The 57,671-nt window shown below is 39.3% G+C and carries 57 protein-coding genes and 1 riboswitch (1 of these 58 running past the window's edge); of the genes, 32 read left to right on the top strand and 25 right to left on the bottom strand.

Annotated features, from left to right (window positions below; translation table 11 throughout):
- The 4 genes from U1E44_RS12530 to mtaB form a co-directional block, all read left to right on the top strand.
- Positions 1 to 179 carry the 3' portion of a type B 50S ribosomal protein L31 gene (locus U1E44_RS12530; RefSeq protein ID WP_322931436.1) on the top strand. It extends 73 nt beyond the left edge of the window, so only the last 179 of its 252 coding nucleotides appear in the window; its start codon lies beyond the left edge, outside the window; the stop codon is at positions 177 to 179.
- Between the two features lie 83 nt (positions 180 to 262).
- Complete coding sequence (locus tag U1E44_RS12525) at positions 263 to 1,441, top strand: GlmU family protein (protein WP_322931435.1); 1,179 nt, start codon at positions 263 to 265, stop codon at positions 1,439 to 1,441.
- Complete coding sequence (locus U1E44_RS12520; RefSeq protein ID WP_322931434.1) at positions 1,423 to 1,605, top strand: hypothetical protein; 183 nt, start codon at positions 1,423 to 1,425, stop codon at positions 1,603 to 1,605. The genes U1E44_RS12525 and U1E44_RS12520 overlap by 19 nt, the downstream gene beginning before the upstream one ends.
- Positions 1,602 to 2,933 (top strand): tRNA (N(6)-L-threonylcarbamoyladenosine(37)-C(2))-methylthiotransferase MtaB, encoded by a 1,332-nt coding sequence (gene mtaB, locus U1E44_RS12515; protein ID WP_322931433.1) that lies wholly within the window; start codon positions 1,602 to 1,604, stop codon positions 2,931 to 2,933. Before U1E44_RS12520 ends, mtaB begins: the two co-directional genes overlap by 4 nt.
- Positions 2,934 to 2,989: 56 nt before the next feature.
- Here mtaB and U1E44_RS12510 read toward each other — a convergent pair whose 3' ends face one another.
- Positions 2,990 to 3,283, bottom strand: a complete 294-nt coding sequence (locus U1E44_RS12510) for a GNAT family N-acetyltransferase (RefSeq protein WP_322931432.1) — start codon at positions 3,281 to 3,283, stop codon at positions 2,990 to 2,992.
- Positions 3,284 to 3,454: 171 nt separating this feature from the next.
- Between U1E44_RS12510 and U1E44_RS12505 the strand changes: the two genes are divergently transcribed.
- Positions 3,455 to 4,123: an alpha/beta hydrolase gene (locus U1E44_RS12505; RefSeq protein ID WP_322931431.1), complete on the top strand. Its 669-nt coding sequence runs from the start codon at positions 3,455 to 3,457 to the stop codon at positions 4,121 to 4,123.
- Between the two features lie 41 nt (positions 4,124 to 4,164).
- The gene (locus tag U1E44_RS12500; protein ID WP_322931430.1) at positions 4,165 to 5,124 is read left to right on the top strand and encodes a lytic transglycosylase domain-containing protein; all 960 of its coding nucleotides are present in this window, start codon (positions 4,165 to 4,167) and stop codon (positions 5,122 to 5,124) included.
- A 20-nt stretch (positions 5,125 to 5,144) separates the two neighbouring features.
- Here U1E44_RS12500 and U1E44_RS12495 read toward each other — a convergent pair whose 3' ends face one another.
- Both U1E44_RS12495 and U1E44_RS12490 read right to left on the bottom strand, forming a co-directional pair.
- Positions 5,145 to 5,660 carry a hypothetical protein gene (locus U1E44_RS12495; RefSeq protein ID WP_322931429.1) on the bottom strand — a complete coding sequence of 172 codons (516 nt, stop codon included), beginning with the start codon at positions 5,658 to 5,660 and terminating at the stop codon, positions 5,145 to 5,147.
- Complete coding sequence (locus U1E44_RS12490; protein ID WP_322931428.1) at positions 5,641 to 6,543, bottom strand: DUF6263 family protein; 903 nt, start codon at positions 6,541 to 6,543, stop codon at positions 5,641 to 5,643. Before U1E44_RS12490 ends, U1E44_RS12495 begins: the two co-directional genes overlap by 20 nt.
- A gap of 171 nt (positions 6,544 to 6,714) precedes the next feature.
- On the opposite strand from U1E44_RS12490, the gene rpmH reads away from it, so the two are divergent.
- Both rpmH and carB read left to right on the top strand, forming a co-directional pair.
- Positions 6,715 to 6,873, top strand: coding sequence for a 50S ribosomal protein L34 (gene rpmH / locus U1E44_RS12485; RefSeq protein ID WP_322931427.1), 159 nt, complete (start codon positions 6,715 to 6,717; stop codon positions 6,871 to 6,873).
- Positions 6,874 to 6,968: 95 nt separating this feature from the next.
- Complete coding sequence (carB, locus tag U1E44_RS12480) at positions 6,969 to 9,821, top strand: carbamoyl-phosphate synthase large subunit (RefSeq protein WP_322931426.1); 2,853 nt, start codon at positions 6,969 to 6,971, stop codon at positions 9,819 to 9,821.
- Positions 9,822 to 9,895: 74 nt separating this feature from the next.
- Here carB and U1E44_RS12475 read toward each other — a convergent pair whose 3' ends face one another.
- The 4 genes from U1E44_RS12475 to gndA all read right to left on the bottom strand — a co-directional run bounded on the left by U1E44_RS12475 (position 9,896) and on the right by gndA (position 12,620).
- Positions 9,896 to 10,210, bottom strand: a complete 315-nt coding sequence (locus U1E44_RS12475; RefSeq protein WP_322931425.1) for an NADP(+)-dependent, decarboxylating phosphogluconate dehydrogenase — start codon at positions 10,208 to 10,210, stop codon at positions 9,896 to 9,898.
- Between the two features lie 47 nt (positions 10,211 to 10,257).
- On the bottom strand, positions 10,258 to 10,611 hold the full coding sequence (locus U1E44_RS12470) for a HepT-like ribonuclease domain-containing protein (RefSeq protein ID WP_322931424.1): 354 nt from the start codon (positions 10,609 to 10,611) through the stop codon (positions 10,258 to 10,260).
- Positions 10,604 to 10,903, bottom strand: coding sequence for a nucleotidyltransferase family protein (locus tag U1E44_RS12465; RefSeq protein WP_322931423.1), 300 nt, complete (start codon positions 10,901 to 10,903; stop codon positions 10,604 to 10,606). The genes U1E44_RS12470 and U1E44_RS12465 overlap by 8 nt, the downstream gene beginning before the upstream one ends.
- Before the next feature lie 307 nt (positions 10,904 to 11,210).
- Positions 11,211 to 12,620, bottom strand: a complete 1,410-nt coding sequence (gene gndA / locus U1E44_RS12460; RefSeq protein ID WP_322931422.1) for an NADP-dependent phosphogluconate dehydrogenase — start codon at positions 12,618 to 12,620, stop codon at positions 11,211 to 11,213.
- A gap of 189 nt (positions 12,621 to 12,809) precedes the next feature.
- On the opposite strand from gndA, the gene zwf reads away from it, so the two are divergent.
- Together zwf and pgl are read left to right on the top strand one after the other, a co-directional pair.
- Positions 12,810 to 14,348 carry a glucose-6-phosphate dehydrogenase gene (zwf, locus tag U1E44_RS12455; RefSeq protein WP_322931421.1) on the top strand — a complete coding sequence of 513 codons (1,539 nt, stop codon included), beginning with the start codon at positions 12,810 to 12,812 and terminating at the stop codon, positions 14,346 to 14,348.
- Between the two features lie 9 nt (positions 14,349 to 14,357).
- Positions 14,358 to 15,071, top strand: a complete 714-nt coding sequence (gene pgl / locus U1E44_RS12450) for a 6-phosphogluconolactonase (RefSeq protein ID WP_322931420.1) — start codon at positions 14,358 to 14,360, stop codon at positions 15,069 to 15,071.
- Here the strand turns inward: pgl and U1E44_RS12445 are convergent.
- The 6 genes from U1E44_RS12445 to U1E44_RS12420 all read right to left on the bottom strand — a co-directional run bounded on the left by U1E44_RS12445 (position 15,064) and on the right by U1E44_RS12420 (position 20,696).
- Entirely contained in the window at positions 15,064 to 15,609 is a 546-nt protein-coding gene (locus U1E44_RS12445; RefSeq protein WP_322931419.1) for an acyl-CoA thioesterase, read from the bottom strand. The two genes, pgl and U1E44_RS12445, sit on opposite strands and share 8 nt — an antisense overlap.
- A gap of 12 nt (positions 15,610 to 15,621) precedes the next feature.
- Complete coding sequence (locus U1E44_RS12440) at positions 15,622 to 15,984, bottom strand: hypothetical protein (RefSeq protein WP_322931418.1); 363 nt, start codon at positions 15,982 to 15,984, stop codon at positions 15,622 to 15,624.
- Between the two features lie 327 nt (positions 15,985 to 16,311).
- Positions 16,312 to 17,631 (bottom strand): DNA recombination protein RmuC, encoded by a 1,320-nt coding sequence (locus U1E44_RS12435; protein WP_322931417.1) that lies wholly within the window; start codon positions 17,629 to 17,631, stop codon positions 16,312 to 16,314.
- A gap of 60 nt (positions 17,632 to 17,691) precedes the next feature.
- On the bottom strand, positions 17,692 to 18,381 hold the full coding sequence (locus U1E44_RS12430) for an ABC transporter ATP-binding protein (RefSeq protein WP_322931416.1): 690 nt from the start codon (positions 18,379 to 18,381) through the stop codon (positions 17,692 to 17,694).
- A gap of 138 nt (positions 18,382 to 18,519) precedes the next feature.
- Positions 18,520 to 19,491 carry a FecCD family ABC transporter permease gene (locus U1E44_RS12425; protein WP_323673900.1) on the bottom strand — a complete coding sequence of 324 codons (972 nt, stop codon included), beginning with the start codon at positions 19,489 to 19,491 and terminating at the stop codon, positions 18,520 to 18,522.
- Positions 19,492 to 19,547: 56 nt separating this feature from the next.
- Positions 19,548 to 20,696, bottom strand: a complete 1,149-nt coding sequence (locus U1E44_RS12420; protein ID WP_322931414.1) for an ABC transporter substrate-binding protein — start codon at positions 20,694 to 20,696, stop codon at positions 19,548 to 19,550.
- A gap of 74 nt (positions 20,697 to 20,770) precedes the next feature.
- A riboswitch (cobalamin riboswitch) is annotated at positions 20,771 to 20,980 on the top strand.
- Between the two features lie 72 nt (positions 20,981 to 21,052).
- On the opposite strand from U1E44_RS12420, the gene U1E44_RS12415 reads away from it, so the two are divergent.
- On the top strand, positions 21,053 to 22,921 hold the full coding sequence (locus tag U1E44_RS12415; RefSeq protein WP_322931413.1) for a TonB-dependent receptor plug domain-containing protein: 1,869 nt from the start codon (positions 21,053 to 21,055) through the stop codon (positions 22,919 to 22,921).
- 355 nt (positions 22,922 to 23,276) lie between these two features.
- Here the strand turns inward: U1E44_RS12415 and U1E44_RS12410 are convergent, their stop codons facing one another.
- The gene (locus U1E44_RS12410) at positions 23,277 to 24,746 is read right to left on the bottom strand and encodes a S41 family peptidase (RefSeq protein ID WP_322931412.1); all 1,470 of its coding nucleotides are present in this window, start codon (positions 24,744 to 24,746) and stop codon (positions 23,277 to 23,279) included.
- A gap of 195 nt (positions 24,747 to 24,941) precedes the next feature.
- A complete protein-coding gene (locus U1E44_RS12405) occupies positions 24,942 to 26,486 on the bottom strand; it encodes a S41 family peptidase (protein ID WP_322931411.1) in 1,545 nt (514 codons plus the stop codon).
- A 276-nt stretch (positions 26,487 to 26,762) separates the two neighbouring features.
- Between U1E44_RS12405 and U1E44_RS12400 the strand changes: the two genes are divergently transcribed.
- From U1E44_RS12400 to U1E44_RS12385, 4 genes are all read left to right on the top strand, one after another.
- Positions 26,763 to 27,272, top strand: coding sequence for an RNA polymerase sigma factor (locus tag U1E44_RS12400; protein WP_322931410.1), 510 nt, complete (start codon positions 26,763 to 26,765; stop codon positions 27,270 to 27,272).
- Positions 27,259 to 27,681: a hypothetical protein gene (locus U1E44_RS12395; protein ID WP_322931409.1), complete on the top strand. Its 423-nt coding sequence runs from the start codon at positions 27,259 to 27,261 to the stop codon at positions 27,679 to 27,681. Before U1E44_RS12400 ends, U1E44_RS12395 begins: the two co-directional genes overlap by 14 nt.
- Positions 27,682 to 27,691: 10 nt before the next feature.
- Positions 27,692 to 28,237 (top strand): DUF4252 domain-containing protein, encoded by a 546-nt coding sequence (locus U1E44_RS12390; protein WP_322931408.1) that lies wholly within the window; start codon positions 27,692 to 27,694, stop codon positions 28,235 to 28,237.
- A 110-nt stretch (positions 28,238 to 28,347) separates the two neighbouring features.
- The gene (locus U1E44_RS12385) at positions 28,348 to 28,896 is read left to right on the top strand and encodes a DUF4252 domain-containing protein (protein WP_322931407.1); all 549 of its coding nucleotides are present in this window, start codon (positions 28,348 to 28,350) and stop codon (positions 28,894 to 28,896) included.
- 89 nt (positions 28,897 to 28,985) lie between these two features.
- Here the strand turns inward: U1E44_RS12385 and purB are convergent, their stop codons facing one another.
- Both purB and U1E44_RS12375 read right to left on the bottom strand, forming a co-directional pair.
- Positions 28,986 to 30,329 (bottom strand): adenylosuccinate lyase, encoded by a 1,344-nt coding sequence (gene purB / locus U1E44_RS12380; RefSeq protein ID WP_322931406.1) that lies wholly within the window; start codon positions 30,327 to 30,329, stop codon positions 28,986 to 28,988.
- 68 nt (positions 30,330 to 30,397) lie between these two features.
- Positions 30,398 to 31,093: an SIR2 family NAD-dependent protein deacylase gene (locus U1E44_RS12375; RefSeq protein ID WP_322931405.1), complete on the bottom strand. Its 696-nt coding sequence runs from the start codon at positions 31,091 to 31,093 to the stop codon at positions 30,398 to 30,400.
- Between the two features lie 40 nt (positions 31,094 to 31,133).
- On the opposite strand from U1E44_RS12375, the gene U1E44_RS12370 reads away from it, so the two are divergent.
- Entirely contained in the window at positions 31,134 to 31,817 is a 684-nt protein-coding gene (locus tag U1E44_RS12370; protein ID WP_322931404.1) for a TrmH family RNA methyltransferase, read from the top strand.
- Between the two features lie 18 nt (positions 31,818 to 31,835).
- Here the strand turns inward: U1E44_RS12370 and U1E44_RS12365 are convergent, their stop codons facing one another.
- The 4 genes from U1E44_RS12365 to U1E44_RS12350 all read right to left on the bottom strand — a co-directional run bounded on the left by U1E44_RS12365 (position 31,836) and on the right by U1E44_RS12350 (position 37,006).
- Positions 31,836 to 33,533 carry an alpha-amylase family glycosyl hydrolase gene (locus tag U1E44_RS12365; RefSeq protein WP_322931403.1) on the bottom strand — a complete coding sequence of 566 codons (1,698 nt, stop codon included), beginning with the start codon at positions 33,531 to 33,533 and terminating at the stop codon, positions 31,836 to 31,838.
- A 49-nt stretch (positions 33,534 to 33,582) separates the two neighbouring features.
- Positions 33,583 to 34,362, bottom strand: coding sequence for a carboxypeptidase-like regulatory domain-containing protein (locus U1E44_RS12360; protein ID WP_322931402.1), 780 nt, complete (start codon positions 34,360 to 34,362; stop codon positions 33,583 to 33,585).
- 74 nt (positions 34,363 to 34,436) lie between these two features.
- A complete protein-coding gene (locus U1E44_RS12355; protein WP_322931401.1) occupies positions 34,437 to 36,236 on the bottom strand; it encodes a DEAD/DEAH box helicase in 1,800 nt (599 codons plus the stop codon).
- Positions 36,237 to 36,430: 194 nt separating this feature from the next.
- On the bottom strand, positions 36,431 to 37,006 hold the full coding sequence (locus tag U1E44_RS12350; RefSeq protein ID WP_322931400.1) for a non-canonical purine NTP diphosphatase: 576 nt from the start codon (positions 37,004 to 37,006) through the stop codon (positions 36,431 to 36,433).
- Between the two features lie 100 nt (positions 37,007 to 37,106).
- Between U1E44_RS12350 and U1E44_RS12345 the strand changes: the two genes are divergently transcribed.
- The 5 genes from U1E44_RS12345 to serA all read left to right on the top strand — a co-directional run bounded on the left by U1E44_RS12345 (position 37,107) and on the right by serA (position 42,057).
- On the top strand, positions 37,107 to 37,559 hold the full coding sequence (locus U1E44_RS12345; RefSeq protein WP_322931399.1) for a methyltransferase family protein: 453 nt from the start codon (positions 37,107 to 37,109) through the stop codon (positions 37,557 to 37,559).
- Between the two features lie 328 nt (positions 37,560 to 37,887).
- Positions 37,888 to 38,499, top strand: a complete 612-nt coding sequence (locus U1E44_RS12340; RefSeq protein ID WP_322931398.1) for a SatD family protein — start codon at positions 37,888 to 37,890, stop codon at positions 38,497 to 38,499.
- Entirely contained in the window at positions 38,496 to 39,194 is a 699-nt protein-coding gene (locus tag U1E44_RS12335) for a DUF3307 domain-containing protein (protein WP_322931397.1), read from the top strand. Before U1E44_RS12340 ends, U1E44_RS12335 begins: the two co-directional genes overlap by 4 nt.
- 9 nt (positions 39,195 to 39,203) lie before the next feature.
- The gene (locus tag U1E44_RS12330) at positions 39,204 to 39,995 is read left to right on the top strand and encodes an alpha/beta fold hydrolase (protein WP_322931396.1); all 792 of its coding nucleotides are present in this window, start codon (positions 39,204 to 39,206) and stop codon (positions 39,993 to 39,995) included.
- A gap of 169 nt (positions 39,996 to 40,164) precedes the next feature.
- Positions 40,165 to 42,057 carry a phosphoglycerate dehydrogenase gene (gene serA / locus U1E44_RS12325; protein WP_322931395.1) on the top strand — a complete coding sequence of 631 codons (1,893 nt, stop codon included), beginning with the start codon at positions 40,165 to 40,167 and terminating at the stop codon, positions 42,055 to 42,057.
- Between the two features lie 152 nt (positions 42,058 to 42,209).
- Here serA and rlmH read toward each other — a convergent pair whose 3' ends face one another.
- Complete coding sequence (rlmH, locus tag U1E44_RS12320) at positions 42,210 to 42,683, bottom strand: 23S rRNA (pseudouridine(1915)-N(3))-methyltransferase RlmH (RefSeq protein WP_322931394.1); 474 nt, start codon at positions 42,681 to 42,683, stop codon at positions 42,210 to 42,212.
- 96 nt (positions 42,684 to 42,779) lie between these two features.
- Between rlmH and nadC the strand changes: the two genes are divergently transcribed.
- Genes nadC through priA form a run of 4 tightly spaced genes read left to right on the top strand, consistent with a single transcriptional unit; the run spans position 42,780 to position 47,511 of the window.
- Positions 42,780 to 43,637, top strand: coding sequence for a carboxylating nicotinate-nucleotide diphosphorylase (gene nadC, locus U1E44_RS12315; protein WP_323673899.1), 858 nt, complete (start codon positions 42,780 to 42,782; stop codon positions 43,635 to 43,637).
- On the top strand, positions 43,638 to 44,618 hold the full coding sequence (locus U1E44_RS12310) for a YihY/virulence factor BrkB family protein (RefSeq protein WP_322931392.1): 981 nt from the start codon (positions 43,638 to 43,640) through the stop codon (positions 44,616 to 44,618).
- Entirely contained in the window at positions 44,599 to 45,042 is a 444-nt protein-coding gene (locus tag U1E44_RS12305; protein ID WP_322931391.1) for a DUF2147 domain-containing protein, read from the top strand. Before U1E44_RS12310 ends, U1E44_RS12305 begins: the two co-directional genes overlap by 20 nt.
- A gap of 12 nt (positions 45,043 to 45,054) precedes the next feature.
- Positions 45,055 to 47,511: a replication restart helicase PriA gene (priA, locus tag U1E44_RS12300; protein ID WP_322931390.1), complete on the top strand. Its 2,457-nt coding sequence runs from the start codon at positions 45,055 to 45,057 to the stop codon at positions 47,509 to 47,511.
- 4 nt (positions 47,512 to 47,515) lie between these two features.
- On the opposite strand, the gene U1E44_RS12295 is transcribed toward priA, so the two are convergent.
- Positions 47,516 to 48,211 (bottom strand): LytR/AlgR family response regulator transcription factor, encoded by a 696-nt coding sequence (locus U1E44_RS12295; RefSeq protein ID WP_322931389.1) that lies wholly within the window; start codon positions 48,209 to 48,211, stop codon positions 47,516 to 47,518.
- A gap of 236 nt (positions 48,212 to 48,447) precedes the next feature.
- Between U1E44_RS12295 and rpsF the strand changes: the two genes are divergently transcribed.
- The 6 genes from rpsF to hisS all read left to right on the top strand — a co-directional run bounded on the left by rpsF (position 48,448) and on the right by hisS (position 54,822).
- Positions 48,448 to 48,786, top strand: coding sequence for a 30S ribosomal protein S6 (gene rpsF, locus U1E44_RS12290; protein WP_322931388.1), 339 nt, complete (start codon positions 48,448 to 48,450; stop codon positions 48,784 to 48,786).
- Positions 48,787 to 48,788: 2 nt separating this feature from the next.
- Positions 48,789 to 49,088 carry a 30S ribosomal protein S18 gene (rpsR, locus tag U1E44_RS12285; protein WP_323673898.1) on the top strand — a complete coding sequence of 100 codons (300 nt, stop codon included), beginning with the start codon at positions 48,789 to 48,791 and terminating at the stop codon, positions 49,086 to 49,088.
- 12 nt (positions 49,089 to 49,100) lie between these two features.
- Positions 49,101 to 49,553: a 50S ribosomal protein L9 gene (gene rplI / locus U1E44_RS12280; protein WP_322931386.1), complete on the top strand. Its 453-nt coding sequence runs from the start codon at positions 49,101 to 49,103 to the stop codon at positions 49,551 to 49,553.
- A 98-nt stretch (positions 49,554 to 49,651) separates the two neighbouring features.
- Positions 49,652 to 52,816, top strand: coding sequence for a TonB-dependent receptor (locus U1E44_RS12275; RefSeq protein ID WP_322931385.1), 3,165 nt, complete (start codon positions 49,652 to 49,654; stop codon positions 52,814 to 52,816).
- A 78-nt stretch (positions 52,817 to 52,894) separates the two neighbouring features.
- Positions 52,895 to 53,365: a DUF6495 family protein gene (locus U1E44_RS12270; protein ID WP_322931384.1), complete on the top strand. Its 471-nt coding sequence runs from the start codon at positions 52,895 to 52,897 to the stop codon at positions 53,363 to 53,365.
- 65 nt (positions 53,366 to 53,430) lie between these two features.
- Entirely contained in the window at positions 53,431 to 54,822 is a 1,392-nt protein-coding gene (gene hisS / locus U1E44_RS12265) for a histidine--tRNA ligase (RefSeq protein ID WP_322931383.1), read from the top strand.
- Here hisS and U1E44_RS12260 read toward each other — a convergent pair.
- A complete protein-coding gene (locus tag U1E44_RS12260) occupies positions 54,806 to 55,612 on the bottom strand; it encodes an NUDIX hydrolase (protein ID WP_322931382.1) in 807 nt (268 codons plus the stop codon). The two genes, hisS and U1E44_RS12260, sit on opposite strands and share 17 nt — an antisense overlap.
- 8 nt (positions 55,613 to 55,620) lie before the next feature.
- Positions 55,621 to 56,709 carry a M42 family metallopeptidase gene (locus U1E44_RS12255; protein WP_322931381.1) on the bottom strand — a complete coding sequence of 363 codons (1,089 nt, stop codon included), beginning with the start codon at positions 56,707 to 56,709 and terminating at the stop codon, positions 55,621 to 55,623.
- Between the two features lie 98 nt (positions 56,710 to 56,807).
- Between U1E44_RS12255 and U1E44_RS12250 the strand changes: the two genes are divergently transcribed.
- Positions 56,808 to 57,491 (top strand): DUF4294 domain-containing protein, encoded by a 684-nt coding sequence (locus tag U1E44_RS12250; protein ID WP_322931380.1) that lies wholly within the window; start codon positions 56,808 to 56,810, stop codon positions 57,489 to 57,491.
- Positions 57,492 to 57,671 lie beyond the last annotated feature (180 nt).

Genomic DNA, 57,671 nt, shown 5'->3' with positions numbered 1-57,671 from the left:
TTACAAAATCCACCGCAGATACAAAAGAGACAATAGAAGTGGATGGGGTAAGCTATCCTGTGGTAAAACTGGAGATTTCAAGAACATCGCACCCTTTTTATACCGGAAAATCTAAATTGGTTGATACGGCTGGTAGAATTGATAAATTTAAGAACAAGTACAAGAAATTCGAAAAGTAGTTTTTTGTATAAAAAATCGTAAGGAAGTCACGTCTCAATGCATAATGAGACGTGACTTTTTTTATTTTTGTTAAAAATTCTTCATGAACTATATTCTCTTCGATGGGAAAGTGCGAAATGCGCTACTGCCATTTACCTTTACGAGGCCTGTCGCTGAAATACGCATCGGAATTTTGACCGTTCGAGAAAAATGGCAACATTATTTAGGGACAACCGTATCCGTATGGACAGAAGCCTACTTGGAAGAAAAATTCCCATTTCTGGAGAAAGAGGAAAACATAGCCATTAATGCGTCTTTTTTACCGAATGCAGCGTTGGTGCAGCGCATCATCGCGCTAAACGAAAACGAAGTTCTTTTTTATAAGGATGAAATTTTAGCCTATAACAGTAAAAATGTCAAGCACACCCATAATTTTTCAAATTTTCGTCATTTTCAGTGGGAGGAAGTGGTGATGCAGCTTAGGCATACATGGGATATTTTTTCTAAAAATGCAGCGGCCTTAGAGGCCGACTTTACATTGTTAACTGCCGGCAGGAAAAGTGCAACGATTTCCAAAACAAATCACCTCATACATCCGGAACGAATCTTTTTAGAGGAAGGTGCCAAAGTAGAATACAGTATATTAAACGCTTCAGAAGGTCCTATATATTTAGGTAAAGATGCCGAAATTTGGGAGGGGAGTCTCATTCGGGGTGCCTTTGCGTTATGCGAGAAAGCCGTTGTAAAAATGGGAGGCAAAATTTACGGAGCTACTACTATAGGACCCTATAGTAAAGTGTGTGGAGAAATAAGCAATGCGGTTATTTTTGGGTATTCTAGTAAAGGACATGAAGGGTATTTAGGCAATGCAGTCTTGGGAGAATGGTGCAATATCGGTGCCGATTCTAATAATTCTAATTTAAAGAATAATTACGCTAAAGTGCGTTTATGGAATTACGATACCGAATCATTTGAGCAAACAGGATTGCAATTTTGCGGATTAATGATGGGCGATCACAGCAAAACAGCTATTAATACAATGTTTAATACGGGAACGGTTATTGGCGTGAATTGTAATATTTATGTACCCGGGTTTCCAAGAAATTTTGTACCCAGCTTCAGTTGGGGAGGTGCTTCCGGATTCAGTACCTATCAACTCAAAATAGCTTTTGAAGCGGCTAGGGTGATGATGGCCAGGCGTGGAGTCGTATTTGATGAAAAGGAAGAACGCATTCTTAGTGAGGTGTTTGAAATTACGAAAAAATGGCGAAATTACGACTAAAGCAAAGCTTGGAAGCACAATTATTAACGACCTCCTTAGAAATTTTTTACGTTTGGACTCAGCCAAATTTAAACGGTTACGCCAAGGGCATTAGCGATGAACGATGTATCTTTGCCTACCTTAAAAAAGAAAGATTAGGTATTTCGCCTACCAAAGATATATGAGTACAAAAAAAGTAGCATTTTATACCTTGGGCTGCAAGCTCAATTTTTCGGAAACATCTACCATTGCAAGAGGCTTTGAATCTAAAGGATTTGAAAAGGTAGCATTTACCGACGAAGCAGATATCTATGTGATAAATACCTGTTCGGTAACCGAAAATGCAGATAAGCGTTTTAAAACTATAGTAAAGCAAGCACAAAAGAGTAACCCAAAAGCCTTTATTGCCGCTATTGGATGCTATGCCCAATTGCAACCCGAAGCGTTGGCAGCTGTAGATGGTGTAGATTTGGTATTGGGTGCTTCTGAGAAATTTAAGATTACCGATTATATTAACGACCTTTCTAAAAATGATTTTGGCGAGGTGCACTCTTGCGAAATAGCAGAGGTCGATTTTTACACCGGAGGGTATGCCATTGGGGACAGAACTAGAGCTTTTTTAAAAGTCCAAGATGGTTGCGATTATAAATGCACGTATTGTACTATTCCCTTGGCACGAGGTATTTCTAGAAGTGCTAGTCTAGATAGTGTTTTGGCTAATGCAACAGAAATATCCAAAAAAGGTATAAAGGAAATTGTACTTACCGGAGTAAATATTGGCGATTATGGCAAAGGAGAATTTGGTAATAAAACTCACGAACATACTTTTTTAGAACTGATACAGGCCTTAGATAAAGTACAAGGAATTAGTAGACTACGTATTTCGTCTATAGAACCCAATTTATTAAAAAATGAAACCATCGATTTTGTGGCTACGAGCAAGGCTTTTGTACCTCATTTTCATATTCCCCTACAAAGCGGTAGCGATACAATTTTAAAACAAATGCGAAGACGCTACTTAAGAGATTTGTACCGGGAACGAGTGGCCAAGATAAAAGCAGTAATGCCACATGCGTGCATTGGGGTTGATGTCATTGTTGGCTTTCCCGGAGAAACCGATGCCGAGTTTTTAGAAACCTATCATTTTTTGAATGAATTGGATATCTCCTATTTGCATGTTTTCACCTATTCCGAACGAGATAATACCCCGGCGGCGCTTATGAAAGATGTGGTACCTTTAAAAATAAGACAAAAACGCAGTAAATTACTTCGTGGACTGTCGGTTAAAAAAAGAAGGGCGTTCTATGAAAGTCAACTCGGCAGTCGGCGAACAGTTTTATTTGAGGATGCCAACAAAGAGGGGTATATTTATGGGTTTACCGAAAATTATGTAAAGGTTAAAGCACCGTGGAATCCGGCATTAGTAAATACGCTTCATACCGTGACACTTGGTGATATTGATGCGGATGGCTTAGTGCGTTTTGCGTTCGTGGCTCGCGAAGCGGTCGTATAAAAAAATCCCGCCAAAGGGCGGGACATATGTAATTTGCAAATTACGATAGCTTGTCCTTAAATACGGATCCCTACAGGAAGCATTTCTTTGTATTGCCTGTTTTTCCTTAAGAATCCGGCAATTTGTGGGCTAGTTGGCACTACTCTTAACTTTCTTTCTTGAATAAGCATAAGAACGGCGGTTATAAAATCTTCTTTAAAACCGGGTTGTTCAATTTCTTCGGGAATGACTAATTTTGTCAAAAACACTTTGCGTTCTTGAGACGAATACTCAATTTTTGCCAAATGGCCATCAATTTTGGTTTCAAATTGACGCAAAAAGCTATTGTCCTTAATTTCTAATTCATTCATTATAGTTTGATTTTAGATTTTCATGTTCATAGAGATCACAATCGTTCCGAAATTGGATCGGTTTCTACCCATTTTTGCCAAAGTTTCAAAAGAAAGGACTGTATTTTGAGCAAAGAGGACAAAGATAGTAAATTAAATGCTAAATTCCTACCTAAATAGCGCGTTCTAAAAATGAGACCATCTCAGAAAATTCATGTGTATTTTATGCCCGGTATGGCTGCTAATAGTACTATATTCAGTAAAATTTCATTACCGGAATTACAATTTGAGATGCATTTTTTGGATTGGGTAATTCCAGAACAAGGTCAAGACCTTTGCACCTATGCAAGAGCGATGTGTAAAAAGGTGCTGCACGAAAACCCCGTGTTGGTAGGGGTCTCTTTTGGAGGACTTTTGGTTCAGGAAATGGCAAAATGGATTAAGGTGCAAAAAGTAATCATCATATCGAGTATAAAAAAGCGAAGTGAACTTCCTAAACGAATGGTTTTTGCAAAATACACCCGAATTCACAAATTATTGCCTACCGGGCTAGTGCATAATGTGGAGTTTTTAGCCAAATACGCCTTTGGAGAAACAGTGACCAAAAGATTAAAATTGTATGAACAATATCTTTCCATTAGGGATAAGCGGTATTTGGATTGGGCTATAGATCAAACCATAAATTGGTCTCAAAAAGAACCTATGGCACATACCATTCACATCCACGGAGCTAAAGATGCCGTATTTCCTATAACCAACATAACGCATTGTATTCTGGTAGAAAACGGAACCCACACCATGATTATTCATCGGTTTAGGTGGTTTAATGAACACTTGCCCACAATTATTTTAGAATCGTAGTAGTATTTAATACCTTTGAGGGTAATTAATCCATATGTAATATGCAGTTTTTTAAAAATATATTGATGTTTCTAGGGGTGTTGTTTGTCATTAGCACCTTGGTTTTCGCAGTAACACTGGACAGGAAGGATGGTGATGAACTAAATGGCATCACCAAAACGAAAGATTCGGTAGATACAGACCCTGTTGGGTATAGAATAACGGCAATTGAAATCCCTTCCAATCTCAATTTCGCCGGGGAAACGGTGCCGGTAAATGATCCGGAAATAATGGAACGACTAGACCGGGAATTTTTAGTAAATACCTATTGGCAATCCAATGCGGTTTTGTTGATTAAAAGAGCTCAAAAATATTTTCCAATTATAGAACCTATTTTGAAAAAAAATGGTATTCCCGACGACTTTAAGTATTTGGCCGTCGCCGAAAGTGGGTTAACCAATGCAATTTCTCCTGCCGGAGCTACCGGTTTTTGGCAGATAATGAAGGAAACGGCCAGAGATTATGGGCTTGAGGTGAATCAGAATGTAGATGAGCGGTATCATGTGGAAAAAAGTACCGAAGTAGCCTGTAAATACTTGCAAAATTCTAAAAAAAGGTTTGGAAATTGGACCATGGCCGCCGCCGCTTATAATGCGGGACCAGCAGGTGTGGCCAAATATATGGGAATTCAGAAAGCAGATGATTATTACGATCTTTTATTAGGAGAAGAAACCGGCCGTTATGTGTTTAGAATCTTGGCTATTAAGGAAATTATTTCTAATCCGGAAAAATACGGGTTTCATTTAGAACAGAAAGATTTTTATCCTGAAGTGCCGACCTTTACAGTAGAAGTATCGGAACCTGTATCTAATTTTGCCGATTTTGCCAACACCTATGAGATCAATTATAAAATTCTAAAGCGCCATAATCCATGGCTTAGAGAGCCTCATTTAAACAATGCTTCCGGGAAAAAATACACACTCCAAATCCCAAATAAAGGATATTATGTAATGTCTAAATAAATGATGAGGGCGCACAACGATTAGATTTTTTTCATCTGCTGTTGCATCATTTTAATTTGTTCGGTAAGCATATTCTGTTTGTCTAATTTCTTGGCTTCATTAAGCAGGGTAGTCGCTTCTCTTTTTCGTCGCTTTTGCATCGCAATTCCTGCTAAACTTAACTTCGCCATAGCCACATCATAATCCATACTGAGGCCTAGTTTTAGTGCCTTCTTAAAGAATTTTTCGGCTTGCGAAAGATTGGTCTGCGAATGTATTATACCGTGCAGGTAGTTAAAATACCCTTGTTGTTTTACCGTAAGGGCGGCTTCCGGATTTTTAATGCGATCTAACCATTTTTTGGTTCCGTCCAAATCTTGTTTGCGCATTTTAAGGAAAGCTAGCAATATAATTTCATTTCTAAAGTATAAGAAAATAAAAATAAGTGACAATAGAATAAGAAAAATGCCATTGCCGACATTGCCGTCTATAAATTGATAAACGGCATATGCAATAAGCAATCCCGCGATGATTAGTTTAAAAATTTTGTGAAACATGAGTTGTATTTAATAATTCGTAGGTAATTTGTGAGGTTATCGTGGTTGGAATTTCTTCGTTCGAGTTTAGATCTTTAGAGATACCGCTGTAGGTCCCTGAAACCTTCATCGTTTTTAAAAAGCCGTTTGCTGTGTTTGTTTTTATTTCTGTTTCTTGATGGCCATTGAGTTCCATGGACATGGTGTTTTCTTTTAAAGTCATTACGACCTCAGCTTCCCCTAAAATGGTGGCGTTAGATGCGGTTAAATCTTCAAGCTTCCATGTGTTTTTTGAATGGAGTTTGCCATCATAATAGTTAACCCAAGTATCACCCACCTTTATGGGCGTGGTGGGATAGATGAAGGTCATTTGCTCATAACTATCAGACAAGGCTTTAGATCCGAAGTCATTTTCCAAAGTGTTTTTAAGAATATCTAATGATAATGCATCCTCAATTTCAGCGGCTTGAACCATTTTTGACACCAATTTGTCTCCTCCGCTAACTTGGAGAATATCCCCGTTTTTCGCAAGAAAGAGTTTTACAGGACTGTTTAATAAGGAATGGTACATTTTAGACGAAATGTCACCTTCATGAACTTCCTTTGCATTGACGGCCAGAAGTTCACCTAATAAATTTGAAGAAATATGTAATTTTAAGTCATTAAACTTGAGCTCTAAAACAAACTGATCTTCTTGCTTATCAATAACTTTTAATTGAAATACACCCTCTAGAGTATTGGTAATGATCTGTTCGGTATCTCCTATAGTTTGTGTAATGCGTTGTTTCGCATTTTGGTGTAAAACAAAAACATCCCCAATTTTAAGTCGATACTCTAGTAGCGTTTGGCCATAAAAAAAACAAGGTAAAAACAGGCCAAATAGAAAGATAACAATGTTTTTCATGGGTGTAACGCACTCGTTTTAAGTCGCCACAAAAGTAATAAAAACAATCCACAATATTTTTAAATTTAGATTTGCCAAAGCAAAAAGTCTTTGTATATTTGCGCCCAGTTTTGCGATAGTTTTCGTAGAGTTTGAAAAATCCGATTTTAAGCACGTAAAATAGTTTCAGTAATGAAGAGAACATATCAGCCATCAAAAAGGAAGAGAAAAAATAAGCATGGATTTAGGGAACGTATGGCTACTGCTAATGGTAGAAAAGTTCTTGCAAGAAGAAGAGCAAAGGGAAGAAAAAAGCTAACCGTATCTTCTGAAGGGCGACACAAAAAATAATGATTGTATTTTTTAGAAATAGCGAGGTGTTACTTTTTTAAAAGTAGCACCTTTTTTTTGTTCACTAATTTTTTAATATTCAAGTATTTCGTAAAATGCCAAAAAGAGAAGATTTAAAGTCCATTTTAATTATTGGTTCTGGTCCTATTGTCATTGGGCAGGCCTGTGAGTTTGATTATGCCGGTACCCAGGCTTTGCGTTCGCTGCGGGAAGATGGAATTAAGACCGTGCTCATTAATAGTAATCCGGCGACTATTATGACGGATCCAACGATGGCCGATCATGTGTACTTAAAACCGTTGACCACCAAATCCATTATCGAAATTTTGAAGTTGCATCCCGAAATTGATGCAGTATTGCCTACCATGGGTGGGCAAACGGCACTAAACTTGTGTATTGAAGCGGATGAAAAGGGAATATGGAAGGATTTTAATGTGAAACTTATTGGGGTAGATATCAATGCCATTAATATTACAGAAGATCGGGAGAAGTTTCGCGAACTTATGTTAAAAATAGGGATTGGCATGGCACCACAAGCTACAGCCACTTCCTTTCTCAAAGGGAAGGAAATTGCACAAGAATTTGGATTTCCACTCGTAATTAGAGCGTCGTATACCTTGGGTGGCGCAGGGGCATCCATTGTGTACAGGGCAGAAGATTTTGATGAGTTGCTGAGTCGTGGATTAGAAATATCACCAATTCATGAGGTTATGATAGATAAGGCCTTAATGGGTTGGAAAGAATATGAACTAGAACTCTTACGCGATAAGAATGACAATGTGGTCATTATTTGTACCATAGAAAATATGGATCCCATGGGTATTCATACGGGCGACTCTATAACCGTGGCGCCTGCCATGACGCTATCCGATGTTACCTTTCAAAAGATGCGCGACATGGCAATTAAAATGATGCGGAGTATTGGAGATTTTGCCGGTGGATGCAATGTACAGTTTGCTGTAAGTCCGGATGATCAGGAAGACATCATCGCCATAGAGATTAATCCCAGAGTTTCCCGTTCGTCGGCTTTGGCCTCTAAAGCTACAGGATATCCCATAGCTAAAATTGCCGCCAAACTCGCCATAGGATACCATCTTAACGAACTAGGCAACCAAATAACGAAACTTACTTCGGCCTTATTTGAGCCTACTTTAGATTATGTAATCGTAAAAATTCCGCGATGGAACTTTGATAAATTCGAAGGTTCGGACCGTACCTTAGGCCTGCAAATGAAATCGGTGGGTGAAGTAATGGGCATTGGCCGCTCGTTTCAAGAAGCCTTACACAAAGCCACTCAATCTTTAGAGATTAAACGGAACGGTTTGGGGGCAGATGGTAAAGGATACAAAGAGTATGACCAAATTATCAGTAAACTCACAATTCCGAGTTGGGATAGGGTTTTTGTGATTTATGATGCTATTCAGATGGGAATTCCACTGAGCCGCATTCACGATATTACAAAAATAGATATGTGGTTTCTAAGGCAATATGAAGAACTACACTTTTTAGAGAAGGAAATTTCAAAATATACGGTAGATACCGTTCCTTATGATCTTTTACTTGAAGCGAAACAAAAGGGATTTGCCGACCGGCAGATTGCACATATGCTCGATTGTTATGAAAGTGAAGTACACAACAAGCGTTCTGCTTTAGGAATAAACAGGGTTTTTAAATTGGTGGATACCTGTGCGGCAGAATTTAAGGCGATGACCCCCTATTACTATTCTACTTTTGAGGCCGAAATTGAAACCCCAGAAGGAAAGCGCTATGTGGCCAATGATAGTACAGTTACCGATAAAAAGAAAATTGTGGTTCTAGGCTCGGGGCCTAATAGAATAGGGCAGGGGATAGAGTTTGATTATTGTTGCGTGCATGGCGTATTGGCTGCCGCAGAATGCGGTTACGAAACTATTATGATCAATTGTAACCCCGAAACGGTTTCCACAGATTTTGATATTTCGGACAAACTTTACTTTGAACCTGTTTTTTGGGAACATATTTATGATATCATTAAGCACGAGAAACCAGAAGGAGTTATTGTGCAGCTCGGCGGACAAACAGCACTAAAATTGGCCGAGAAACTAGATAAATACGGTATTAAAATTATAGGCACCAGTTTTCAAGCATTAGATTTGGCAGAAGATCGTGGAAGTTTTTCTAAACTTCTAAAGGATAATGACATCCCTTACCCCGAATTTGGAGTGGCCGAAACAGCCGATGAGGCATTAACACTTTCAGATCGTTTGGGATTTCCGCTCTTGGTAAGACCTTCATACGTGCTGGGCGGGCAGGGCATGAAAATCGTAATCAATAGAGAAGAACTAGAAGCTCATGTGGTAGACTTGCTACATAAAATACCCAATAACAAATTATTGTTAGATCATTACTTAGATGGTGCCATTGAAGCAGAGGCCGATGCCATTTGCGACGGGGAAGATGTTTACATTATTGGCATCATGGAACACATAGAGCCTTGTGGTATTCATTCGGGAGACTCTAATGCCACACTACCGCCATTTAATTTGGGTGAATTTGTAATGCAACAAATAAAAGACCATACCAAAAAAATCGCTTTGGCTTTGCGAACAGTAGGTCTTATCAATATCCAGTTTGCCATAAAAGATGATATGGTTTATATCATTGAAGCCAACCCCAGAGCCTCGCGAACTGTGCCTTTTATTTCTAAAGCCTATAAAGAACCTTATGTGAATTATGCCACCAAAGTAATGCTTGGAGAAAAGAAGGTAAAGGATTTTACCTTTAATCCGCAATTGGAAGGTTATGCCATAAAACAGCCTGTGTTTTCCTTTAATAAGTTTCCTAACGTAAATAAAAACCTAGGGCCCGAAATGAAAAGTACGGGCGAAAGTATCCTTTTTATTGATAGTTTAAAGGACGATGAATTTTACAATCTATATGCCAGAAGGAAGATGTACTTGAGTAAATAACTAAGGTGTCAACGTAGTAAAAAGGGCTATTTTAAACACGAAATAGCCCTTTTTTTAAGGTAAAAGGGTCTAGATTAACTGCCCCATTCCGTATGAAAAATGCCTTCTCTATAGGTTCGTTCGTAGGTGTGCGATCCAAAATGATCGCGTTGTGCTTGTATAAGATTCAATGGTAGTCGTGCAGAGGTATAGGCATCGAAATAGGTTAATGCATTTGATAGTGCGGCCACCGGAACACCGTTGGTGGCGGCATAAGCTACCATTTTACGAGCTGCGTTTACTGTTGATTGCACTTTGCGTACAAATTGTGTATCCAACAATAGGTTTGGCAAATTTTTATTTGTGGAATACGCTTCAGCTATATCTTGTAACAAGCCGTCACGCATCATATAATCCGGTTCTGTATGGCTAACTACCCAACCAACAGAAGATACCTTTATTTTTCGTTCTCTTTAATTAATAGCGCTACTTCCAATTTTAATTTTGGAAGATGGTTTGTCAGGATAGACCAAATATTCTCATTCGAAATATTGTCATAAGCATGGATGACTTGATTTCTTAATCCAATAATTGCTTTTGAATTGCTAATTTTTGTAGCAAAACTAGTGTCACGAGTTATAATGCGGTTTACTGCTTCTCCGATAATCTCAAGATTTCTTTCGACTGCTCTTTTAAGCATCACATTATTCTTGTATTTAAAAAAATCTTTTTCTTCAGCTATAAAAAAGCTGTCAATTTCTTCAATACTCATTTTAATATCGTAAAGCCATTTAAGAATTCTTTCATCCATAAATAAGCTCTTTAGATTTGTTTATGGCGTTTATTAAAATCGGGTTTCTTAAAGTTTGTTCTTCAACTAAGTCCACTTTACGCCCAAATAGCTGTTCTAAATTCTCTTTGAAATCCATATAATTATCTAAATACTTTGACAACTCAATGAATTTAAATTTTACAAGAAGGTCAATATCACTTTCTTTATTGAAGTTAGAACTTAGCGCCGAGCCAAATAGATACATTTTTTCCACATGGTACATTGTACAAAGTCTTTTTAAGTCTTCAATTCTTCGGTCAACTACTCTCATAAAGCAAATTTAGATAAAAATGTTCTCTTTAATCTAAAGAATTGCACGAGGCAAGCCTCAGGGTTTCCGTATCCACCACTCCTTTGGAGCGGTCGAAACTTCTATTGGCAGTTTCTGGTGAGGTGAAATAATGAATTTCGGTTTTGACCTTCAGGTGAAAATGAAACTGGCCAAACCTACCCTAAGCACTTCTATAAACACACTAGGGCATTTATCGAAGGAGTACCCCTACGGCTTGTCTCGGGGATCGTCAGTTTTATGAAATTCTTTATTCTTGATACCTAAATGCGCACAGCCAACCGCTGATTTATGAACCCCATTCCGTATGAAAAATGCCTTCTCTATCGGTTCGTTCGTAGGTGTGCGATCCAAAATGATCGCGTTGTGCTTGTATAAGATTCAATGGTAGTCGTGCAGAGGTATAGGCATCGAAATAGGTTAATGCATTTGATAGTGCGGCCACCGGAACACCGTTGGTGGCGGCATAAGCTACCATTTTACGAGCTGCGTTTACTGTTGATTGCACTTTGCGTACAAATTGTGTATCCAACAATAGGTTTGGCAAATTTTTATTTGAGGAATACGCCTCAGCTATATCTTCTAACAAGCTGGCACGTATAATGCAACCCGCACGCCATATTTTGGCAATCACTGCAAGATCTAAATCATACCCATATTCTTTAGAAGCACTTTCTAATTGGTGCAGCCCTTGGGCATACGTAATAATGTAGGCAAAATATAAGGCCTCTTCCGCTAGTTCCAGCACTTCTGTTTTATCCATTGCTGCAGGAACAGGTCTGTCATACAGCGCATCAGCTTGAACGCGCTCGTCTTTTAGCGCAGAGATTTCGCGCATGCTAACTGCCACATCAATAGTGGGGATGGGAATACCAAGATCCATAGCGTTTTGCGACGTCCATTTCCCGGTTCCTTTTTGTTTGGCTTTGTCTAAAATTTTATCCACCAGCAATCCTTCACCTTTATCATCTTTTTGTTTTAAAATTTCAGCGGTAATTTCCACTAAAAAGGACTGTAATCGTCCTTGATTCCATAATGCAAAAGCCTCTTGTAATGCCACAGGGTCTACCCCACATTTTTTAAGCACATCGTACATTTCTGAAATGAGCTGCATAAGGCCATATTCAATGCCATTATGCACCATTTTTACATAATTTCCGGCCGATTTTGGCCCCAAATAGGCCACACAGGGTTCGCCATTAAATTTTGCGGACACGGCTTCAAAAATGGGCTGTACTTCTTTATAGGCTGTTTTAGATCCTCCCGGCATAATACTCGGACCCTTTCTGGCACCATCGGCACCTCCAGAAACTCCGGCACCAAAGAAGTTTATTTTTTTTGTTTTTAAATAACTTTCCCTTCGGTCGGTATCTGTAAAAAAGGAATTGCCCCCATCTATAATAATATCATCTTCGTCTAAAAATGGCACTAAGCCTTCAATGACATTGTCTACAATTTTTCCGGCAGGAACTAATAACATAATTTTTCTAGGCTTCGATAGCGCTTGCACAAAGGTTTTAACGTCTGTAGTAGCATTTACTTTGGTTTCATCCCCGCCTTCGGCAATAAGGGCTTGTACCTTTTCGGCATCCCTATCGTGGCCAAACGCCGTAAATTGATTATCAACCACATTTAAAATAAAATTTCGCCCCATTACGCCAAGACCAATAAGTCCAAAATCATAGGTTTTTTGTTCCATAAGAATATTTGTTTTTTAAATCGATGATGCTATAGGATAATCACGACCCGTTTGTACGTACTAAAAATGAAATTAATAGTATCTTAGTGCCGTATTATTTAGCTTGATCAAAATTACCATAAAATTTTTTAGCGCCATAAAATACATGCTTTTAATCGTATAACAAATCCTAAAATAGGCAAAACATACATGAATAAACCTAAAACAACGAACCAAATGCTGGTCATATTTGGAGCCTCCGGAGATCTTACGGCCAGAAAATTGATTCCTGCATTGTACAATTTGTACAAAGGCGGGCATCTTCCGGAACATTTTGTGGTATTAGGTACCAGCCGAAGTAATCTTACAGATGGGGAATTTCGTAAAAAAGTAGTCTTAGAAAGTATGTATTTAAAGGATGATCTAAAAGATAAGGCAGACGATTTTATAAATACCTTTGCAGATAAACTCTTTTATCAGGATTTAGGGGAGGGTTATGACGTTCGCTTCGATAAGCTTGCTACGCGCATTTCGGATCTCAACAAAAAATTTCAAACAGATCATAATTATATTTTTTACCTATCTACCCCGCCTAATTTATACGAGACAATTGCCAAAAATCTTGCAGCAGAAAATTTGAACAATGAGTCTAAAGGCTGGAAACGGCTTATTGTGGAAAAACCTTTTGGCTACAGTCTAAAAACTGCACAAGAACTAAATCATGGGTTGCACCGTTATTTTGAGGAGCCTCAGATTTACAGAATAGATCATTATTTGGGTAAAGAAACGGTACAGAATTTATTAGTGACACGTTTTTCTAACAGTATTTTTGAACCTCTGTGGAATCGAAATTATATACAACATGTAGAAATTACCAATGCAGAAAGTGTAGGCGTGGAAAAGCGCGGCGGCTATTACGACAAATCCGGGGCATTGCGAGATATGTTTCAAAACCACCTGTTACAGATTGTGTCTTTGGTTGTTATGGAACCACCAATTAGCGCAAAGGCCGAAGATATACGAAATGAGAAGGTAAAAGCCCTGAAGTCTTTAAAGATTATGACAGACGAAAAAACACTTTACGATAATACCATACGCGCACAGTATGTGGCATCGGTTATTAATGGGGAAAAGGTGAAAGGCTACCGTGAGGAAGAGGGTGTAGATCCGGAGTCTAAAACGGAAACCTATGCGGCCATTAAGTTTTTTGTAGACAATTGGCGGTGGAAAGATGTTCCGTTTTTTGTGCGCACCGCAAAGCGAATGCCAACCAAGGTTACCGAAGTGGTTATTCATTTTAAATCGCCGCATCATCATATTTTTAGTGATGCAGATGTACTTAATAAGGACAATAAACTGGTAATACGCATACAACCAGACGAGGGTATTCTTATAAAATTCGGCGTAAAGGTGCCCGGTCAAGGCTTTAAAGTAGAACGTGCAAATCTGGATTTTAACTATTCTAGTTTGGCGGACTCCAATATTATGGAAGCCTACGAGCGTCTTCTGCTCGATGCGATGCAAGGCGATGCTACCTTATATGCCAGGTCTGATGAAGTAGAAGCCGCATGGGAGTTTGTTGATCCTATTCTAAAGTATTGGGAGAATGGTACCGATGTGAGGACCTACGGCTATTCTGCGGGCGTTTGGGGACCTAAAAACGCCGATGAATTAATGGATAACGGGTACACCTGGCGCAATCCAGGCGAACTTTTGACCGATGATTCCGGCTTTTGTGTATTGTGTTAATAAAAAACAATGGAGGTAAAAATTTACGATTCTAAAGAGGCGGTTGCCATCCATTTTTCAGAATATCTTAAGGCCTTTGTAGCGACTCGTCAAAAGGTTCATATTGCACTATCTGGAGGTAGTACACCTAAAATTGTTTTTGACGTGTTGGCCTCCACCTATAAATCGGGTATCGATTGGTCTAAAATTTATTTGTATTGGGGAGATGAACGCTGCGTGCCTCCCAATGATGATGAAAGTAACTATAAAATGACTGTGACGCATTTAGTGTCGAAAATTGATATTCCCAAAGAAAACATCTTTAGAATAAAAGGTGAAAATACGCCAGAGTTGGAGGCCGCTTCCTATGCTGCGCTTTTAGAAAAAGAATTGCCTTACAGCAATGGGGTACCACAATTTGATTTGGTTATTTTGGGTATGGGCGATGACGGACACACCGCTTCTATCTTTCCGCACAATATTCATTTATGGGATGAAACTACTTTTTGTGCGGTTGCCGAACATCCAACCTCCGGTCAAAAGCGAATCACTCTTACAGGATCAATTATTAACAATGCCCAATCTGTGGTCTTTTTGGTGACAGGTGCCGGAAAGTCGCAAAAAGTTAGAGAAATACTGCAACAAAAAGGAGATTTTAAGACGTACCCTGCTTCTTTGGTAGCGCCTTCCTCCCAAAACCTTATTTGGTTTTTAGATACGGATGCGGCACGAGAACTTACTTGAGGTCGAGCGTTACATTTTCGGAATGCAGCGCTTGTATATGCGCATCTAACTGAAATTTGTTAGTGTCAAAGCGTGTGCTTCGTTGTTTGGCCTCATCTTTACGTTGCATACTTCGGGCAAACCTCCGTACCCCTTGACGATCTTCTAAAATAAGTCCGGGTACCGGAATGTTTTTACCATTGGGATCTTTGGCGACCATGGTAAAATAGGAAGAGTTGCAATGTTTTCGTTCTCCGGTGGTTATGTTTTCGGAATCTACCCGAACACCTACGACCATAGAGGTCTTCCCGGTGTAATTTACCATGGCTCTCAAAGTTACTAACTCGCCCACTTCAATAGGGTTCAGAAAATCGACTTTATTCACCGATGCGGTAACGCAATAACTTCGGGAATGTTTAGAAGCACAGGCAAATGCAATTTGATCCATGAGGTTTAAAATATAACCTCCGTGTATTTTGCCACTAAAGTTAGAATGTGCGGGTAGCATCAATTCTGTGATGCTAACACGAGATTCTTTGGCCGACTTAAAATTGTTCATACAGCAATATTTTTATCTAAAATGTGGTGATTTTTCTTGTTCCACATGGGTTATAAAATAATTGGTATCACCCAACCAAAAAAAAGTGGTGTACCTCTCTATATAGTCGAGCTTCACATAAGAACCTTGATATTTTTTTAAATTATTTATGACTTCGGTATCTTTATCTAACACAGAAAAGGCAAAAATCTGCGCACCGGAGATGCCCTGACTAATTTCGCCTTCCCAGGTTTTTGCTAATACGCCTTTGTGGCTAATCTTTATCAACTCACCCGAACGTACGCCTGTGCTATAGGGCACATAATATACAAAGGCATAATACAAGGCTAAAAGGGCTATGAGACTCGTTGCGATGAGCAATACTACTTTTTTCATGATGGTTGTTTGTTGAGGGTGATTTTATGATTTTAATACCGGAAGGATGGTCTTATTAAGTGGCTTTTCCGTTTTTTATAACTTTTGGTTTATATTTCTACATTTTTGATATCTCCCGCTCTAAAGGACCATTCCCTATGTGCATCTAAATCTTGTCGTAACAACAGCTTTTGCAACTACATTATTTACAATTTTTAGTGGATAGTTTACAATTGATGGTTTCATATTCTATCTCCCTTCACATTCTCTTACAACCAACAACTAGCAACGAACAACCATCAACGAACAACGAACAACCATCAACCAACATTACATATCCAATTCTATTTAATCATCTTTGTCCGCCCTGTTTAAAATGGCTTCGGGAATCGATTTTTTTGCTTTGGCTCCCATCTTTTTTAGTCGTTCTATACTACTTACAATATTACCTTTTCCTTCGATCAATTTGTTCATGGCACCACGGTATTCTGTTTTTGCTTCGTCCATTTTTTTACCCACCTTGGTAAGGTCTGTTACAAATCCTTCAAACTTGTCGTATAAGGCTCCGGCTTGGCGAGCAATTTCCATGGCATTCCGCTGTTGTTTTTCATTATTCCACATACTATCTATGGTACGCAAGGTAGCCAAAAGGGTAGTGGGGGTTACAATAATGATATTTTGCTCAAACGCCTTATTGTACAAACTACTGTCGTTGTTTATCGCTATGGCAAAAGCGGGTTCTATGGGTACAAACATCAACACAAAATCCGGACTCTCCATTTCGTACAAGTCTTCATATTTTTTGGCAGATAACTGGTCTACATGCCTACGTAAGGAAGTAATGTGATCCTTCAAAAATTTGTCCTTAAACTCATCTTCTGCATTTACAAAACGCTCATAATCGGTGAGCGATACTTTGGAATCTACGATCATTTTTTTGCCGTCGGGCAGATGAATAATAACGTCGGGAAGTACCCGAGTACCGTCGGGTCTCGTAAAGCTTTGTTGCACAGTATATTCGCGATCTTTTACTAATCCCGATTTTTCCAAAACACGTTCTAACACCAACTCTCCCCAATTTCCCTGTATTTTACTATCTCCTTTTAAGGCTTTCGTTAAATTTTCGGCCTCCTGTGTAATTTTTAGATTTTGGGCATGTAAATTGGCCAGTTGCTCTTTTAATGCAGAATGCATGCCAACACTCTCCTTTTGGCTGTCTTCCACTTTCTTTTCGAAGAGCTGTATCTTCTCTTGCAAGGGCGTAAGAATATTTTTAATATTTTCTTTGTTCTGTTCGGTGAATTTGGAACTTTTTTCATCCAGAATCTTATTCGCTAAATTCTCGAATTCTTTGGTAAACTTTTCCTGTATCTTTTCTACCTCTTCTTTTTGTTCCTTGTTTTTCAAAACCAAATTCTCTAAGTCGGCTTGATAACGGACAATTTGATTTCCCAGTTGCTCTTTTTCATCCTGTAAGGCTTTTTCTTTATCTGCGGAAGCTAATAGTCTTTCCTCCATGTGCGCCAACCTTTTTTGGAGCTGACTTTCGCGTTCCAAGAGGGTACTTTGGGTAGATTTTGTTTTTAGGGTTTGAATGTAATTGCCTAAAAAATAGCCCAGCGTAAGAAAAAGTATTCCTACAATGATGTTAATTATTATTCCTTCCATTTTGTACAATTGTTGGAAGTAAAGATAAAGGATTGTTTTAATTTTAAAGGAATGAGCGTACTACTTTATTATGCGAAAAGAGCCTGTAGTGGCATCAAATTGTATGGTGTCTTCAGGAAAAATTGATTCAAAGGTTTTGGATGCGATGAGCTCGCAGGGTTGCCCAAAATGCATAGTGTCCTTTTCCATTAGTAGCATGGTATCGCAGAGTTGTATGGCAAGGTCAATTTCATGTGTTGTAAAAAGTATGGCTTTTTGGGTTTGGTGTGCAATTGATTTTAGGAGTGTTAAAACATGCGCCTTGTGGTACAGGTCTAAATGTGTAGTGGGCTCATCTAAAAGCATGATGGAGGTATCTTGTGCTAAAGCTCTAGCGATTAAGGTTCGCTGCAATTGCCCATCGCTGAGTTCATAACAAGGGCGCTCTTTTAAGGGCATAATTTCAACCAATGCCAGTGCGTCGTTTATCTTATGGATATCATTTGCCGAAAGGTTACCGATCCAGTTGGTGTAAGGCTGCCTTCCAAGAGCCACCAATTCCCATACGGTCATATTTTTAGAAGCTAAAGGTTCCGTGAGCACTACACTAATTTTTTGAGCTAATTGCGCCTGCGAATAGTGCTCAATTGGTGTGTCATCGACATGTATAGAACCCGACAATTTGGGCTGTACATTGCCCAAAGTTCGGAGCAAGGTAGATTTGCCTATGCCGTTAATGCCTACAATGGCCATGAGCTCGCCCGAGCACACCGAAAAATTAAGCGCACAGCCCACAGCGGTTGATTGCCGACCGGATCGGTAGCCAACGACAAGCTTTTCAGCGTTTAGGGCGGTATTTGGTTTTTTAGTCTTAATACGTTATGTTTTTAAATTCAAAATTAGTTAAAATTAAAAGAGCATCTTTCTTTTCCGAACCAATAGCCAGATCACTACAGGTGCCCCAATAATGGAGGTAATAGCGTTTATAGGTAGTACGTTTGCCGAATTGGGCCATTGCGCTAGGGTGTCGCACAGCAACATTAAAATGGCACCGTACATCGCAACGGCGGGAAACAGGATTTTATGATCGGTAGTACGAAAAAGTTGACGTGCTAAATGAGGAACCGCGAGCCCTACAAAAGCAATGGGGCCGGCAAATGCGGTAATACTACCCGCAAGGATTCCGGTGGCTGTAATGATGACATAGCGCATTTTTTGCACATTAATACCCATGCTGCGGGCATAGTTTTCGCCCATCAAAAAAGCATTTAGGGATTTTAAGGAAGTAATGCCAAGTACAATGCCAATGGTAACTACTGTGGTGAGCTGGGTTAGTTGGTTCCAAGACAAATTTCCAACCGTGCCGAAGGACCAAAACATGTATTGTTGCAATTTTTCCGCATTTGAAAAATAGGATAATACCCCAACGATGGCTGCCGTAATACTGCCAAACATTAACCCAATGATTAACAAGGCCATAGTATCCTTTACCTTAGCCGCAATCATCAGTACAGCAAACAAAACAAGGAAGCTGCCTAAAGCAGCACATAGTACTATTGAAAGATCACTTAAAAAATAGCGTGCCCAAATCCCGCCAAAAAGAGAAGATCCCATGATTAGAAGCGCAACAGCAAGGCTTGCCCCGGAACTGATCCCTAAAACAAAAGGCCCGGCGAGTGGATTTCTAAAAAGGGTTTGCATTAAAAGGCCGCTAATAGCCAAACCACTGCCTACGATCATAGCGGTTAGTGCCTTAGGAATTCTATAATTCCATATAATATACTGCCAATCAGACTGATCTAATTCGGCACCTATTAGGATTAAAAAGGTAGTTCTAAAAGGAATGGAAACGGAACCTAGACTAATATTGATACCCAACATAAGCAACAACGCAATAACGAGTATAACAAAGGAGGTTCTATAGGCCAAGGCTATTTTCACGGAAGTAATGGTTTATAAAAGATTAGTTCGTGATTTGGTAAAAGCTCCGGATGCAAGATGTGTATCAAATCTTTCAGCACCAAATCCGGTCGGCTGGGTGCTAATTCGTAATACAAAAGTCCGCCAGTGGCACCTGTAGTTGCAGCGAACGTATAGGTCTTTTTGTTCTTATAGGCGGCTAATTCGGTATAATGCGTGCTATTGCCTGCCAATTCGGAATAGGACGTAAATTGTGCAGGACCAATCCAAAAATCTGCATCTTTTCCTTTTATCCATACGCTTTCCATGCTTAGGGAAAGACTGCCAGTTTCCGAATTATCTTTCCATAAGTAGTTGGCATGCGCATCTTTTATGAATTGAGCAGCCCAACTGCTCCCCCCCGGCATATACCAGACATCCTTATATAGGGCACCACTGAGTACAGTGGGGTAGGTGTCTGCTCGTTGAGCCAAATTTTTAGATGTTTTGTAGGCCGTTTCAATAGTTTTAAAAATACTATCGGCCTTTTTTTCAAGTCCAAAAAAAGGGGCGAAAAATTTTATCCATTCCGATTTTCCCAACGGAGTTTCTTCGGTCCAATCTCCATTATACACTACAGGGATTCCCGCATTTTTAAGAGTTTCGTAAACCCTGTTTTGGTTTTCCACCCCAAACCCAATAAGAAGATCCGGCTCAAGGGCTACTGCAAGTTCGGTATTCAGGGTTTCATTCTGTCCGAGTTCTTGTACCAAACCGGAGTCGATACGCAATCTCGTAGCCATAGAAGAAATATATGTTGTGCCCGGAAAACCAATGAGGCGATCGCCTACACCTAATGCTTCCAAAGCGGGAATATGAGTTGTAGAAGTGACAATAAGGCGTTGCACCGGTATGGGAACTACCGCATCATAGGTGAGGTCATTTGCTAGGCTAGGTTGGTACATCTCTTTGGGCACTAAGGCATAGGTAAACGAGCGTTGTGCATTAGGCCATGGTGATACTACTTCAATTTCTTTTACACCGGAGGCTAAAGTAACCATGCGAAATCCTTTGGCATAGGCGATCGTCGTGGTATCACGTAAAACGCTTTGGAACGTCCTTTCCTGCTGGGTTTCCTTACAGGCAATCCAAAGACCTATAACAAGGACGAATATTAATTTTTTCAAGTGCGTACCATTTAGGAAGTCGGTTCAAAAGTAACATTTTTAATCTTTGGGTTAAAAGTTTAAACAAAATGTTTACTTTCGCAACGAATTATGGTTTCTATCGAGATTTTTCGATAGAATTAAAAGGGAATCCGGTGAAATTCCGGAACTGTTCCCGCAACTGTAAGCTTAGTCTGCCATTTGGTGGATGCTTGTTACAACTTCTAAACCACTGTGCCTTTGATGCATGGGAAGGTTGGTAGCAAGACGCGAGTCAGGAGACCTGCCCAATTCAAAAGACTATTGTTAAACTTTCGGGATAAAAGTTTGCGTATGGGTACAGACATACTATGCTCCCGTTTATGTAATTAAACGAAATGAACAAAAGAATTTTTGGTTTCGGTACGGCCTTCTTGGTTTGTACCCTGGGGATTGCACAGCAAACCCAAAAAGATTCCCTACCGCTACAACAGTTAGATGAGGTGGTAGTGAGCGATTCTCGCTTTCACATAAAAAGGGAAAATTCGGGCAAGGTCATTATCAAAATTGACGAAGCGGAATTGCAACGCCATCAGGGTAAGTCGGTGGCAGAAATTATCAACACCAAAGGCGGTTTTGAAATTGCGGGGAGCCGTGGTAACGACGGAAATGTTTTAGGCGTTTTTGCTCGGGGTGGTAGAGGACGACAGGTTTTACTGCTTATAGATGGCGTGCAGGTATCGGACCCTTCGTCTTCTTCTTTGGAGTATGATTTTAGATTACTTTCTACAGCAAACATCGCTGCTATAGAAATTATTAAAGGGGCAGCCAGTACGCTTTATGGCACTAATGCGGCCACAGCGGTAATTCATATTACCACCAAAAGTGCCTCTTCAGAAGCTATTGGAGGGAATTTTCAGTCGAGTTGGGGTACCAATCATTCGGCACAAGATCAAAATTATAATTTGGCCGAATTTTCTAATGCGGCGCGTATTTCGGGTACATTGGCAAATTTCAACTATTTGGTGGGGTTCTCCAATCGATTTTCCAGTGGATTGTCTGCTATAAAAACTCCCGATAACGAAGAAGATGTGTTTTCTCATTTTAGCACGGATCTAAAATTAGGGTACACATTTAGCGATGCCTTTACGTTTCAGGTGTATGGCAACCACACCAAAATAGCGACGGATTATGACGAATCTTTTGGATTGATGGATGCGCCAAACCAATATCTAAGTGAACAAAGCCGTATTGGGCTTTCTTCGGAATATCGCCGCAAAAAGGGTTCCCTACATCTCAATGCCGCTTATAGCGATTACGATTCTGAGGATATCAGCTCTTTTGGGGGCTTTTTTAAGGCCAAGAATACGGTGGTGGATGTGTATCATAAATATCAGTTTAATGAGCATTGGTTCACCGTTTTGGGGTTAAATTACATTCAAGACCAGGCAGAATTTGGCGCCACTGAAGAATTTTCCATCCTAGATCCGTATGCCAATGTAGTGTATATAACCCCGTTTGGACTGAATTTGAATGCCGGAATACGCCTTAATACGCATTCTGAATACGGAACCCATTTGGTTTATAACCTAAATCCTTCTTATACTATTACTACAACGAAGGGCTATTATAAGGTTTTTGGGTCGTATGCCACTTCGTACATAACCCCTTCCTTAGTGCAATTGTTCGGTAATTTTGGTCCTAATCCTAATTTAGATCCGGAGGATGACCGAACCTTAGAAGGTGGGATGGAATTTGCTTTGAAGAAAAAACTACGGATAAGTGGGGCATATTTCAACAGAAAAGAAAAGGATTTTGTATTTTTTGACAATGCGCTCTTCTTGTACCAAAATGCGCAAAATACGATAGATGCACAAGGATTTGAAGTGGAGTTGGATTGGCAACTTACGCAAAAAATACGCCTAAACGGTAATTATACGTTTACGGAAAGAAAAGGGGATAGTGCCATACGGATTCCGAAAAATAAGGTAAACCTTGGGCTGGATTATACGTTTACCGACCGTACTTTTGCCTCTGTAAATTACGCCTTTACAGGGAAACGGACAGATACCGATTTCAATACCTTTACCAATGTAAATCTGGATGCGTATTCACTTGCTGGTGTATATTTGAGCCATGCCTTTATACCTCAAAAGTTTCGCGTATTTGCGAATGTAACGAATCTTTTTAATACCGATTTTGAAGAGGTTGTAGGGTTTACGACCAAAGGGCGGAATATCCGTTTGGGGATGAATTTAACGCTCTAAACACGGCAGATACTTGATTTTGAAGATGTCGATTGTCGCATATTGAAAGATTTTTAATAGGAAGCCTGATTTCTGGTGGGTATTTGTATTTGCTTTTTGAATTTGTATTTAAGTTTTGAACTTGAATTTGTTTCTTCAACTTGAACTTGTTTTGAATTTATATTTGAGCTTGAACTTGAACTTGAGCTTGTTTCTTGAACTTGAACTTGTTTCTTGAACTGAAGTATTTGTAAATCGAAAACCATCCACGAACAACCATCAACGAACAACAAATAACGAAAATTGTCGAAAGTTTTTGTTTTCTAAACGAATCAACAAATTAACATATAAAAACAATACTGACGCAAAAGGCCAACTACTCAATTTTGATGTCCAGTGGCTTGTCCAAATACATATTATCCTTTAGGCCGGTATACATTTTGGAACTGGTGAGCAATTCTACCGGCATTTTTACGCTAAAGTCGCTTTTTCCACTAAAACTGGCAATGCGCTGTATGGCTCGTGCTAAAAGGGGTTCGTTTATATCGCCGAGGATACCCAAATTAGAGATGTCCTCTGCCTGTTCTACATCGGGGAAGAAACCCGCTGTAAAGTCCGAAAAACCTTCAGCGTTTTCGTTGCGACCTACAAGGGGTTGTATGGCCCAACGATTGCTGGCTCTAATCCGGTTTTCCCTGCTCGGATTGTAGATATAGTTATTGCCTTCATCATCGACCATAGTGAGCGAGAATTCATTTTTACCGGTAGTAGTTGTCCCAATATGCACGACTTCTATATAGGGATCTAACCCATTCATTAACAATTCACTAGCCGAAGCAGTACTGTTGGTGGCAAGTATAAATACCCTGCTGAGGTTTAAGGCATTAATTGCAGTGCCTTGGCTGGTAGTACTTGCAAAAAAATCTTCCAAGTCTCGGTCTCTGAATTGCGCCTGCAATTTAGCATTCCATCGTTGCCGAATAAACAGATCATTGGTTTTGGTACCGTAGATCATGCTCGCCAAAAGGCGCGCAGAATTTACGGATCCTCCCGGGTTATAACGTAGGTCTAGTACCAATTCGGTTACGTCATCTGCTTGTAACACTCCGAACGCCGAATTCAATTCCTCATCAAATTCATTGGTAAATCCGTTGTACATGAGATAGCCAATTTTGGTACCATTAATATCGAAGGTTTTGGTAAGAAATACGGGGTTTTCTACCAAGCCTTCTTGTTTGGTGAGCGTTACGTCTTTACCGTTGGGTGTAATGATATTATCAACAATAGACGCCATATTTAGCGTATAGGTGTCATTGGTGCCAAAGAGCAAGGTAGAAAAATTGTTGATCGTCAGCGTCTGTCCGTTGACCCCGGTAAAAATCTCTCCTCTTTGGATGTCTTTTGAGGCGGCGTCGGAATTTGGAACGATATAGCGCACATACCCAAAAACATCATCGCTTCCTGAAAAACGAACCAGTCCAAACTCCAGACCGTTGCTTTTCGAGATCCCTGATAGGTTGTTCACCAGTACTTTAAAATCCTCATTTAAAAAACTAAAGCGATCTTCAGTAAATAGTAATTTGTTAAAGAAAAAATCTTCCGGATCGGAAAACTCTTGCAAATATTCGGTGTATTCTTCCTGTGTGGCAAAGCGGTCATCTGCCAGATCGGGAACTTCGGCTTGCCAAAAATACCATATGTTCATGGCTTTCCACATAAAATTCTGGACATCCACATTGGCATTGGGTAACGGATTTGGACCTGACGCATTTACCCCATCATCATCATTACTGCAACTAGTTAAGAGCAGGTATAGACATAACCAGAAGTATGTATATTTTTTCATCTATATCATTATTTGTAATTTACGTTTTATTCATTGTTTTGGTTGTTTCAAATCCGAGATTTGGGATTGGAAGGCACTATATGTTGTTCAATGCTCCTTTCGGATGTGCTCAAAACGTATATCATAAAGACGTAGAACAAAAGTAATGGTTAATTAAACTTAAAATGCCATCCGTATAAGATTTATACAAGCGTCTTACTTCTTAAAAGTGTCCTTGTGCAAGATATCGCGGTACGGTTTAAGACGATTAGAACTGCCTATGGTTTTTATTTTCATGTGTTCCGGGACAAATACAGATAATGATTTGGCCGAAGTGCCATTAATTTCCTGTAATGCCCTTGCTAATAAAGGCTCTTCGGGATCCCCGAGTTGGCCCAAATTTCCGAGACTTTCAAGAATTTCAATGTCTGGTTGTAAGCCGTTTGTAAAATCAGAAAAACCATCCGCATTTTCATTAGTGCCCACAAGCGGTTGCATAGCGTATTTGTGGTTGGGATTTGCATCAGCAACCGTAGTAAATCCGGCATTTTCGCTTAAAACAATAAATGGTAAAGGTAGGTCTGGCTGTCCGTTAGATTGAAACACTTGTCCTGGATTATCTACTAGGGTAACCGAAAACTCATTTTTACCCACAGTAGCACTCCCTATATGTGTTACATTAATGTAAGGTGCCAAACTATTTATAACGTACTCGCTTGCCGATGCACTGTCGTCCGTGGCAATAATATATACGCTATTAAGATTTAAACTATTTAGTGGCGTTCCATTCATTTCATTCACGAAAAAGTCTTCGGCACCAAAAATAGGTTGCCATTTGTCATTCCATTTGTCTCTAGATAGCACACTACCTGCAAATTGGCCTGTTATTAAGCTGGAGAGGCGAATAGCCGATAATACACTCCCTCCTAAGTTATAGCGAAGATCCAGTACCAAATCGGTTACCCCTTGACTTTTAAGTTCTCCAAAAGCTGCATTAAGAGCGTCATCAAAATTACTTGTAAAACTATTGTACATCAGGTAGCCTATAGACGTACCTTCAATAACTTTAGAAATTAATATTGGATTCTCCGTAATTTGGGTTTTTGTAACTTCAATGTCAATGCCGTTGGGCACAAGTTCATTACCTACAATATCGGCAAAATTAAGGGTTATAACATCCGGATTAAACAATTCGAGATTACTGGATAAGATATTGCCTTGATTGTCTGTTGTTGCAAAAAGAGGCGTTCCATTAATGGCAAAAATAACATCTCCACGTTTTATACTTGTGGCCGCAGCCGAAGAGCCCGGAACAATATACCGCACCACGGCAATAACGGCAGTGCCTCCGGAGGGAGGTCGCGTAAGCACAAATTCAACACCGTTGGAGGTAAAAACACCGGCGAAGGAATTGAATAAGATATCGAAATCATCTACAATAACACTAAACCTATCTTTAGGCGATCGCAAGGTTTGAAACAAGCCTCGTGGTGTTTGAAACTGATTGAGAAAGGTAAAATAGGCATCTTGATTTGCAAACCTATTATCCCCTAATTCTAAAACTTCATCCTGCCAAAAATACCAAGAATTCATTGCGCTCCATACAAAATCGTTGATTTCATTAGTAAGGACCACAGGAGTTGGTTGTAACGGAAGGGGCGGATTTACCGCTTCCTCAACTACAGAATCATTATCGTCATCGCTGCTGCAATTGTAAAACAGGAAACTTAATCCAAGGAATAAGAGCACATACTTTTTCATAGCTTTTGATTTCGTATTTTATAGTGTAATTAAACCAGAAAGAAAAATCTCTTGGTAGCCATCGCCATTTGGTTCCGAAACGAAGGACACATCTGGTGATTAGTTTACCTTTGTCGAATATACTTACATCTATAGGATAAAAAAATATTTTGTAACAAAATTCGATAACGGTCGTCTTCTCTTTATAACCCTCAAAAAAAGCATAGCACAACAAAGGGTGCTACAGGAATACTAAGAAAATATCTAAAAAAGCCGCAACCAACCCTCATTTTGTTCATGAATCAGACAGAATTCTTACAAACCGTAATGCCTTTTAAGGATAAGTTGTATCGTCTGGCAAAGCGACTTTTAATTTCGGTGGAGGAGGCAGAAGATGCCACGCAAGAGATTTTGTTGAAATTATGGTCTAAGAAAAATCGCATTTCTGAGTATCATAATGTAGAAGCCTTTGCCATGACCATGATAAAAAATACCTGTTTAGACCGATTGAAGTCGAAACAGGCCGGAAATTTAAAACTGGTACACAGCAATTATGAAGATGGGAGTACGTCTTTACAGCAAAAGTTAGAACAAAGTGATAGCGTGTATTGGGTGCAAAAAATTATGGAAGAATTACCCGAGCAGCAAAAATTAGTGTTACAATTGCGGGATGTAGAAGCCTATGAATTTGAAGAAATTGCCACCATGCTAGATATGAATCCTACCGCAGTGCGCGTAGCCCTGTCAAGAGCACGGAAAACAGTACGTCAGAAATTACTTAACAAACACAGCTATGGAATTGGATAACATAGAAAAATTAGTAGAAAAATATTTTGAAGGAAACACCACTGTGGCCGAAGAAGCCAAATTGAAGCTGTATTTTTCCAACGAAGCTCAAGTGGCACCACATTTGAAAGCGTATACGACTATGTTTACGTATTTTGCCAAGGCTAAGGAAGAGTGCTACACCGGTAAACTCCCCGTAAGAACCCCAATTAATTATGCCAAGTGGGTTTCCGTTGCGGCGGCCGTGGTTCTCGTATGTGGTATTTATATGGGGAACGCGTATTTAGAAAAACAACAGGCAACGTATGCCTATAATGAAACCAAAAAAGCGATGCGTATGTTGGCAGAAAATTTTGAGCGCGGCACGGAAAAAGTAGCTTATTTACAAGAATTTGAAATCACAAAACAAAAAATTTATAAACACAAATAATGTAGAAATCATGAAAAAAATCTTTTTAATAATAGGCATTACCTTAATTCCCCTTTTTGGGTTTTCTCAGTCTTTGTTTGATAAGTATGAAGATTTAGACAATGTTAGTACGGTTGTGGTGAACGAAAATATGTTCAAACTTTTGAGCAAAATTGATGTAGAAATAGATGATCCTGAAACCAAGGACTTTATGGATATTGCTAAAAGCTTAAAAAATTTAAAAGTCTTTATTACCGAGGATGCTAAAATTGGCTCGGATATGGGGCTATCGGTAGAGAAATACCTAAAATCTTCCTCCATGCAGGAATTGATGCGCGTAAAGGATAAGGATGCGAATGTGAAATTCTTTATTCGAAACGGTCGGGATGATGATCATGTAAGTGAATTACTCATGTTTGTAACCGGCATCAAGAATGTGGATGCCGGCGGTAAAAGGCCCGAAACCGTGCTCTTATCCTTAACCGGCGATATCGATCTTAATAAAATTGGATCCCTCACCAAGAAAATGAACCTTCCAGAAGAACTGAACAAGGCCGGGAAAAAAGACAGAAAATAATCCGAAGCACTGTACTAGGGCAGGAGTATAGTGTTTATTGTTGGCTATGGTGCTATACCTAAATACAGCGTAAACACACGACATGAATACTTTAATTTAAATTTTTTGATATGCGTAAAAGAGATATACTTATTTTTTCGTTCAGTATGGTTTTCCTTTTGGTTTCGGCCTGCACTACAAATCAGAGCCTTCAAGAATACTTTGTAGAAAATGCGGAGAACCCTAATTTTATTTCGTTAGATGTTCCGTCCAGTATGTTACCACTCATTAATGAACACCTTCATACAGCTCAGGAAAAGGCGCTGCAATCGGTCAATAAAGTGAATGTGTTGGCATTTAAGAAAAATGTGGAAAACGAGCGCGAATTTACTGTGCAAAAACAACAGGTAAGTGCCATTTTGGCAAATTCTAAATTTACAGAACTCATAAAATTAAATACACCTTATGGCAAGGGTGTGGTGAAATTTCTGGGAACCGAAGATGCTATCGATGAGGTAATCATTTATGGAAGTAGGGACGATATGGGATTTGCTCTGATTCGTATCTTAGGCAATGATATGGATGCCGCCTCTATAGCATCTTTAGTCCAAGCTGCACAGCAAGCTACTTTTAAGGGCGATGGACTCCCGCAATTGGGGGCATTCTTCAATGCCAAATAGAGTCGTTCACCGATAAAAAAAGCATGGTACATTGATTGTTTTCAGTGAGCTTTATAAATTTCGTACGCCATAGAAGGCCAAAGAATGTATTATATTCCGGTGTAATTGCTAGGCGTAACCTGCTTTAATTCTAGTTTAATGGTCTCTGAAACACTTAAGGTATCTATAAAATCGGAAATTGATTTTTGATCTATTTTAGAATTGGTACGCGTTAACCCTTTTAAAGTTTCATACGGATTTGGATACCCCTCTCGGCGTAATATGGTTTGAATAGCCTCTGCCACCACCGCCCAATTTTGTTCAAGGTCTTGTTCAAATTTTTCGGTACGAATCAATAATTTATCCAAGCCTTTTACGGTAGACTTAAAGGCAATAACGGTGTGTGCTAAAGGAACGCCCACGCTGCGCAGCACAGTACTATCGGTTAAATCGCGCTGCAGTCTGGAAATAGGCAATTTTCCTGATAAATATTCAAAAATAGCATTGGCGATACCCAAATTTCCTTCAGAATTTTCAAAATCGATAGGATTCACTTTATGGGGCATGGCCGAAGAACCTACTTCACCGGCCTTTATTTGTTGCTTAAAATAATCCATGGACACATACGTCCAAAAATCCCTGTCTAAATCTATAATAATGGTATTAATGCGCTTTAAGGCATCAAACAGAGCCGCCATGTGGTCGTAATGTTCTATTTGCGTAGTAGGAAAAGAATGATGAAGCCCTAAACGATCTTCCACAAAATGTTTACCAAATCCCCGCCAATCGATGTCGGGATAGGCTACTTTGTGCGCATTAAAATTTCCGGTGGCACCACCAAATTTGGCTGCATTGGGAATGGTATCCAAATACGCAAATTGGTTCTTGAGGCGCACTACAAAAACTTCAATTTCTTTACCCAAACGGGTAGGGGATGCCGGTTGTCCGTGGGTACGAGCTAACATGGGTATCGTTGCCCACTCTTCGGATAAGGCGGCTAATTTTTGTACTAAAATTTGGTATTGAGGCATATATACCGATGCCATGGCTTCCTTTATAGATAATGGAATGGCTGTATTGTTAATGTCTTGAGAAGTAAGACCAAAATGTATAAATTCTTTGTAGGCTTGCAAGCCTAAAGCATCAAATTTTTCTTTAATAAAATATTCTACAGCTTTTACATCGTGATTGGTAATCTTTTCTATGTCTTTTACCTTTTGGGCATCGGATGAACTAAAATTACCGTAAATGGCGCGTAATTTTGGCAATATAACTTTATCTAATCCCGAAAGCTGGGGCAATGGCAGCTCGCACAAGGCAATAAAATATTCAATTTCTACACGAACTCGATATTTTATTAGGGCTTCTTCAGAAAAAAACGAAGCTAAGGCGGCTACTTTATCCCTATAGCGACCATCGATAGGCGATATTGCGTTGAGGCTGTTTACTGACATAAGTATTATAGGTGTCTTTTAGAGAGCGCAAAGATAACGATAAGAAAAGGAGTTTGAAAGTCGGCAAATCAATTAACCGAAGATATGAGTTGTGCAGCTAACTTCGGAACACCTTCTACTGCCGTTGTTGAAAAGACCGTCAAATTTTTAAAAGCGTTGGCATCAACCACAGGTTTTGGATCTATTACATAAATAGGGATTCCATGACGGGTATAATGAATGAGGCTGGCAGCAGGATACACCTGCATAGATGTTCCGATGATAAGGAGGTATTTTGCGGTTTGTGTGAGCTGAATGGCATTTTCTAATTCCGGTACTTCCTCTCCAAACCACACAATATGGGGTCGTAACTGATGCCCTTTCGGACATGTTTGTCCTACATGAAGATCCGTGTTCCACGATTGAATCCACGATGCATCTCTTGTACTCCGCACCTTTAGTAATTCTCCGTGCAAATGAAGTACGTTAGTGCTTCCCGCCCGCTCATGAAGATCATCTACATTTTGGGTGATAATAGACACATCAAAATAAGTTTCTAAATCTGCCAAAGCCTTATGGGCTTTGTTGGGCAGTACATATTGTAATTGCTGCCTTCTTTGATTGTAAAAATCTAAGACCAGCTCAGGATTTTTTATAAAGCCCTGAATTGAGGCCACCTCCATAACATCGTGCCCCTCCCACAATCCATCTGCGTCTCGAAATGTTTTTAGGCCGCTTTCGGCACTTATTCCGGCACCTGTGAGTACCACAATTTTTTCTTTCATACCACATCAAATTAAATCTAAAGATACATTTTTTACTTTTTTGTATCTTCGATTGATGGTAGATGCTATGCTTTTTCAATACCTGAAAACATTTATAAGTCAGGAACGCAGCGCACGGTTTCAGAGCGTGTTAGCGCATCGTACCAAGTATATTACGGTGGCGTTAGAGGATGTGTACCAAATGCATAACACGAGTGCTGTAGTGCGTAGTTGCGATGTTTTTGGCATTCAAGAAGCTCATCTCATTGCATCCAGATATGGGAAACGATTAGATAAAAACATTGCCATGGGGGCAGAAAAGTGGGTAGGCATTCACCGATATGGAAACGCAGCAGATTGTATGGGCCATTTAAGAGCAAAAGGATACAAGCTCGTGGCCACCACACCACATGATCATTCCTGTCTGCTTCCTGATTTTGAATTGGATACCAAAGTGGCTCTTTTTTTCGGGTCGGAAGTCAATGGACTAAGTCCTGAAGTTTTGGAACATGCGGATGGATTTCTAAAAATCCCGATGGTTGGGTTTACCGAAAGCTTGAATATTTCAGTGTCGGCAGCTATTATCCTACAAATCCTTACTACCAAACTCAAAATCCTGAATGTGCCATGGCAGTTATCTGCCGATGAGAAAATGGCCGTGGAACTTCAGTGGATGAAAAAGTCCATTTCCAGTATCGACGGTATTTTGGAACGGTATTATTTGCTTCAAAAAACGCAGCTGTAAATCGAAATTTACAGTATCTTATTGTGCCACCTCCAACAATGCAATATCGAAATCGTTTTCTAAAATAACTTGTCCATTAGCTACTTCTACTTCAGTGTCCGAGTACGTGTCATACAGTTTGGTGCCATCGCCAAAGAATCCTTTTACCCAAAGATATTTTTTTCCTTTGGGCAGGTTTAAGCCTACAACAACTTTGTCTTTGTAATCCCCATCGGTAAACGATCTGCTGAAAACATAGGGCTTTGAAGCTAATTTAGAATGTATGCCGGCACCTATAGCAGGATGATCCCTTCTAAATTTCCCTAACTTTTGCCAGTGCTTTAAGGTTTGTTGCACACTAGGAACGGTATCTAAATCTTCCCAATTCATAAAAGAACGCAATGTGGCGTCGCCTTCCGCACCATCAATAACCAGTTTTCTATCGGTTTCATCTCCGTAATATACTTGTGCAACTCCGGGGGTTAAGAGCAAGACATTGGCAGCATACCTGCTTTTCTGCCGTTCCTTGTCAAACGGGGCTTGGTCGTCATGAGAGGTGAGGTAATTAAGTACGCTTTTCCCGCTGAGTTGGTTGTGCAAGATTGTGCTGTATTTTTTAAAAATGGTTTCGTAATCGTTTAGCGCATCGTTTTTGAGTTCAAAATTAATTAAGCTATGAAAACCGTGACTAAAATAGTCTACTTTTTTATCGCCAAAATCGAAGTTTCGTAGCCCCGAAATGCCATAACCATACACTTCACCCACCATAAAAAATGGGGTGTCGTCTAGTACTTCTTGCGGGTGTTTCTTCTTCCAGGTTTCAAAGGCATATGAGGCTTCCTTTTGAAGGTCGCTCCATACGTGCTCATCTACGTGCTTCACCGTATCTACCCTAAAACCATCAATACCTAAATCGTTAATATAGTCTGTGAGCCATTTAATGATGTAATATCGCGGTGCTCTAGGATATCCTGTGCGATCAAAAAATAGCTGAAGTTCATCCAACTCATTGCTTAGACGCCCTTCTTCTTTCCATTTCGCTAAAAGCGCATCAGGAAGTTCTACATTGGTATCATTTTCTGTAAGAATATCAGGAAGGTTTTCAACCAAATTGCATCGCACGGTATTTTCGTAGTTGTTAAATTCGCAAGTAGGGCCATTACGCACCCATTGTTCCGGCCATATAGGATCTAGTTCGGTTACGGGGCCTGTATGGTTAAGCACCACATCCAATAAAATACGAATCCCATTTTCATGAGCGGTTTTCACCAGACGTTCTAGTTCTTTTCGGGTTCCAAAGTTGGGGTCTAATGAGGTCCAATCTTTAGTCCAATACCCATGATAGCCATAGGTTTTGCCTTCCCCTTCGTCGGTGCCTCCGTGAATTTGCTCTACCACAGGGGTAAACCAGATGGCGTTAATGCCAAGGTTAGAAAAGTAACCTTGCTCTATTTTATGGGTGATTCCTGCAATATCGCCGCCCATAAAACCTCTGAGAACCCCGGTAGTATCTGTTCTTTTAAAATTGATGTCATTTTCCGGCTTTCCATTGTTGAAGCGGTCGGTAAGCAGGAAATACACATTAGCGGATTCCCAATAAAAAGGAGCTTGTTTCTTTGGAATGATAACGCTGTCTTTTTCGGCAACTACGGTTCTATTCTCCGGATTTTGCTTTTTTTCAAAAGTACAAGAAAAAAGAAGAATCGCAATTGAAAGTACAAACAGCCGTTTTTTCATTTTTATATCTTTGGGATAAAGCTATAAAATGAAGCCGAAAGAATAAAATTTATTTTTTTCTGTTCAATACTCTAAATTCTTCATAGCAATTGCTAATTGCATCCAGAATTTGAAGATCATTGGCCGTAGTCATAAAAGATTTGGAATAATTACAATTGCTTAGGATATCATCGATATCGGCTTTTTCGATTTGTAATAGTTCGGTAAGCGTTTCGCGATCAAACTTAGATGCCAAAAGATTCCGGATTTCGTCATCCTCTTTCATTTGTCGAAGCTTTCGCATCTGATTGGGTTTTTTGCCAAATAGATTGCGCAACAAATCGGCCGGATTAAGAATGGCACCTAAAACTTTGGTTACGGCGCTAGGGTTTTTAGCTCCACTTTCGTAGCCTACAGACAATCCGGAGATGCTGTATTGATACGCGTTATTTACAGGCAGATTCTTTACGTCGATTTCCAAATACCCGGTAAGGTTAAAAGGTTTTACGATAACTTCCTCTAAGGCATAGGCCAATTCCGTTAAGGCTATTTTGGTGTCTTTAAACCGAAACATATCGTTCGTAACTCTGATTTTTTGAGATTTAAAGCCCAGATAGGAAAAAAAAATGGTGTCGTTTACAGAAGCTGTAATTTCAAATTCTCCTTTTTCGTTGGTAATGGTGCCAATTACTTTGTTGAGGTTTACCACGTGTACACTCTCCATGGGAGCATCGCTTTGGGCATTAACCACCACTGCACTAAAGGCACTACCATCCTGTTTGTTTTCGTTATCCTGAGCCAAAATAGGCACATTAAAAAGGATAATTAGCGCGAGTAGTAATTTATTCATCAACCCTATTTCTGTTTCAACCTACGAAACAAAACAAAAAGCGGTAGGAGCACAAATTTTTAATAGACAATTAACTAAAATGAATCGCTTCTTCTTTTAGATCTGCGTTTGCCTGCCGTTTCTGAACCGCTTCTAAAAGAACCGGAGCCTCCTTCGCGTCGTTTTCCTTTATCGCGATCGCGACGGCCACTTTTCTCTTTAAATCGATTACGTTCACCACCACCACTACGCCGTCCGTCATTTGGGTTTTTAGATACTTCAACATTAACGAAGCGACCATCTACTTTAAATTCGGTAAACGTTTTAAGCACAGCTTCCGTAACGGAAGCGTCCGTATTAAAAAAGGAAAAACTTTCCTTTACATCGACCTTATACACATCTTCTTTGCCAAGATTTACCGTGTCTCTTAAAAAATCTTTCAAGGACATCCAATCGTACCCATCCTTTTCTCCTACATTGATGAAATAGCGCACGGAGCCGTTGGTAGGCATATCGGTGTCTTGGTCCCGACTTCTTCTTTTTCGACCTCCATCTTCTGAGACTTCAAAAGAAGCGGTATTCAAATCTTTGGTTCGGTTGTAATAATTATAGAATCGGCTAAATTCTACGGAAACGATTTTTTTTATCAATTCTTCCCGGTCAATGCCTTGAAACACATCATTAATGGCGGGTAGGTAATTGTCGATATCCTTGTTTATTTCGGTGTCTTTTATTTTGCTGGCCAAAGAATAGAGTTGTATTTCGCAAATTTCCATTCCGGTCGGAATCTTTTTAGGTATAAAATCTTGCTTTATTTTACCTTCTATAGATTTTATTTTTCTAAGTTCACTTCGGGTGACAATCACCATGGAAATACCCGATTTTCCTGCCCTTCCGGTACGACCGCTTCGGTGGGTATACGTTTCTATTTCATCGGGTAACTGATAGTTGATAACATGCGTTATGTCATCCACATCAATGCCTCTTGCCGCAACATCTGTTGCCACTAGCATGCGGACTTGTTTTTTTCGGAAAGCGTTCATAACCAAATCTCGTTGGTTTTGACTTAGATCGCCATGCAAAGCACCCGCATTGTAGCCATCTTCTAGTAAACTTTCGGCTACTTTTTGGGTATCTCTTTTAGTACGGCAAAAAATAACGGAAAAAATATCAGGATTGGCATCAGCCAATCGTTTCAATACTTGATAACGATCTCTTCCTCCGGCTATATAATACTCATGGCGCACCGTAGAAACGCCGGAATTTTTTACACCCACCGTAATTTCTTGGGGGTGATGCATGAATTTTTTAGCAATGATAGATACCTCCTTGGGCATGGTTGCAGAAAATAACCAGGTCGATTTTTCTTTTGGGGTATTCGATAAAATATCTTGAATATCTTCATAAAAGCCCATGTTGAGCATTTCATCGGCTTCATCTAAAATGCAATAATCTATTTTTGAAATATCAACCAAACCACGCCCTATCATGTCTTTCATACGCCCCGGGGTTGCCACAACAATCTGTGCGCCTCTTTTTATCTGCCTGGCTTGATCTGTAATGCTTGCGCCTCCATAAATGGCCACTACATTAAGGCCTTTTTCATATTTGGCATACAATTGTATTTCATTGGTAATTTGAAGGCATAATTCTCTTGTCGGAGAAAGTATAAGCCCTTGGGTGGTTCGGCTGTCGCTATCAATCTTTTGAATAAGCGGGAAGCCGAAAGCAGCTGTTTTTCCGGTTCCTGTTTGCGCAAGTGCAACAAGGTCATTTTCTCCTTCTAGTAATAAGGGAATCGCTTTTTCTTGTACTTCTGAAGGGGTTTCAAAACCTAAATCAGTAATAGCATTTAATAAGGATTGTTTTAATCCTAAGTCTTGGAAATTTGTCATAATATGGTTTACTTAATCGCAAATATGTATGTTGCATTGAGCGATCCTTGTAATACCCTATTACACTCCGAGCAACACATGCTATACCAGCGGCGTTATTTTTGAAGCTGCAAAGGTACAGCTATTAATCTATTTAACACCAGATTTGTAGAAATACTTTTTAAGCGTTTCTTTGTTCATGTAATAGGCGGTTTTCAGCGCGTGTTTAGAAAGGTAATTAATTCCCGAACGGCTTGTCCTCTGTGGCTCATCGTATTTTTTTGCACTGTGGTGAGTTGTGCAAAAGTCTGCATGTATCCGGTAGGTCTAAATATGGGATCGTATCCAAAACCGCCGTTACCTTCAATAGAGGTAGTGATTTCGCCATGCACTTCTCCGACAAAAAAATAAGATTTCCCATCTAAATTTAAAGCAATTACGGTTTTGAAATGGGCCGATCGCAACATTTTTCCTTCCATCTCATGTAGTACTTTGGCCATATTGAGGTGTGCGTTCTTGGTAGGGCCGGCATAACGAGCCGAATACACGCCTGGTGCACCCTGAAGTGCATCGATCAAAAGCCCGGTGTCATCGGCAAAACAAGGAACACCAAAATGCTTGCTCACGTAATCCGCTTTCAGCTGCGCATTGGCTTCTAAGGTTTTTCCGGTTTCAGGAATTTCTTCAATACAACCAATATCATCTAATGAAAGTAAGTCTATGCCCTGAGGCATCACTAATTGAACTTCACTAAATTTATGTGGATTGTGAGTGGCGAATACTAATTTCATGCAATGCGACTTTTTAAGGCGTGATTTTAAATCCTTTTGTGCTGTTATTCTTTAGACAATTTCAAAAGTAGTAAATTTGATGTGTTGCAATCCTAAAGCTATGAAGTTAAAAATCCCACCGGTTGTGGTAACCTTTGTTTTTGGACTTTTTATGTACGCCTTGGCCACCTTTTTACCGGTGGGTTATTTTGAATTTTTTGGACGGCTATTTTTAGTATATCTCGCTACTTTTGGGGCGTTAACTCTGGGTATTTTGGCAGTTTGGAAATTTTTTAAAGCGAAAACAACTATAAATCCTGCCACGCCAAAAAATACATCGCAATTGGTGACTCGCGGGGTATACCGGTATTCCCGAAATCCTATGTATCTAGCTTTGCTACTTGTATTAATAGGTTGGGGACTTTGGTTGGGGAATGCTTTTAATTCACTAATACTCGCAGGTTTTGTGGGGTACATGAATAAATTTCAAATTATTCCGGAAGAACAGATTTTGATACAGCTTTTTGGTAAACCTTATCAAAAATATCTTACCGAAGTACGGCGCTGGTTTTAAGTGTACAACATGAATTTCGGTGCGCCTAGGTTTTTCAATCTAAAGATTCCCCGACCCAAGGGTCGGGGTTTCCTATTTACCTCTCCTTTGGAGAGGTCGGAACTGTCTTTTTGCAGTTCCGGGTGAGGTGAAATACAAAATTTCGGTTTTTGGCCCAAAGGCCAAAATGAAACTAGCGAAACCCGTACTGAGCGTAGTAGAAGTATACCCCTATGGCTTGCCTCGGGGATAGTCAGTTTCAAGAAATTTTTTATTTTTTAAGCTTATAATTCGATATATTAGCGTTTTGGCTTATATTTTAATATATTAGCGTTTTAACTTATATAGTATGATTGCAATCATTACAGGCGATATTATAAATTCTGTTCGCACAACCGGATCTGAATGGATGCCTGTGTTAAAAAAGTATCTTTCAGTGCTAGGCACATCGCCTGAGGATTGGGAAATTTACAGAGGCGATGAATTTCAACTAAAAACGCTTTCGGAAAGTGCTTTAGAAACTGCTATTATAATAAAAGCGTTGATAAAATCTATTAAGGGACTTGATGTGCGCATGGGTATAGGTATGGGTACCGAAACTTTTAAAGCAAAAACAATAGGTGAATCCAATGGCTCAGCGTACCAGTTATCGGGCAGAGTCTTTGAGACGTTAAAAGAGCAACATCTAAATTTGGCATTCGCTTCCGGTTCTAAAGTGTATGATGATACCTTGAACCTTATGTTGAAATTAGCACTGGATTTTATGGATAATTGGACGGTTGTCTCATCTGAAATAATAGCACTGGCACTTCAAAATCCTAAAGCCTCTCAACACGAGATTGCCTTACAGTTGCATATTCGGCAATCCGCTGTTAGTCAGAGACAAAAAAGAGCACGATTGGATTTGGTCTTAGAAGTATTGCACTATTATAAGCAAACCATTAAAAGTCAAGTTTCATGATATTGTTTACGAAGCTTTTTTTGGCTCATCTACTGGGGGATTTTCTATTGCAACCTACAAAATGGGTGATTCATAAAGAGGCGAACAAAATAAAATCCAAATATCTTTATTTTCATATTGTCGTTCATTTTACCGTAACCATGATGCTATTGTGGGATTGGAATTCATGGAAATTAGCAGTAATCATTGCGCTCTCACATTATGGGATAGATTTGGGTAAATTGTACGCAACCCCATTTATAAAGAAAAAGGCAATCCCTTTTTTTGTTGATCAGGCACTACATTGTATGGTTCTATTTGTATGCGCCCATTATTTTAATTTTCAGGAGACACTTGTCCATCTCATAGAAAGATTAGATTGGTACCTAATCACTGCTATAGTATTTGTAACAGTTCCTGCGGCCATACTAATGAGTAAAATTCTGGAACCCATGTCAGACAAAATAGAATTTGATCATAAATCACTACCCAATGCAGGCAAATATATTGGTGGTTTAGAACGATTATTCGTTTTGGTGTTTATTATACTTAACAGATGGGAAGTTGTAGGATTTCTAATAACCGCAAAATCGGTATTTCGATTCAATGATTTAAAGGAAAGTAACAATAGAAAATTAACCGAATATATCCTCATTGGAACCTTGCTAAGTTTTGGCATAGCCATTTTAACGGGGTTGCTCTACATCCATTTATAATATCTACCCATGATTTTAAGTAACTTTAGATTTCCTGTCCTGTTTTTCCTTTTAAGCATCGTTGGCGTACAATCGCAAGTGCAATTCTTTAGTTCTTTCGATGCTGTGCGTATTGCGTATACCGATGAGGGCAATGGAAAACCGATCCTCTTGCTTCATGGCTTTATGAATTCCGGAGACGCTTGGAATCAAACTATTTTAAAAAAGGAATTACTGCATCAGGGGTACCGTGTTATAGTTCCGGATTTACGGGGGAATGGCCAATCGGATGCGCCACAAAATTCGGATGCCTATTCAAATGATGCTGAGATAAAAGATATTATAGCCCTTGCCAATATGCTGCAGTTAAAAAAATATGATGCTATCGGGTATTCTCGCGGAAGCATTATCTTAGCTAAGTTGCTTACGGAAGATAGGCGTATAAAAAAAGCAGTGATAGGTGGAATGGGGCTGGATTTTACCAATCCAAACTGGAATCGAAGAATTATGTTTTCGGAAGCGTTTGCGGGAAATAGCACTCTGGAAACAGAAGGTGCGGTAACCTATGCGAAATCAATTGGTGCCGATTTAAAGGTTTTGCATTGGCTCCAAAAGTACCAACCCGTTACGAGCCAAGAAGAACTGAAAAAGATCAAAGCTAAAGTTTTGGTGCTTGCCGGAAAGGAAGATGTGGCTAATGGAAATCCGATCGACCTAAAGAATGCGATCCCTCGCGCTAATGTGGTGTTGGTAAAAGGAGATCATAACGGAGCCTATAAAAATACAGCTTTTTCAGAGGCTGTTCTTTCATTTTTAAAATAAAACTATAGGTATTGTACCTGTGTAAATTCTATAATTGTTATAAAAAACAGCGGCAGAAACTAATTTTGCAACAAATACCACAGATTTAAAATTTCAAATTAGTTTTCAGTACGAATACCAAAATTGGACCGAATTAATAATTACCTTTGCCACTTAATTTTTTCAAGGTATGGTCGATACAATTCGGAAATACGTATTTGATTTTGATAGTACGTTGACCCGCGTAGAAGCACTAGACGTTTTGGCAGAAATAACGCTTAAAGATAGGCCTGACAAAGAGCAGGTCATTAAGGAAATCCAGAAAATAACAAATCTGGGAATAGACGGCGATATTTCTTTTACAGAATCTCTGGAACGTCGTATTAAATTATTGAAAGCACACAAAAACGATCTTCATGGTTTGGTGGCAGAATTGCGCCAAAAGATTTCAAAATCGATTGCATCGAACAAAGAATTTTTTGAACAATACACAGACGATATTTATGTAATTTCGTGTGGGTTTAAGGAATTTATTGATCCCATTGTAGCCGAATACAATATTACTCCAGACAGGGTTTTTGCAAATACCTTTAGGTTTGATGAAACAGGAAATATCATCGGCTTTGATGAAGCCAACGTCCTAGCCACACACAATGGAAAAATACAATGTCTTCGTAATTTGGATCTTCAGGGCGAAGTACAGGTAATTGGAGATGGCTACAGTGATTACGTGATGCGAGAAGCCGGCATAGCCGATAAATTTTTTGCCTATACCGAGAACGTACACAGAGAAAAGGCGGCTGTAAATGCCGATCATATTACACCTAATTTAGATGAATTTTTATTTTTAAACGATTTGCCAAGAAAAATATCTTACCCCAAGAACAGGATCAAAATTTTATTGCTGGAAAATATTCATCCGGCCGCATTTGATAATCTTTCCGAAGACGGATTTTCGGTAGAACTGGTAAAACACAGTATTCCCGAAGATGAATTGATCGAAAAAATTAAAGGCGTACATGTGCTAGGCATCCGGTCCAAGACGCAGGTTACGCAAAAAGTAATAGACGCTGCAGACAAGCTACTGGTTGTTGGCGCTTTTTGTATCGGAACTACCCAAATAGATTTGGATGCGTGTAAAAAGAGGGGGATTGTCGCATTTAATGCGCCCTATAGCAACACCCGTTCGGTGGTAGAACTAGCCATTGGTGAAATTATTATGCTGATGCGTAGTGTGTTTCCAAGAAGCACCGAAATACACAATGGCGAATGGAATAAAACCGCAGCAAATTCCAGAGAGGTAAGAAGTAAAAATCTGGGCATTATAGGGTATGGAAATATAGGAAAACAATTATCTGTTTTGGCAGAATCGCTGGGAATGCGAGTGTATTATTACGATGTGGCAGATCAATTGGCCTTGGGCAACGCAAAAAAATGCAACACATTGGAAGATTTGCTTAATGTATCCGATGTGGTTACCTTGCATATAGATGATAACAAGGCAAATAAAAACTTTATAAGCGAGCGCGAGTTAAATCAAATGAAAGACGGAGCCATGCTTATTAACCTTTCTCGCGGATTTGTAGTAGACATAGAAGCATTGGCAAATGCATTAAAAGTTGGTAAATTGGCCGGTGCGGCTATTGATGTGTTTCCCGAAGAACCTAGTAGCAACGGGGCATATGTTACCGAGTTGCAAGGCCTAAATAATGTAATACTTACGCCCCATGTAGGGGGCAGTACAGAGGAAGCTCAACGCGATATTGCGGACTTTGTACCCAATAAAATTATGGATTATATTAACTCCGGTAATACGGTAGATGCAGTGAATTTCCCGAATATAAGATTGCCCAAGCAGCAGAATGCACATCGGTTTTTACACATCCATAAAAACGTACCCGGAATTATGGCCAAAATAAATGAAGTTTTGGCGCGTTTTGAAATGAATATTTCAGGGCAGTATCTTTCTACAGACAATGAGGTAGGTTATGTAATAACCGATTTAGACAAAGAATATAACAAAGACGTTATAAAAGCGCTTAAAAAAATAGAACACACTATTAAATTCAGGGTTTTGTACTAGACGACAGGGTTTGGGCAGCGGTGTATGTTAGAAAAGAAATACATTAGTGGCCTATTCTAAAAGGCTGTTCCTATATTAGCAATCCTACGATCAATGTTTTGTGGGCATGTAAGGTATGCCTGAAATGGAACTTTTTTTTACAGTACAATTCCTTACTGGTGATGATAGGGCTCATGATGTAAGATGGTAAAAGCTCTATACAATTGCTCTACCATAAAAAGACGTACCATTTGATGCGAAAAAGTCATTTTAGAAAGACTTATTGTACCTGAGGCCTTTTGGTACACCGCCGTGCTAAACCCATACGGACCGCCGACGACAAATACCAATTGTTTTATGCCGGAATTCATTTTTTTCTGAAGCTGTGCTGCAAAATCGATGGATGAAAATTGTTTTCCATTCTCATCCAATAGCAAAAGGGTATCTGTAGCATTCAACTTTTTTAATAATAGTTCTCCTTCTTTTTCCTTTTGCTGCGTTTCGGATAGATGTTTTGTGTTCTTCAAATCGGGTATAAATTCCGACTCAAATTTAATGTAATGCCGAAGTCTGCTCTCATAGATAGAGATTAAGTGGTGTAGTTCAGGACTATCCGTTTTGCCTATAACCATTAGTTTTATCGTCATACCTCAAAGTTAAAATTTTTTACCGCATCATCAGGGCTATAGAATTCTTTAATGCTGGTTGTTTTTACTAAATTAGCATATCTCAATGAACACCTTATGATAACCGAAACGCAATTTCAACACGAGATATCCCTAATTATTTCCAACGCCATTAGAGAAGACGTCGGCGATGGCGATCACAGTGCACTGGCTTGTATCCCAAAAGATGCCCAAGGTAAGGCAAAGTTGTTGGTAAAGGATACCGGTATAATCGCAGGGATCGAGTTTGCAAAACAGGTTTTTGCCTTTGTAGATAAAGACTTAAAAGTAGATACACTACTTCATGATGGGTCTCATGTAAAACCTAATGATATTGCTTTTTATGTGGCGGGCAATACGCATAGCATTTTAAAATCGGAGCGTTTGGTTTTAAATGCCATGCAACGCATGAGTGCCATTGCCACAAAAACCAACCATTTTGTAAAATTATTAGAGGGTACGCAAACAAAGATTTTAGATACGCGCAAAACAACACCGGGGATAAGAGCATTGGAAAAGTGGGCCGTTAAAATCGGAGGAGGAGAAAACCATCGATTTGCGCTCTATGATATGATTATGTTAAAGGACAATCATATCGATTTTGTCGGTAGCATCACAAGTGCTATCAGCCAGACAAAAGCGTATTTGGAAAATACAGGACGCCATCTTAAAATTATTGTAGAAGCTCGTAATTTGGACGAAGTGGCCGAAATTCTTTCTTGTGATGGGGTGTACCGTATTCTATTAGATAATTTTACCTTAGAGGACACCAAAAAAGCAGTAGCACTAATTAAAGACATGTGTTTAACAGAATCTTCCGGAGGTATTACGGAACAAACCTTAAGAGCTTATGCGCAGTGTGGGGTAAACTATATTTCCTCCGGTGCCTTAACACATTCTGTACATAATCTGGATCTCAGTCTTAAAGCATTTTAAATGTCGACCGAAATAGAAGAAAAACTAGAAAAAATTCCTATCATTAATTGGGCAGTTCAACTTCTTAAAAAAGTGAAACTGCCTGCTTTTGAAGGACTTTCACTCTATGACCTTATCGAAATGTACATTTTTGGCATTGTGCAAGGGGCCTTGTCTACCAGAGCCAGTTCCATTGCCTTTAGTCTGTTTATGGCATTGTTTCCTTTACTTATATTTTTAGTTACGCTGGTGCCTTTTGCCATACCGTATGTTCGCGTGGGCAATGAAAACTTTGACGCTCAATTTTTATCGTTTTTAGAATCCTTTCTTCCCACAGCCACAAGTGAGTATTTCGGAGAAATCTATCAACAAATAAAAGACCAAAAACAGGGTGGCTTACTATCATCTGCATTTTTTATTTCTATCATTTTAATGACCAATGGGGTAAGTGCCATATTTGCCGGATTTGAAAATTCGTATCATGTAAAACTTACCCGAAATTTTTTTCGACAATATGCCTATGCCCTTATGGTAGGCTTGTTGTTGTCCTTATTATTGCTTTTTGGTGCTGTTGTATATGTGTATTTTGAGTTTTATATTCTCGATGTTTTAAACGAATTTACGGCAAAAACCAACGGATCTAACGTAGATGAGAATAGTGTCGTTTGGGCAAGAGCAGGTAAAATTCTATTTTTTGCCTTACTATCTTACCTTACAACAGCCGTACTTTATTATTTTGGTACGGCAGAGGGCAGGGAAGCGCGTTTTTTTTCCGCCGGAGCCTTAATGACAACGCTGCTGTTTTTGCTAACTTCCTATTTGTTTGGGGTCTATATAGAGAAATTTGCCAGATACAACGAATTATACGGAGCCTTAGGTGGATTATTAATACTTATGGTGTTTATATGGTTAAATTCTAATATCTTGCTCTTGGGTTTTGAATTGAACGGATCGCTAAATTCCTTGCGAAAAAATGTTAAAAATGACGATAAGGCAACGTAGCTACGCTTCTTTTATATTCCTATTTTTTTTCGTTCTCATTGCTAAGGCACAAAGCATCTTAGGACAATGGAAAACGGTAGATGACCGCCATAATCTGGAAAAGGCGGTTATAGAAGTATACAAGGAGAATGGAAATTATCACGGAAAAGTGATTAAAATTTTAGAAAAAGGCAAGACTGAGGCGACTTGCGAGAAGTGCTCGGACGAACGAAAAGGGCAGCCTATACTCGGTATGAAGATCATTGAAAATCTTCAAGAAAATGGGAAAGGCCAGTACAAGGGCAATACCCTTTTTGATCCGGAACAAGCCATGACCTTTAAGTGTAAAATATGGTTAAACCCGGATAACCCCAATGAGCTAAAGGTTAGGGGTTATTTGGCGTTGTTCTATAGAACGCAAACTTGGATCAGAGTCGGGGGATAAGATAAAGGTGTTATGAATTTTTTTGTTGATGTCATTCTGCCCATTCCCTTAGCGCGCTATTTTACCTATGCTATTTCAGAAGAGGTATTTTCTAATGCCGAGATCGGGATGCGTGTGGCAGTTCCTTTTGGTAAAACAAAAATCTATACCGGAATTATTGGTAGCATACATCAAAAACCTCCAGAGGTTTATGAGGCCAAGGATATAGAACAGCTTTTAGACACTACTCCGATTGTGACCCAAACACAATTACGTCATTGGGAATGGATGGCAGCGTATTATATGTGTACCATGGGTGAGGTGGTAAGAAGCGCACTTCCGGGTGCATTTTTGCTAGAAAGTGAAACGTTAATCCTGAAGAACCCAAATAGTGTTATTTCTGAAAAAGATTTAGCCGATGATGAGTTTTTGGTCTATGAAGCCTTACAGCACCAATCGGCACTAAAGATTCATGAAATTGCGGCGATTATCGATCGTAAGAATGCGCTGCCTGTACTAAATAGATTGTTGGCAAAGCAGGTCATTCTATTAAAAGAAGAGCTGTACGAGCAGTATAAACCTAAATTAGTATCCTATGTACAACTGGCTAGCGAATATACCTCTGAGCATCATTTGGAAGAATTACTGCAATCCTTGTCCCGATCGGCCAAGCAAAGCCAGGTAATCCTTGCCTTGTTCCAATTTAAGGCCACTACCAAAAAACCGTTGGAAATTACCGAATTAGAAAAAGTAAGTAAGGTATCCAGAGCAGTAATTAAGAGATTGATTACGAAAGGCATCCTGGAAGAATATAGGATTCAAACCGATCGTGTTGTGTATAAAGGCAATGTTGATGAAACAAGTGACATAACGCTCAATGCGTATCAGCAAAATGCGCTTGCTCGCATAAATTCGGGGTTTGCAGAAAAGAAGGTAGTGTTACTCCACGGGGTTACTTCATCAGGAAAAACTGAAGTGTATATAAAATTGATAGAGGATTGTGTGGCTCACGGAAAACAGGTATTGTATTTAGTACCCGAAATTGCCCTAACCACCCAACTCATAGGTCGGCTACAAGCTTATTTTGGGGAAAAAGTATCGGTATATCATTCCCGATATTCTGCCCATGAACGTGTAGAGGTTTGGAATAATGTACTGGTTAATTCGCCCAAAACACAGGTTGTTATAGGTGCTCGGTCGGCTATGTTTTTACCCTTCCGTGCCTTAGGGTTGCTAATTGTGGATGAGGAGCATGAAGCATCGTTTAAACAATTTGATCCGGCACCGCGGTATCATGCGCGAGATGCCGCTATTGTTTTGGCGAATTACCATGATAGTAAGGTGGTATTAGGTTCTGCCACACCTAGTTTAGAGAGTTTTTATAATGTCTCAAAAAAAAAATATGCCTATGCCAGCATAGAGAAGCGCTACGGGGATGTCTTACTTCCGGAAATTGAACTGATAGACCTTAAAGAGGCGCTTCGAAAAAAACGTATGAAAGGGCATTTTTCGGAAACCCTATGTTTAGAAATTGAAGCAGCCCTTAAAAATGGGGGACAAATTATTTTATTTCAAAATAGGAGGGGATACGCTCCGGTTGTAGAATGTACTACTTGTGGGCATTGCCCGCAATGTCCCAATTGCGATGTAAGTTTAACGTATCATCAACAAAAAAAGCAACTGCGCTGTCACTATTGCGGGTACCATATAGCCTTACAGGAAAGTTGTCAGGCCTGCGGTTCATTTACTTTAGATACCAAAGGTTTTGGTACCGAACAAGTAGAACAAGAACTTAATGAAATTTTCCCTGATGCCTTAGTGGGCAGAATGGACTTAGACACCACAAGAGGTAAGCATGGGTATGAAAAAATTATAGCCGCCTTTGAAAAACAAGAAATAGATATACTGGTAGGTACCCAAATGCTAACCAAAGGATTAGATTTCAGGAATGTTAGTGTAGTAGGTATTATGAATGCCGATGCGGTATTGAACTTTCCCGATTTTAAAGCGCATGAACGAAGTTTTCAATTATTAGTGCAAGTGGGAGGCCGCGCAGGGCGTACAAAAAAAAGGGGAAAAGTACTGATACAAACATATAATCCGCAACATGCTATTTTAAAACAAGTGTTGGCACAGGATTATGACGCCATGTTTAAAGAACAGATGCATCAGCGAGAACAATATCAATATCCGCCTTTAGTGCGACTCATAAAGATCACCTTTAAACACAAGGATTATAACAAAGTAAACGAGGCGGCCGATTGGTTTGCCAAATCGCTTCGAAATGTAGTACAAACCACAGTGTTAGGACCCGAGTTTCCGGCGGTGGCACGTATCCGAAATCAATTTTTAAAGGATATTATTATAAAATGGAGTGCCAAAAAATCGGTATCAACAATAAAAAAAGACATTAAAAGAATTGAAAAATCTTTTAATGCCATTTCATTTTATAGGGGCGTAAGGGTCATCTACAATGTAGATCACATCTGATACCTTACACGTTGCTTAAGGCTTCGGCCAATTCGGTTTTTTTATTGCGGCTCAATGGTATTTGCCTCCCGCTAACCTCTACATTCTTACTATTAAATTTCTCAACCTTTTCTAAGTTTACAATATACGATTTGTGGATTCTTAAGAATTTATCTTCCGGAAGTTCTTTCTCAAAAGACTTCATGGTGGAAAGAATTACAATATTTGCTTCATCGGTAACCAACTTAATGTAATCGCCTAAGGCTTCAATCCACTTAATTTCACTTAGGATTACTTTTCGTTTTTTAAGATTGCTTTTTACGAAAATATGCTCTTCATCTTCATTGCCCAACTTATTCATTTGTTCAAACTTCGCTACGGCTCTTTTAACCGAAGCTTCAAATCGGGAAAGCGTAATAGGTTTGTGCAAATAATCGGTTACGTCATAGTCGAAGGCTTTGAGTGCATAATCCGGCTTACCGGTAATTAAAATCACTTGCGGACTGTTTTCTAAAGACTCTAATAAATCAAATCCGCTGATTATGGGCATTTCAACATCAAGAAAGATTAGATCAATTTCGTTGTTTTTAATACCATTCTTCGCTTCAATGGCATTACTGTATTCCGCGATAAGGGCTAAGTTAGGGTGGTTGTTCACGAGTTTGGCAACTGCCATCCGTTGCATAGACGAATCGTCTACGATAATACTACGTAATTTCATAAGGGCTTGATTTGTGGGGTTAAATCATCGACAAATTACTAAAAAAACAAATTAAGCTACAATAAAAGATGTAAACAATGCCGTAATTGTTGTGTAACTGGTCGTGACCATAGTTTAATTGGTTTTAGGTTAAGTTCTATATTTTACGAATCTCCTAGCTATAACGAAGATTTTTGTTATTTCTTGTAAATCGTGTTAATAATTATTACTTTTGCCCACCGAAAAAAATATTATATATGAATAATTACGAAACTGTTTTCATTTTAAATCCCGTTCTATCTGAAACTCAGATAGAGGAAACAGTTAAGAAATTTGAAGATTTCTTAATTAGCAAAGGAGCCGCAATGGTATCCAAAGAAAATTGGGGGCTGAAGAAATTGGCCTATCCTATTCAACACAAAAAAAGTGGTTTTTACCATTTATTCGAATTTACTTCCGATGGAGAAGTGATATCTCCCTACGAGCTTGAGTTTAAACGCGATGAGCGTGTAATGCGTTATCTTACTGTAAAGTTAGATAAACATGCCGTTGCATGGGCAGAGAAAAGAAGAACTAAATTAAAAGCTAAAGCCTAAAAATTATGTCAACGATTGAACAACAAGCTAAAGGGAAAAAAGATGGGGAAATACGATACCTTACCCCATTAAATATCGACACCAATACTCAAAAGAAGTACTGTAGATTTAGGAAATCTGGTATTAAATATGTCGACTATAAAGATCCGGATTTTTTACTGAAGTTAGTTAATGAACAAGGTAAACTTCTTCCTAGAAGACTAACGGGCACTTCCTTAAAATATCAAAGAAAAGTGGCGGTAGCAGTAAAAAGAGCACGACATTTAGCTTTAATGCCTTATGTAGGAGATTTATTAAAATAAAAGAAACAGATCATGGAAATTATACTAAAAGAAGACATACAAAATCTGGGTTTTAAGGACGATCTGGTTAAGGTTAAAAATGGGTATGGTAGAAATTACCTCATACCTCAAGGACTAGGTGTTTTGGCAACAATCTCTGCAAAAAAAGTGTTGGCAGAGAATTTGAAGCAAAGAGCCCATAAAGAAAAGAAGATTGTAGATGGTGCCACCAAGATAGCAGAAGCTATAGCCCAACTGCAAATAAAGATTGCAGCTAAAACTGGTGGTGGCGATAAATTGTTTGGCTCTATTACCACTATAGATATCGCCGATGCACTTCATAAAGAAGGTCATGACATCGACAAAAAATACATTAGCATTCAAGGAGGGTCTATTAAAAAGTTAGGGACGTACAATGCGCAAATCAGATTGCACAGAGATGTACTTGCAGATCTTAAATTTGATGTAGTTGCAGAGAAGAATTAGTGTAAATAAAAAGTTAATAAATTTTAAGAGTTATGCACGCATAACTCTTTTTTTTTAGCTTATTTTACAAAAAAAACCATTTTAAAATAACCGACTCAATGAAAAAAGGACTCGCATACTTCGTGCTTTTATTTTTTACGATTTTTCTTGGGCATACCCAAGTGACTACCTCTAATATTAGGGGGTTGGTAGTAGATAACTCCGGTGAACCTTTATTAGGTGCCAATATTGTAGCCTTGCATACACCAACCGGTACCACCTACGGAGCAATTTCCAATGAAGATGGTCGGTTTAATCTCCTAAATTTAAGGGTCGGTGGGCCTTATGTGGTAACAGTTTCCTATGTGGGCTTCAGAGCCCAGCAGAATTCCGATGTTTTTCTCACCTTAGGCAAGACCTTCAGTTTAGATGCGCAATTGGTGAGCGAAAGTGAGGCGTTAGATGAGGTGGTCGTCTATTCGGATAGAGGAAGCACTTTTGGAAGCGATAGAACCGGTGCAGAAACTAGTGTGGGGCGCAGGGAGTTATCTCAGATACCAACTATTTCAAGATCTACTAATGATTTTACGAGATTGGAACCTACCGCTAGCAACGGCTCTTTTGGGGGTAGAAATGATCAATTTAATAATTTTTCGTTAGACGGTGCAATTTTTAATAATCCCTTTGGTTTAGATGAGGCGCAACCCGGTGGGCAAACATCAGCAACGCCAATATCCTTAGATGCCATAGATCAAATCCAAATTTCAACAGCACCCTATGATGTTACGCAGTCCGGTTTTACGGGTGCCTCCGTGAATGCCGTCACTAAAAGCGGTACAAATGAATTTTATGGCACGGTCTATGGATTTTTTAGGAATGACGACCTTACTGGTGGCAAGATTAATGGCGAAGACGTCTTTAAAACAGGCCTAGAACAAGTGCAATACGGTGTTAGTGTAGGTGGGCCAATTGTGAAAAATAAACTTTTCTTTTTTGCCAATTTTGAAAAGGATGATTTAACCGAACTTGGTACGGCGGGATTTGTTCCCAATACCGGAAGCGGAGCTATTAATGAATCGCGCGTTTTGGCGTCCGATTTTGCGTTGGTCGATAATCTGTTACGACAAGTCGTTGTAGGGCAGGATGGGCAAGGTGCTCCTATCTTCTACGATCCCGGTAGCTTTCAGAATTTTAATTTTGATCAAGAATCCATTAAAGGTATTTTTAAATTAGATTGGAACATTAATGATAAAAACAGATTGGCAGTAATCTATAATTTTCTAGAGGCCTCCAAGGAAAAACCGGCGCATCCGTCGGCTTTAGGTTTTAGAGGGCCAAATACTGCGACGCTTCAATTTGAAAACACCGGGTATGAGATCAATAACAACATTTATTCTTTTCAACTAGAGCTCAATTCTACCTTGTCTGATGAAGCTACTAATAAATTGCAAGTAGGTTACACCCGTTTTGACGATTTTCGGAATCCGTTATCTACCCCTGCGCCTACAATTACCATATTGGATGCCTCCGGGAGCTCTAATTACATTATAGCGGGTCACGAACCTTTTTCAATTAACAATACGCTAGATCAACGTGTATTTCAAATAACAAATAACCTTAACTTTTTTAAAGGCAATCACACCTATACAGTAGGTTTTTCTTTTGAAAAGTTTCAATTCGACAATTCCTTTAATTTAGGCACTTTTGGAGCTCAAGGTGTTTTCTTCCCCACGACCACCATTGCAGATTTTCCAAACTTTGCAGCTTCCGGAGAGTTGCAAGCTGCTTTTGATTTTGCCATAAATACAGCAAACAGTCTTGAAGCAAACGGTGTAGGTAATTTGGGAGGTTGGGCGTTGGCAGAGACTAATGTAGGTCAGTTAGCTTTTTATATGCAAGATGAATGGAATATTTCAGAAAACTTTAAGCTTACCTACGGTATTCGTTTTGATAAACCATTGTTTTTCGATACCGCTGATAATGTAAGGGACAACATCGAAAGAAAAGGGGGTGCCAATGGTACCTACATACCAACCATAGAGTATTTTGACCCTGAAACCGGGCAATCCGTGTTGTTAGATTCTGAACGAATGCCAAACAATGATTTCCTAGTATCGCCAAGGGTTGGCTTTAATTGGGATGTAAAAAATGATAATTCGTTGCAGGTTAGAGGAGGATCTGGGTTATTTACAGGGCGTTTTCCTTTTGTTTGGTTAGGCAATCAAGTACAGGGTATCGATTTCTTTTTCTATCAAGTCGTAGATCCGGATTTTAAATTCCCCCAAGTCTGGCGAACCAATATTGGTGTGGACAAGCGGCTCGACAACGGCGTTGTGCTTACAGCCGATTTTTCATATACAAAAGACATCAATGCAACTCATGTACAGAATTGGGGACTGAATACGCCAACAGCAACACTTGGAGGCGTTGATAATCGTCCTGTGTATCAAGACACCGACAAATCGCAAGTTTTTGGCGCTCCTACCAGTGCTTTTGTATTTACTAATTCTGATAAGGGAAGAATTTGGAATACAGCCTTTAAAGCGCAAAAGTCCTTTGAAAACGGTATCTATGCACAATTGGCCTACAGCTATTTAAATGCGAAAGAAGTAAATTCGGTAGAGGCGGAAATTACAGGTGATGCTTTTGCAGCAAATGCCATTTCCGGGAATGCCAATGATGATGTTCTTGCTTTTTCTCGTTATGGCGACAAACACCGTATTATTGGTCTTTTTGCTAAAGAATTTAGAACAGGAACTACTATTTCAACATTTTTTGAATACGCAAGTGGTAACCGTTTTAATTATATTTACGGGGGCGATATAAACAACGATGGTTCTAGTATAAACGATCTTATATATATTCCTACCACAGCAGAAGTGGGGCAAATGAACTTCAGTGGCGCCGGTCAGGCTGAAGCTTTTGAAGCTTTTATTCAACAAGACGATTATCTAAGCGATAATAGAGGGCAATATGCAGAAAGATATGGAGCACTTGCACCGTGGAGAGGTCGATGGGATGTTAAAATTCTTCAAGATATTCATCTTTTCAACAAAAATAAGCTACAAATTAGTGTGGACGTACTTAATATTGGTAATATGATTAATTCCGATTGGGGTGTGGTAGAAGTGCCTGCGTTTAACCAATTAATTGGTGTAAGTGTAGATCAAAATAATAACCCTACCTATACTTTTGATCCAAACCTAAACAAAACGTTTACGGCTAATACCGATGCTAATTCGCGTTGGAGAGCCCAATTTGGGGTACGATATATATTTAATTAGGACGGATACCCCAGACACTTTAAATTTGCACGAACAACAAAAGGCTATATTATGTAGCCTTTTTGTTTTTAGAATGTCATGAAATATACCAGACTCACAAAAGAACAATTGGAAGAATTGCATCCGGAATTTATTAATTTTTTGGCTACCCAGTCTATCTCAAAAGAAGAATGGAACGAATTAAGAACGAATAAGCCGGAGGTTGTAGAAGCGGAGTTAGACATTTTTAGTGATTTAATTTGGGAAGGCGTACTGTCCCGAGTTTCCTATCTAGAAAATATTGCTGCGCAACAGATGCATTTATTCCATTTAACAGACAAAGAAATGAAGCTCATTTCTGTAAAAGTGATGAATCCGGATATCGATTTGGGTACCAAAGAGGGCTTTGCATGGTTCAAAAAAAACTATAATTCAGATTTCGTGGAATATCTTACTGCCTCAAAGACCTATTCGGCAGACAAAAACAGTGATAAATTTGGCTTAATTCAACAAGGAGCAGTCATAACTAAAGGAGAACTTTACCAATGGTTTGAAACCCTAATTTCTTAAATAATAAAGTCTGAAACACATCACTATTAGTGCAAACATTTATATTTGTCTAAGAATAGCAAATTATGGTACAAAAACCATCGATACCTAAAGGTACGCGCGATTTTACGCCTACCGAAGTTGCCAAGCGCAACTATATTTTTGATTGTATAAAAAGGCAATTTCAACTTTTTGGATTTCAGCCTATTGAAACTCCTTCCTTTGAGAATTCCGACACCTTGCTAGGCAAATATGGCGATGAAGGCGATCGGTTGATTTTTAGGATATTGAACTCGGGCGATTTTTTAAATAAAGTAAAAGACGAAACTTTAGAGGCTAAAAATTCGCAGGAAGTGGCACGCCTAATTTCAGAAAAAGCCTTGCGATATGACTTAACCGTTCCTTTTGCGCGCTATGTGGTAATGCATCAAAATGAGATCGATCTTCCGTTTAAGCGGTATCAGATGCAACCCGTTTGGAGGGCAGACCGACCTCAAAAAGGGCGGTTTAGGGAGTTTTACCAATGCGATGCCGATGTGGTAGGTTCCAATTCACTGCTTCAGGAAATAGAATTGATTCAGTTATACGATGCGGTTTTTTCAGATTTAAAATTGCACGGGGTTACCATCCACCTCAATAACAGGAAAATCTTGGCGGGCATTGCTGAGGTAATTGGTGCCAAAGATAAATTAATCGATTTTACGGTAGCATTAGATAAATTAGATAAAATTGGGGTACATGCGGTAAAAAAAGAAATGCAAGAAAAGGGTATTTCAGATGCTGCGCTTACAAAGTTGGCACCTCTATTTACTATTGAGGGCACTAATGCGCAACGGTTAAAAGCTTTGGGTGATCTTCTTACCGTTTCAGAAGAAGGACAAAAGGGTGTAAAAGAGTTGCTTTTTATTTGTAATGCGCTAGACGAAATTGGGTTACAATCTGCCAAAATAAATATTAATGTAACCCTAGCGCGCGGATTAAACTACTATACCGGAACCATTATAGAAGTAGCTGCTCCTGCGCAAGTTGCTATGGGCGCTATAGGTGGCGGCGGTCGTTACGATGATCTTGCGGGTATTTTTGGTTTAAAAGATGTAAGTGGTGTAGGCATCTCCTTTGGCTTAGATCGCATTTATTTGGTTTTGGAAGAATTAGGCTTGTTTCCCAACACTATAGCCCAATCATTAGACGTACTTTTTATAAATTTCGGAGACAAAGAGGCCATGTCCGCTTTAAAATTGATTAAAAAGCTAAGAAAAATGGGTGTTAAAGCCGACTTGTACCCCGGAAATGTTAAGGTGCAGAAACAGATGAAATATGCCCATAATCGAAACCTACCGTATGTAGGACTTATTGGTGCGTCGGAATTAGAGACAAAAAGCTTTATCATCAAAGACATGCATGTAGGCACGCAAAAAACATACCTCATGGAAGACTTCGATGCTTTTGGGCATGAACTGCTTACAAAACCTGTGTAATCGCTTGTATAATAGTTTTGTAATATACCCAATCGTGAGGGACATACTGCTTGCGTAAATAGGCGTCTTTAAGTTCGCTATTAAAGGTGGAAATCGAGATTAATTTAAGATCATCTACCTCACTTTTTTGCAGAAACAAAGTATCTATAGGTACTTGTAATGGACATATAAAGGTATGCTGATATTCACAGTCGTACAGTGCCGTAGAATGCCTGTGAACCGATTTAAAATAGCCAATTTTTTTCAAATCCGTTTCTAAAATAGTCAGTCCAATTTCTTCTTTTACTTCTCGTAAAGCAGCTTTGGGGGCAGATTCGCCCGCGGCAATATGCCCTGCTACAGAAACATCCCATAATGAAGGAAAGGTGTCTTTTGTTTTAGCTCTTTTTTGCACTAGAATTTCTCCCGAAAAGGTATAAAACCAGACATGCACCGTAGGATGAAAAAGACCCTTTCGGTGCGCCTCTGATTTCTTAGCTGTTGCTCCGGTGTCATTACCGGCAGCATCCAGAATGTCCACAAATTCATCCATGATGTTTACTCCCAAAAATGCGATGTGCCAAAATGGCTTCAAAAAGGGGTTTAATCTAAAGATTCCCCGACCCTTGAGTCGGGGTTTCCTATTTACCGCTCCTTTGGAGCGATCGGAACTGCCTTTTTGCAGTTCCTGGTGAGGTAAAATACAAAATTTCGATTTTTGGCTCAAAGGCCAAAATGAAACTGGCGAAATCCGTGCTGAGCGCAGTAGAAGTATACCCCTATGGCTTGCCTCGGGGATAGTCAGTTTCAAGAAATTTTTTAATCAAAATAACTAAACGTTTCCCCCGCTTTAATGTTCAAAACTGTTTCGTAGATAAGGCGAATCACATTTTCCACGTCGTCGCTATGTACGGTTTCTACGGTAGTGTGCATATAGCGTAGTGGCAATGAAATGAGCGCCGAGGCCACCCCGCCATTGCTATAAGCAAAAGCATCAGTATCGGTACCAGTGTATCGCGACGAAGCCAAACGTTGAAATGGAATATTGTTTTTCTCCGCCGTTTCTAAGATGCGTTCCCGTAATTTATTCTGTACGGCCGGCGCATAAGAAATTACGGGACCTGCCCCGATTTCGGTGTGGCCTTGTTTCTTTTTTTCAATCATTGGCGTTGTGGTGTCATGGCACACATCGGTAACAATAGCGATATTAGGTTTAATGGTGTGGGTAATCATTTCTGCACCGCGAAGTCCTATTTCTTCCTGGACGGAGTTCGTAATATATAACCCAAAAGGAAGTTTCTTTTTATTTTCAAACAGAAGACGAGCCACTTCTGCGATCATAAATCCACCTATTCGGTTGTCAAGCGCCCTGCATACAAACTTGTTCTCGTTTAATATCTGAAACGCGTCCGGATAGGTAATAACGCAGCCTACGTGCACGCCGAGTTTTGCTACTTCAGCTTTATCCTTGGCACCTATGTCTATAAAAATATTGTCTAGCTTGGGGGGTTCTTCTTTCGCATTATCTCTTGTATGTATGGCGGGCCACCCAAAAATACCTTTTACAATACCGTTTTTAGTGTGAATATTAACCCATTTGGAAGGCGCAATTTGATGGTCGCTGCCCCCGTTTCGAATCACATAAATAAGGCCATCATCTGTGATGTAATTTACATACCACGAAATTTCGTCAGAATGCCCTTCTATAACCACTTTATAGGTAGCCTCCGGATTAATAACCCCAACCGCAGAGCCATAAGTATCTGTTATAAAAGTATCTACATACGGTTTTACGTAGTGCATCCATAATTTTTGCCCTTCCCACTCATAGCCTGTAGGTGCAGCGTTATTCAAATATTTTTCTAAAAAGACTAGGGAACTTTGGGTGAGAATTTTTTGTGATGCCATTTAATTTGGTTTTAATTGCAAACTTAATAATATTCACTTTTATTTAGTACTATCATCAAAGGTTTATCGTTAATTTTGTCGAGATTTTTTCTTTAATAATGACCATTAAACCATTGTTAGTGTTATCGTTTGTTGGTGTGGCGTTTGTTGCTCGAGCCCAAATACCCATGGCACAAAACGATTCTTTGGCAGAGAAATACCTTATTATTGAAGGAGATTCTGTGGCATTGAGTTCTATTGCCTTGGAAGAAGTGTTTGTTTTTGGGAAATTAAGGTTTAGCTCTTACGAGGACAAACTGCGGTATTATATCTTACAACGCAAAACGATAAAAGTGTATCCTTATGCAAAATTGGCTGCGGAACGATTGGTAGAATTAAACGATAGTCTCACCAAGATAAAATCGAATTCTAAACGAAGAAAGTATACACGGGAAGTGCAAAAGTATATCGAAGGTGAATTTTCGGATGAACTTAAAAAATTAACGCGAACCGAAGGCCAAATACTAATAAAACTTATATATCGGCAAACGGGGAGTACCGCTTTTAATTTAGTGAAGGAATTGCGAAATGGATGGCGTGCATTTTGGTATAATACTACAGCAAAATTATTTAAAATTAGCATTAAAGAAGAATTTCACCCAGATGAAGTGTACGAAGATTACTTAATCGAAGACATTTTACAGCGGGCTTTTGCGGAATATAAACTAGAACGGCAAAAATCGGCATTAGATTATGATTTTGCCCAGCTTACAAATAAGTGGGATAAGGTTGCCAAGCCCTAATTCGTAAAAAATTCAAGAAAATAAGAAAAGGAATAATGGTTTAGTTGTTCTATTTTTTCTAAATTGAGAGTCGCTTTTTATAATGTTACATCATTCTAAAAAAAAACATAACGTTCTAAAAAGGTGTTTTCCAAGTTGTTGTGATTTGTGATTTGTGCTAATAAAAAAAAGCTTGTAAAA

Origin of the sequence: Aurantibrevibacter litoralis, assembly GCF_034651555.1 — a bacterium.
Lineage (GTDB): Bacteria > Bacteroidota > Bacteroidia > Flavobacteriales > Flavobacteriaceae > Aurantibrevibacter > Aurantibrevibacter litoralis.
This window is presented reverse-complemented; position numbering and strand designations above follow the sequence as displayed.

Excerpts from the sequence above, each read along its gene's own strand:
- U1E44_RS12365 (WP_322931403.1), bottom strand. The coding sequence starts at position 33,533 with ATGAAAAAACGGCTGTTTGTACTTTCAATTGCGATTCTTCTTTTTTCT.
- U1E44_RS12390 (WP_322931408.1), top strand. The coding sequence starts at position 27,692 with ATGAAAAAAATCTTTTTAATAATAGGCATTACCTTAATTCCCCTTTTT.
- U1E44_RS12415 (WP_322931413.1), top strand. The coding sequence starts at position 21,053 with ATGAACAAAAGAATTTTTGGTTTCGGTACGGCCTTCTTGGTTTGTACC.
- U1E44_RS12425 (WP_323673900.1), bottom strand. The coding sequence starts at position 19,491 with ATGTTGGGTATCAATATTAGTCTAGGTTCCGTTTCCATTCCTTTTAGA.
- U1E44_RS12410 (WP_322931412.1), bottom strand. The coding sequence starts at position 24,746 with ATGAAAAAATATACATACTTCTGGTTATGTCTATACCTGCTCTTAACT.
- U1E44_RS12255 (WP_322931381.1), bottom strand. The coding sequence starts at position 56,709 with ATGGCATCACAAAAAATTCTCACCCAAAGTTCCCTAGTCTTTTTAGAA.
- zwf (WP_322931421.1), top strand. The coding sequence starts at position 12,810 with ATGAATAAACCTAAAACAACGAACCAAATGCTGGTCATATTTGGAGCC.
- priA (WP_322931390.1), top strand. The coding sequence starts at position 45,055 with ATGAATTTTTTTGTTGATGTCATTCTGCCCATTCCCTTAGCGCGCTAT.
- U1E44_RS12495 (WP_322931429.1), bottom strand. The coding sequence starts at position 5,660 with ATGTTTCACAAAATTTTTAAACTAATCATCGCGGGATTGCTTATTGCA.
- U1E44_RS12525 (WP_322931435.1), top strand. The coding sequence starts at position 263 with ATGAACTATATTCTCTTCGATGGGAAAGTGCGAAATGCGCTACTGCCA.
- U1E44_RS12510 (WP_322931432.1), bottom strand. The coding sequence starts at position 3,283 with ATGAATGAATTAGAAATTAAGGACAATAGCTTTTTGCGTCAATTTGAA.
- U1E44_RS12270 (WP_322931384.1), top strand. The coding sequence starts at position 52,895 with ATGAAATATACCAGACTCACAAAAGAACAATTGGAAGAATTGCATCCG.
- U1E44_RS12385 (WP_322931407.1), top strand. The coding sequence starts at position 28,348 with ATGCGTAAAAGAGATATACTTATTTTTTCGTTCAGTATGGTTTTCCTT.
- U1E44_RS12500 (WP_322931430.1), top strand. The coding sequence starts at position 4,165 with ATGCAGTTTTTTAAAAATATATTGATGTTTCTAGGGGTGTTGTTTGTC.
- rlmH (WP_322931394.1), bottom strand. The coding sequence starts at position 42,683 with ATGACGATAAAACTAATGGTTATAGGCAAAACGGATAGTCCTGAACTA.
- U1E44_RS12275 (WP_322931385.1), top strand. The coding sequence starts at position 49,652 with ATGAAAAAAGGACTCGCATACTTCGTGCTTTTATTTTTTACGATTTTT.
- U1E44_RS12520 (WP_322931434.1), top strand. The coding sequence starts at position 1,423 with ATGGCGAAATTACGACTAAAGCAAAGCTTGGAAGCACAATTATTAACG.
- U1E44_RS12345 (WP_322931399.1), top strand. The coding sequence starts at position 37,107 with ATGAAGTTAAAAATCCCACCGGTTGTGGTAACCTTTGTTTTTGGACTT.
- U1E44_RS12490 (WP_322931428.1), bottom strand. The coding sequence starts at position 6,543 with ATGAAAAACATTGTTATCTTTCTATTTGGCCTGTTTTTACCTTGTTTT.
- serA (WP_322931395.1), top strand. The coding sequence starts at position 40,165 with ATGGTCGATACAATTCGGAAATACGTATTTGATTTTGATAGTACGTTG.
- U1E44_RS12330 (WP_322931396.1), top strand. The coding sequence starts at position 39,204 with ATGATTTTAAGTAACTTTAGATTTCCTGTCCTGTTTTTCCTTTTAAGC.
- rpmH (WP_322931427.1), top strand. The coding sequence starts at position 6,715 with ATGAAGAGAACATATCAGCCATCAAAAAGGAAGAGAAAAAATAAGCAT.
- U1E44_RS12355 (WP_322931401.1), bottom strand. The coding sequence starts at position 36,236 with ATGACAAATTTCCAAGACTTAGGATTAAAACAATCCTTATTAAATGCT.
- U1E44_RS12465 (WP_322931423.1), bottom strand. The coding sequence starts at position 10,903 with ATGAGAGTAGTTGACCGAAGAATTGAAGACTTAAAAAGACTTTGTACA.
- purB (WP_322931406.1), bottom strand. The coding sequence starts at position 30,329 with ATGTCAGTAAACAGCCTCAACGCAATATCGCCTATCGATGGTCGCTAT.
- hisS (WP_322931383.1), top strand. The coding sequence starts at position 53,431 with ATGGTACAAAAACCATCGATACCTAAAGGTACGCGCGATTTTACGCCT.
- mtaB (WP_322931433.1), top strand. The coding sequence starts at position 1,602 with ATGAGTACAAAAAAAGTAGCATTTTATACCTTGGGCTGCAAGCTCAAT.
- U1E44_RS12470 (WP_322931424.1), bottom strand. The coding sequence starts at position 10,611 with ATGGATGAAAGAATTCTTAAATGGCTTTACGATATTAAAATGAGTATT.
- U1E44_RS12400 (WP_322931410.1), top strand. The coding sequence starts at position 26,763 with ATGAATCAGACAGAATTCTTACAAACCGTAATGCCTTTTAAGGATAAG.
- U1E44_RS12310 (WP_322931392.1), top strand. The coding sequence starts at position 43,638 with ATGTCGACCGAAATAGAAGAAAAACTAGAAAAAATTCCTATCATTAAT.
- U1E44_RS12475 (WP_322931425.1), bottom strand. The coding sequence starts at position 10,210 with ATGATGCGTGACGGCTTGTTACAAGATATAGCTGAAGCGTATTCCACA.
- U1E44_RS12375 (WP_322931405.1), bottom strand. The coding sequence starts at position 31,093 with ATGAAAGAAAAAATTGTGGTACTCACAGGTGCCGGAATAAGTGCCGAA.
- rpsF (WP_322931388.1), top strand. The coding sequence starts at position 48,448 with ATGAATAATTACGAAACTGTTTTCATTTTAAATCCCGTTCTATCTGAA.
- pgl (WP_322931420.1), top strand. The coding sequence starts at position 14,358 with ATGGAGGTAAAAATTTACGATTCTAAAGAGGCGGTTGCCATCCATTTT.
- rplI (WP_322931386.1), top strand. The coding sequence starts at position 49,101 with ATGGAAATTATACTAAAAGAAGACATACAAAATCTGGGTTTTAAGGAC.
- U1E44_RS12440 (WP_322931418.1), bottom strand. The coding sequence starts at position 15,984 with ATGAAAAAAGTAGTATTGCTCATCGCAACGAGTCTCATAGCCCTTTTA.
- U1E44_RS12435 (WP_322931417.1), bottom strand. The coding sequence starts at position 17,631 with ATGGAAGGAATAATAATTAACATCATTGTAGGAATACTTTTTCTTACG.
- U1E44_RS12350 (WP_322931400.1), bottom strand. The coding sequence starts at position 37,006 with ATGAAATTAGTATTCGCCACTCACAATCCACATAAATTTAGTGAAGTT.
- U1E44_RS12305 (WP_322931391.1), top strand. The coding sequence starts at position 44,599 with ATGACGATAAGGCAACGTAGCTACGCTTCTTTTATATTCCTATTTTTT.
- U1E44_RS12295 (WP_322931389.1), bottom strand. The coding sequence starts at position 48,211 with ATGAAATTACGTAGTATTATCGTAGACGATTCGTCTATGCAACGGATG.
- U1E44_RS12335 (WP_322931397.1), top strand. The coding sequence starts at position 38,496 with ATGATATTGTTTACGAAGCTTTTTTTGGCTCATCTACTGGGGGATTTT.
- U1E44_RS12395 (WP_322931409.1), top strand. The coding sequence starts at position 27,259 with ATGGAATTGGATAACATAGAAAAATTAGTAGAAAAATATTTTGAAGGA.
- U1E44_RS12505 (WP_322931431.1), top strand. The coding sequence starts at position 3,455 with ATGAGACCATCTCAGAAAATTCATGTGTATTTTATGCCCGGTATGGCT.
- nadC (WP_323673899.1), top strand. The coding sequence starts at position 42,780 with ATGATAACCGAAACGCAATTTCAACACGAGATATCCCTAATTATTTCC.
- U1E44_RS12250 (WP_322931380.1), top strand. The coding sequence starts at position 56,808 with ATGACCATTAAACCATTGTTAGTGTTATCGTTTGTTGGTGTGGCGTTT.
- U1E44_RS12340 (WP_322931398.1), top strand. The coding sequence starts at position 37,888 with ATGATTGCAATCATTACAGGCGATATTATAAATTCTGTTCGCACAACC.
- U1E44_RS12360 (WP_322931402.1), bottom strand. The coding sequence starts at position 34,362 with ATGAATAAATTACTACTCGCGCTAATTATCCTTTTTAATGTGCCTATT.
- gndA (WP_322931422.1), bottom strand. The coding sequence starts at position 12,620 with ATGGAACAAAAAACCTATGATTTTGGACTTATTGGTCTTGGCGTAATG.
- U1E44_RS12405 (WP_322931411.1), bottom strand. The coding sequence starts at position 26,486 with ATGAAAAAGTATGTGCTCTTATTCCTTGGATTAAGTTTCCTGTTTTAC.
- U1E44_RS12445 (WP_322931419.1), bottom strand. The coding sequence starts at position 15,609 with ATGAACAATTTTAAGTCGGCCAAAGAATCTCGTGTTAGCATCACAGAA.
- carB (WP_322931426.1), top strand. The coding sequence starts at position 6,969 with ATGCCAAAAAGAGAAGATTTAAAGTCCATTTTAATTATTGGTTCTGGT.